Genomic DNA, 41,789 nt, shown 5'->3' with positions numbered 1-41,789 from the left:
AAGGCGGCTCAATGAATTGCTGAATTAACTGCTGCAACTTTCGTTGCTTTGGTCACTTCATCAGACATTGAAAATCAAAAATTGTTTTTGATGCTCGATGCTGTGAGTGCCCACACAGATTGCTTGATTCAAATTGTTAAAGAGCGACACAGCTTTTGGCTGCTGCGGGAGTGGCATTCTACTCAACCGCCTTCTCGAGTCAAGCCTTATTTTACGAGGCTTTTCGAGGCTACCGACCGGCTTGTTTGCGTTACCGCTTGCCCTGTCGATGGAGGCGCATTATAGGGAGCGAATTCGTTCTGGCAACCCCTCCTCTGCAATAAAATTGCAAAAATCGGCACTTTTTTAGTTATTCATATCCAGGCACAGCTTTTATACAAACTTATCCACAGAAACCGGTGTCATCTTGCTAGAATGGCCGAAAACAAGGAGGCCAAGATGGACTTGCGACTGAGACCTTACAAGGGAAAATGCCCGCAACTGGGCAAACGGGTATATGTGGATCCCTGTGCCACCCTGGTGGGGGATATCCAGTTGGGTGACGATGCCAGCATCTGGCCCATGGTGGCCGCCAGAGGGGACGTCAACCATATCCGCATCGGTGCCCGCAGCAATGTGCAGGACGGCACAGTGCTGCACCTGACCCGCAAGAGTGCCAGCAACCCCGGCGGCTATCCGTTGCTGATCGGCGAGGATGTCACGGTCGGTCATAAAGCCATGCTGCACGGTTGCACCATAGGCAACCGGGTGCTGGTCGGCATGGGTGCCATCCTGCTGGACGGGGTCGTGGTCGAAGATGATGTGATGATCGGTGCCGGTAGTCTGGTGCCACCGGGCAAACGGTTAGAGGCCGGCTTTCTTCATATGGGTAATCCCATCAAGCAGGCGCGCCCTCTCAAGCCGGCCGAGATCGCCTTCCTGAAGACCTCGGCCGACAACTATGTACTGCTCAAGGACGAGTATCTGCAAGAAGCCTGATACCCCGCCACCACAAACAGGAAGCCCGGCATAATGCCGGGCTTCGCTTCTTATTATAGCTATATAGCCGTGCAGAACGGCTGACCAGAAATCAGTGGGCCTGATCCCAGTTGTCACCGGTACCCGCTTCAACCAGAAGCGGCACATCCAGTTCGGCTGCGGCAGACATCTTCTCCTTGATGATGGCGATGTACTCCTCCAGCTTCTCTTCGCGGATCTCGAACACCAGTTCATCGTGTACCTGCATCAGCATGCGGATCGACTCGTCTTCAATCCCGCGGATCCAGCCATCCACGTTGATCATGGCGCGCTTGATGATGTCGGCAGCGGTACCCTGCATGGGCGCGTTGATGGCGGCACGTTCGGCTGCCTTGCGCAGACCGGCGTTGCGGGACTTGATATCCGGCAGATATAAACGACGGCCAAACAGGGTTTCGACATAACCCTGGGCTTCCGCCTGCTGACGGGTGCGCTCCATGTACTCCAGCACCCCCGGGTAGCGCTCGAAGTAGAGATCCATGTACTTCTGCGCCTCGGCACGGCCGATACCCAACTGCTTGGCCAGACCAAAGGCACTCATGCCGTAGATAAGGCCGAAGTTAATCGCCTTGGCGCTGCGGCGCATGTCGCTAGTCACCGCATCGAGCGCGACCCCGAACACCTCGGCAGCGGTTGCCTTGTGGATGTCCTTGCCCTCAGCGAAGGCGGTCAGCAATCCCTTGTCGCCGGAGAGGTGGGCCATGATGCGCAGCTCGATCTGGGAGTAGTCCGCCGCCACCAGCTTGTAACCGGCGCACGGAATGAAGGCCTGCCGAATGCGGCGCCCCTGTTCGTTGCGTACCGGAATGTTCTGCAGGTTGGGGTCGGTTGACGAGAGTCGACCGGTCGCCGCCACCGCCTGATGATAGGAGGTGTGTACCCGTCCGGTCTGCGGCTTGATCATCAGCGGCAGCTTGTCGGTGTAGGTGGACTTGAGCTTGGCCAACCCACGGTGCTCCATCAGGAGGCGCGGCAGCTCATAGGTCTCAGCCAGCTCGGCCAGCACCTCTTCCGCAGTGGATGGCGCGCCCTTGGGGGTCTTTTTGATGATCGGCAGCCCCAGCTTGGTGAAGAGGATTTCCCCCAGCTGCTTGGGCGAGGAGAGGTTGAACTCCTGCCCGGCCAGCTTGTGAGCCTGTTTCTCCAGCTCTGCCAGACGCACTTCGATCTCCTGGCTCTGCTGATGCAACAGCTTGGGCTCGATGGTGGTACCGAGTCGCTCCATCCGTGCCAGCACCGGCAGCAGCGGCAATTCGATCTCGCTGAATACCTTGGCAAGTCCCGGCTCGGCAGAGAGCTTGCCCCACAGCGTCTGATGCAGACGCAGGGTGATGTCGGCATCTTCCGCCGCGTAAGGGGCCGCCTGCTCCAGTTCAATCTGGTTGAAGGTGAGCTGCTTGACCCCCTTGCCGGCGATCTCTTCGAACGAGATGGTCTCGACGTTCAGATACCTGCGGGCCAGGGAATCCATGTCGTGGCGGCTGGCAGTGGAGTTGAGCACATAGGATTCGAGCATGGTGTCGTAGGCGATGCCCTGCAGCTCGATACTGTGGTTGAGCAGCACATTGCGATCGTACTTGAGGTTTTGCCCCACCTTGAGACGGGCCGGATCTTCCAGCAGCGGCTTGAGCTTGCCCAGCACCAGCGCTTCGCTCAGCTGGACAGGCGCCCCCAGATAATCGTGGCCGAAGGGCACGTAGGCAGCCTTGCCCGGCTCGATGGCAAAGGAGACGCCAACGACCCGCGCGTCCATATAGTCGAGACTGGTGGTCTCGGTGTCGAAGGCAAACAGCGGCGCCGCCTGCAACCGTGCCAGCCACTCGTCGAATTCGGCCTCATCCAGGATGCAGCGATAGTCGGTTTCGATGGCGGCTACCGGGGGGGCGCCTTCCTCATCACCTGCGGCTTCGCTCTCCTCGCCACCAGACTCCAGTTCTTTGATCAGGTTGCGCAGCTCGTACTCGCGGTAGACCGCCAGCAAAGCCTCCTTGTCGATGGGGCCAAGCTGCAGCTCTTCCAGACTCTGCTCCAGGACCACGTCGGTCTTGATGGTGGCCAGCACATAGGAAAGGCGCACCTGCTCTTCCTGCTCGCGGAACTTGTCGGCAAACGCCTTGGAGCCGCGGAAGCCGAGCGCCGCCACCTTGTCGAGGTTGGCGGCAATCTCGTCGATGCTGCCTATCCCCTGCAACAGGGCCAGTGCGGTCTTCTCGCCGACACCGGTCATGCCGGGAATGTTGTCCACCTTGTCCCCCATCAGCGCCAGGTAATCGATGATGAGCTCGGGCGGTACGCCGAACTTCTCGATCACCCCTTCCCGATCGGTCTTCACATCCTTCATGGTGTCGATCAGGGTGACATGGTCGGAGACCAGCTGCGCCATGTCCTTGTCGCCGGTGCTGATGAGCACAGGCAGCTGTTTCTCGGTCGCCTGACGGGCCAGGGTGCCGATCACGTCGTCGGCCTCCACCCCTTCGACCATCAGGAAGGGGAAACCCATTGCCTTGATCATCTGGTGGATAGGAGCGACCTGGCTGCGCAGATCGTCCGGCATGCTGGCGCGTGTTGCCTTGTATTCGGGATAGATGTCGTCACGGAAGGTCTTGCCCTTGGCGTCGAACACCACGGCCACGTGGCAGTCGGGGTACTGCTTGCGAAGGCTGCGCATCATGTTGGCCATGACACGGACGGCGCCGCTAGGCAAGCCGGTCGAGGTGCGCAGATCGGCCTGCTGCGAGGCAAAGAAGGCGCGGTAAAGATATGAAGAGCCGTCGACCAGAATAAGAGGATTGCTAGAGGCCATGAAAATCGTCCTGCCAAGAATAAACAGCCGCTAGGATGCCACAGGGCCCGCACCACACCAAGGGGACTCCCACCATCACCCCGGCGCACCGGTGGGGCACATTTCTGTGGATAACTCTGTGCTCAAAAATGGCACCATTGCATCACGGCCGTGACAAAGCTGTGGATTAAAACAAAAAATATCTTTTAAAACATTGCGTTGAGATCATGAAAACTCAACATGACACACTCATCATGATCTCGATCAATGTGGAAAAAAATTCAAGGGGGGTACTGAGGCAGGATCCAAAACGAAACAATCCTAGCACAGGGAGATGACTTGACCAGCGGAGGTCGAACGATAACCATACAAAAGTACAACAATCTACCCTGGCTCACATTTTCAACAACGAGGAGTCTGTCATGAAAAAAGTGGCCGTGATCTTGAGTGGTTGTGGCGTGTTTGACGGCGCCGAAATCCACGAGGCCGTCATCAGCCTGCTGGCGCTGGCCCGTCAGGGAGCATCCGTTCAATGCTTCGCCCCCAATGTCCCTCAGCTTCATGTCATCAATCACCTGACCGGCGAGGTCAACGAGGGAGAGAGCCGCAACGTGCTGGTCGAGGCGGCCCGCATCTGCCGCGGCCAGATCAGGGATGTGGCTGAACTGGATGCAGCTGACTTCGACGCCCTGCTGGTGCCGGGCGGCTTCGGCGCCGCCAAGAACCTGTGTGACTTCGCCATCAAGGGCGCAGAGTGCCGCATCCAGCCGGATGTGCTGAAGGCCTGCCAGAGCTTTGCCAGAGCAGGCAAACCGGCCGCCTACATCTGTATCGCACCGGCCATGATCCCGCTCATCTATGGGGCAGGCACCCTGGCCACCATTGGCAACGACGAGGGCGCCGCCAACGCCATCGAAGCCATGGGTGGCAGTCATCTCGACTGCCCGGTGAGCGAATTCGTGGTGGATCAGGAGCGCAAGGTCATCTCCACTCCTGCCTACATGCTGGCCAACAATATTGTGGAGGCGGCGGACGGCATCGAGAAGACCGTCAAACAGCTGCTGGCACTCTGATTGCCCGGCAGACCAAAACAAGCGGGCCGCTCAAGGAGCGGCCCGCTTTCATTCCGGTCAGTCTAGACGGGATCAGATGGCATCGCCCATCTGGTCCATCTTGCCCAGCAGGGCACGCAGACGCTCTTGCCAGGCAACGTGCTCGTTGCGCAGTTGGTGGTTTTCGTCTTGCAGCTTGCTGTTCTGCTCTTTCAGCTCGTCCAGCTCCATCTTCAGCAAGGAGATGTTGTCGACGGCGGATTGTACTTTGGATTCGAGTTGCTCAAGGACTTCTAGTGACATATGCATACCTGTATGTTCAATTGCGATGCCCCACAGAGGGCGATTCAAGCGCGTGGAGCCAGCATACCCTGATGCGCTCGGCACAAACAAGCCAGCACGTTGCAAAATGCGCCCTGCGGCCCGGTATTGCTTAAATATGCGTCGGTTTTTCTCGCAGGCAGCAGGAACCTCGATCCCGGGCGTCCGCCGTGGCACAACCCGCCCTCCTGCCGATGCCGCCATCAGCCATGCAAGGCGATGAAGCCCCCCATCATCAGACAGGCCACGGCGTACATCAACAGGCCGTAGAGCAGGTTCCAGCGCAGCAGCAGCCCGGCGCTCAGGTTGTAGCGGGACGCCAGTGCCAGATTGGAGCCGGAAAGCGGGCTCGTCCCGGTCGCCAGCCCCCACCCCATGAGGAAGCACATGCCAAGCAGGCTGGGATCCGGTGCCAGCGGCCAGAGCAGCGGCGCCACCCCCGAGATGCTGATGAGAGGATGCACGCCCACTATGGCCACCAGGAAGATCAGCAGCAGGGTCAGGCAGGCTTCCAGCCAGCCGAAGTGGTTGAACAACGGCAGGCCGTGGCCACTGCCAAAGTCCAGTACTGACAGCGCGCTGTTGATGCCAGCCGCCAGCAGGCCGGCCCCCAGAAACAGCACAAGCTGGCCACCGATGGCCGGGAAGCGCTCCACCACCTGGCGCTTGAGAGCAGCCCCTCGCCCCGCTTGCGGCATGAACAGCAAGGCCAGCAAGGGCGCCACCAGGGCGATCACCGCCAGAATGCTGAGTCCGGGCCAGAAACGGTGGATCACCAGCACCAGCAGTGCCAGGGTCACCGGTAGCCCCAGGGTCTGGAGCCGCAGCGGATAACCTTCAAAGGTCTCCACACCGAGTCGCTCTACCTGCCAGGCCGTCAGCCCCATGGCCAGCAAGGCCGCCAGTATGCCAAAAGGCAGTATGCTGCCCAGTTGCAGACCCGGTGCATAGGTGAGGGCCACCGCCATGGCGACGAAGAAGGGGGACCAAAACGCAGCAGCACAGAAGATCCGGCTCAGCACCATGACCTGACGCCGCTCCAGCGTCCCGTTGCGCTCCAGCCGATCGCCGATGATGAAGAGCACCGAAAGATTGATGACGGCCCCCAGCAGATTGAGGCTGGCCATGGTGCTCCACAGCCCCTTGCGACCGGACCAGGAGGCGGTGCCGGTCAAGAGACCGGAGGTCGCCAGATTGAGGGTGCTCACTGCGGCAAACATGGTCAGCATGTTGATGTTCGGCAAGAGCCAGTCACCTGGGCTGAGGCTGGCTCCTCGCCACCAGGAAAAGAGCAGCAGCAGGAGCGCCGCGCCGTAGAGGGCCAGCGCCTGGCGCCGTGCGGCACCCACCAGCCAGGGCCAGGTGAGCAGGGAGGCGGCCCAGGCCGCGATGGCGGCGGGCCAGGGGGAGAAGTCCAGATAAAGGTGCAGCAGGTTGAGCAGCCACATCCCCAGGATCAGAAAGCCTGACCAGCGCTTGACCATACAACGGCCTCGGTCAGGGGATCAGAGGCACTGATCCATGTCCAGGGAAGGTTTGTCGCACTCGGGGCGGCCCACAATCCTGGCGGGCACGCCAGCGACCGTGGTGTGAGGCGGCACCGGGTTGATCACCACGCTGCCAGCACCGATCTTGGCGCCGACGCCCACCTCGATGTTGCCGAGGACCTTGGCCCCCGCCCCTATCATCACCCCTTCCCGGATTTTGGGGTGACGATCGCCACTCTCCTTGCCGGTCCCCCCCAGAGTCACACTCTGCAGGATGGAGACGTCGTTCTCGATGACGGCGGTTTCCCCGACCACGATACCGGTGGCATGGTCAAACATGATGCCCTTGCCGATGCGGGCGGCAGGGTGTACATCCACGCCGAACACCACGGAGATCTGGTTTTGCAGATAGAGCGCCAGGGCACGGCGTCCCTGACGCCACAGCCAGTTGGCCACCCGATACCCCTGAAGAGCATGGAATCCCTTGAGGTAGAGCAGCGGGGTGGAGAAGAGGTCGACCGCCGGGTCGCGATCCTGCACCGCGCAGATGTCGGCGGCCACTGCGGCCAGCAGCTCGGGTTCGCTGCGCAGGGCCAGCTCGATCACTTCCCGCAAGGCGATGGCAGGCATGGTGGTGCTGTCGAGCTTGTTGGCGAGCTGGAAGCTCAGCGCCGAGCGCAAATCCCGGTGATTGAGAATGGTGGAATGAAAGAAGCTGGCCAGCATGGGCTCCTGGGCCGCCATGCTCTGCGCTTCCTGCTGAATTTTTTGCCAGGTTCTGGCAACCAGATCATCCATGTTGCAGCCTACTGTTGTTCAGGGTGAGTGCTTTGTCGTTCTTTTGTCAGCACCGAGATGGGGTCCATGTGAATGATCACATCCATCCGCTCGAAGGCCTGGCGGACGGCCAGTTCAGCCTCGTCGGCTATCTGATGGGCCCTGACCAGAGGCAGTTGATCATCGAGTTCCAGATGCAACTGCACGAAACGGGTCGGCCCGGATTGGCGGGTACGCAGGTCATGTACGCCATGCACCCCCTCTACGGCACAGCAGAGGGCCATTATTCTCGCTTGTTCCTCCTCTGGCAACTGACGATCGAGCAGGGCCTGCACCGATTCGTAGCCGATATGGACGGCCCCCCACACCAGGAACAGACCGATCAGAATGGCAAACAGGCCGTCGGCCCAATACCACCCCTGCCCCGCCAGCACCAGTGCCACCAGCACGCCGCCATTGAGCAGCAGGTCGGAACGGTAGTGCAGCATGTCGGCCTTGATGGCCACACTGTTGGTCTTGCGGATGACAAAGCCCTGGAAGCTCACCAGCAGCAGAGTCAGCACGATGGAGCCGACACTGACCCAGATCCCCGCCTCCAGGCGCACCACGGGCACCTGATTCAGCATCGACGAGATGCCGTGCATCACCAGCAGCAGGGCGGACCCCGAGATGAAGGCCGACTGCACCAGACCCGCCAGGGACTCCGCTTTGCCGTGGCCGAAGCGATGCTCTTCGTCGGCAGGGGCCAGCGCATAACGGATGGCCAGCAGATTGATGAGAGAGGCGCTGATGTCCATGAAGGAATCGGTCAGGGATGCCAGCAGGCTGGATGAATCCGTCATCAGCCAGGCGATCAGTTTGCCCAGGATGAGCAGGGTGGCGGTGGTCACAGCGGCCATGCTGGCCAGGGTGACCCAGCGGGAATAGTGTTGGTGGCTCAAAACCGGCTTTCCTCCGACGCGTAAAAACTTATTATACCCTGACCCGGACGTCAGTTTGGCGTGCAAAATCAACAGAGTGACTCCCAGATGAACAAAATACTCCTGGTCGACGACGATCTCGAACTGACCCAGCTGCTCACCGAAATCCTGACCCTGGAGGGGTTTGAGGTCACCGTCGCCGAGGATGGGGAAGAGGGATTGCAGCGACTGGCAGAACAGGCTTTCGACCTGGTGCTGCTGGACGTCATGATGCCCAGACTCAACGGTTTCGCGATGCTGACCCGGCTGCGCAAGACCCACGACACCCCGGTGTTGATGCTGACCGCCCGTGGCGACAGCCAGGATCGGGTCAACGGGCTGGAGGCCGGTGCCGACGACTATCTCGCCAAGCCGTTCGACGACAGGGAGCTGCTGGCCCGGGTGCGCGCCATCCTGCGTCGAACCCAGAGCCAGGCTCCCCAGCGCGGCGGCAGCTCGGAAGAGGTGCGCTTCATGGATCTGGTGCTGCAGCCCGGCCTGCAACAGGCTCGCTGCGACGATCAGTTGCTGGAACTCACCGCCACCGAGTTCGGCCTGCTGGAGTGCCTGCTGCGCAATCCGGGCCAGATCGTCAGCAAGGGCCTGCTCTCCGAGCAGGTGCTGGGCAAGAAGCTCGAACCCTTCGATCGGGCCATCGACATGCACCTGAGCAACCTGCGCAAGAAGCTGCCGGAGCGGGCCGACGGCCAGCCCCGCTTCAAGACAGTGCGGGGACGAGGCTACTTGTGGCTGGAGCAGGCATGAAATCGGCCCGCACCTTCAACGGCCTTTCCACCCAGATCTTCCTCTGGTTCTGGTTCATCTTGCTGCTGGTAGTGGCCGCGGTGGTAATCCTCCCCACCCTGGACCCCCGCAACATCATCCCGCTGCCGGCCCACGAGATCACCCGTCTCAACAACAACCTGGCGGCGCTGCAACGGGGCGCGGATCCCGAGCAGGATTTCGATCTGGCCAAGGCCATCGATGCCGCGGGCCTCTTGCCGGTGGACAACATCTATCTACGCGATGCCAAGGGGCAGATGCAGTCCAGCACCCGGCTGAGCAAGTTCGTGATCCGTTTCATGCTCGACTCGGACAACCCGGCCAAGCCCATGCTGGGCAGCGAGCACCAGCGCGCCATCGCCGGCCCCTTCCAGATGGTCCATCACGGCCAGACCTATCACGTCTATTTCGGTCTGAACGTCGAAAACTCCTACCTGTTCCTCTTCATCCAGATCCTGGATCACCCCATCCAGATCCTGGGTATCGCCATGCTGGTCAGCACCCCGCTCTGTCTGTTGCTCGCCTGGCGCCTGACCCGCCCCATACTGCAGTTGCAGCAGTCGGTCTCCCAACTCGCCCAGGGCAATCTGGAAATACAGATCCCCAACCTGGGGCGGCGCGACGAGATAGGCCAGCTGGCCGAACATGTCAGTCGCATGGTCGACACCCTCAAGGACATGATCCAGAAGCAGAAGCAGTTGCTCTCCGACATCTCCCACGAGCTGCGCAGCCCCCTGACCCGCATCCAGCTCGCACAGGCGCTGATCCGCCGCAAGCAGGGGGACAGCGCCGAGCTGGCGCGCATCGAAGGGGAGATAGCCCGGCTCGACAAGCTGATAGGGGATCTGCTGGATCTGTCGCGGGTGCAGCAACATGTGGAAGCGCCGGTGACGCTGCCCCTGGCGGAGCTGCTGGAGCCCATCCTGGACGATGCCATGTTCGAGGCAAACCAGAACGGCAAACAGCTCAGGCTCCCTTCCCTGCCCGCCGAATCCCTCACCATGTGGCCGGAGCTGCTGGCGCGCGCCCTGGAAAATCCCCTGCGCAACGCCCTCAAGTATGCCCGCGAGTTCATCAAGGTGGACTGGTACCGGGAGGGACGGGAATGGGTGATGACCATACGGGATGACGGCCCTGGCGTGCCGGTGGAGCAGCAGCCCCGGTTGTTCCTGCCCTTCTTTCGGGTGGACGATGCCCGCAACGCCAAGACCGGGGGCACTGGTCTCGGCCTTGCCATCGCCGCCGAGGCGATCCAGCGTCATGGGGGGACCATCCGGGCCAGCAGCAATCAGCCGACCGGACTGGTCATCACCATCCGCCTGCCCATGCCCTGACCTCCCCCTTTTCATCGGCACGGGTGCTGGGTATGCTGGCGCCCGTTTCGCACCAGCCCAGGATCCTTCCATGCTCGATATCGTGCTTTACCAACCGGAAATCCCCCCCAACACCGGCAACATCATTCGCCTCTGCGCCAATACCGGCTACCGGTTGCACCTGATAGAGCCCCTGGGGTTCGAGTGGGATGACAAACGGGTCAAGCGGGCCGGGCTCGACTATCACGAGTTTGCCGACGTCAAGCGCTGGCCTCACTATGAGGCGTTTCTGGCGGCCGTCGCCCCCCAACGGGTCTTTGCCTGCACCACCAAGGGACGCACCGCCCACTCGGCGGCCCGGTTTGCCCCCGGTGACGCCCTGCTGTTCGGGCCCGAGAGCCGAGGCCTGCCCATGGAGATCATCGAGAGCCTGCCATTCGAGCAGCGGCTGCGCATTCCCATGCTGCCCCAGAGCCGCAGCATGAATCTGGCCAACGCCGTCGCGGTGTTCGTCTACGAGAGCTGGCGACAGTTCGACTATTCAGGCTCGCTCTGACCGCTGACGATATTGGCAAGGTGGCCAGGATTCAGACTGACTGCGCCGTCCCCTGCCCCGCCAGCAGCCGTCCATCACGCTCCAGTCGCCAGCAGAGCCAGCCCAGCGTCAGGCCACGACCGGCCATCAGGGCACTCATGGCGGCCCACAGGGCCGCCACACCCCATCCCTGGCAGAGCCACCAGATGGGAAAGAAGCCGGCAAACACCGCCACCAGCATGCTGTTGCGCATCTCCCGGGCCCGGGTGGCGCCGATAAAGACCCCGTCCAGCAGGAAGCACCAGACCGCCAGCAGCGGCATGGCCACCAGCCAGGGGAGCTGACGTTGCGCCTCGGCGATCACCGCCGGTATGTCGGTAATGTGACGGATGAGCCAGTGGCCCCCCAGGGCAAACGAGAGGGTGAATGCCAGGGCGATCAGCAGCGCCCAGCCCAGATTGAGGACGATGGCCTCCCGCAGCAGCGGCCGATCGCGCCGACCGATGGCGCGCCCTACCATGGCTTCCACCGCATAGGCAAATCCATCCAGCCCGTAGGAAATCAGCATCAGGAAATTGAGCAGCACCGCATTGGCGGCCACCGCCACATCCCCCAGCCTGGCCCCCTGCAGAGTCATGAACACGAAGCAGAGTTGCAGGCAGAGGGAGCGGATGAAAATATCCCGGTTCAGGGCGAGCAGCCGCAGCAGGGCCGGCCACTGGCGCCAGCGCTGCCAGGCGTTGTGCCACACCCCGGGGTCAAGTCGGCGCAGATGCCGGCTCACCAGCCAGAACCCCACCCCGAGCGTGCTGTAATCCGCCAGCAGGGACGCTGCGGCCACCCCTTTCACCTGCCAGCCCAATCCCAGCACGAACCAGGCATCCAGCACCATGTTGACGAGATTGCCCAGGATCAGCAGCAGCATGGGACTGCGTGCATCCTGCATGCCCAGCAACCACCCCATGATGACCAGATTGCACAAGGCCGCCGGGGCGCTCCAGACCCGCACCGATACATACTGACCGGCATAGGTCTGTACCTCGGAAGAGCCGCCACCGAGGGCGATGATGGCCGGCAGGAACGGCAACAACAGGAGCAACAGCGCCATGCCCAGTCCGATCGCCAAGCCCAGGGCCCGCGCCAGGGTGTCGAGCTGCCCTTCGGCATGGGCTGCACCCTGAGCCTGGGCGGTCAGCCCTGTGGTGGACATGCGCAGGAAGCCAAGCAACCAGAACAGCAGATTGATGAAGGTCGCACCGACCGAGACGCCGCCGAGAAACCAGGCCTGGCCAAGATGACCGATCACCCAGGTATCCACCAGCCCCAGCAAGGGCGTGGTGACGTTGGAGAACACCATGGGCAGGGCCAGGGCGAAGACGGCTCGGTGGCGGCGAGGATCCTTCAGCCAGGCGGGAATCAGCATGGTGCGCGCCGGGCTCACTCGCCAGCCAGCCGCACGATGCGCGCGAAGTCGGCCACCATGGTCTGCATGTCCACGTGGGGCACCTCACCCGGTGCAACTTTGGGTCGGAAGGTGGCCACCAGCTTCCCCTCGGGGTTGATCAGCACGATGGAGGCGGAGTGGTCGATCAGGTAGTCCTTGCGATCCCCTTCCACGATGGAATAAACCAGCCCCAGATTGCGGACCAGAGGAAAGAGGGCACTGTGAGGTGCGGTCGCCGCCTTGAACTCGGGCTCGAAGAAGGCGGTATAGCTCTTCAGGCGGGCGCTGTCATCCCGCTGGGGATCCGCCGAGATGAATACCACCTGGCTAGTGGGGGCTATCTTCTTCAACGCCGGATAGACGCTGCGCAGATCCGCCAGCGTGGTCGGACAGACATCCGGGCAGTAGGTGTAGCCGATGAACAGAAAGCTCCAGTGTCCCGTCAGGTTGGCAGGGGTAAAGGGCTGTGCATCCGCATCCGTGAGGGTAAACGGGTTGATGTCTCGCCCCGCCGGGTAGTAATCGGCCTGTTCCGGCACCGCGGGCTGACTCCAGTAATAAGCCGCCGCAATGGCGCCGATGAACAGCAACAGCAGCAGGTAAAAGCGTGGTTTAACCATATAAAACAAAGCCTTGCTTATGTTAGAAGCCCAGGGGGGCAAAACCGGTAGGGGTCATTGTAACCCGCCTGCCCCCGCCGATGGCTAGTCTTGCATCCCGGCGGGAAAGCGCCTGTGCCATGGATCAGCCGCATCGGCGCCAAAACAAGAGCCCCGCTCTGGCGGGGCTCTTGTCTGTACAGGAAGAGGGATCAGGGCCGCAGCCTCTGCTGCGGCTGGGCACGTCTCAGGGGGACGCGCAGTGGGATGACGGGGGCTGTCCAGGGCTCATCCGGCAATCCGATGTCGTGATGACGGCGAAACAGACGAACCAGGCGGACAATCTTGTCTTTGGGGCACCCAAGCCAGATGGTCCAACCATCTCCCTTGTGATAGACCCAGAGCGCATAGAACCATGTCATCCGACTGCCCTTGATGAATCGGGTGATGGAAGATGCGGGCGCTGCGGCCGGCACCGGATCCCACGGCGAGCTTGAAGCCATACCTGTCCTCCTTGCTCAACAGGTCACGCTGACGGGTCTCTTTGTCCCCAACGACGAACCAACCACGGCAGCGTACTGACTGTACGAGTCCCCAGTCTGAGGTGACTCTCCCTTCTGCGCACCGACCCGGCGATCATGCATCCCTGCCATGGCGTACTGCCCGGTGCGACTCCCCCTTCCCTGATCACCGACCATGACAGGGGCCTTATCAAAGGATATATCCGAAATGCATGTCGTGCGGCGAGACTATGTGCACAGGAAGGAGAAGCGAAAAGGTGGGGAGGAAGATGCCATCGGCAGATGAAAATGAAGAGGCCTCCCGCAGGAGGCCTCGTCATCGCATCGGATGCTTACATCCAGTCGGCGTTGCGGATCACGCCGACCGCCAGGCCCTCTATGGTAAGGTGCTGACTGGCGAGATCCACCTCGATGGGGGAGAGCTCTTCGTTTTCCGGCAGCAGCCACACCTGGCTGCCCTTGCGCTGGAAGCGCTTGACGGTGACGTCCTCGTCGAGCCGTGCCACCACGACCTGGCCGTTGCGTACCTCCTGGGTCTTGTGTACCGCCAGCAGGTCCCCGTCCATGATGCCGATGTTCTTCATGCTCATGCCCTGCACCCGCAGCAGGAAGTCTGCCCGCGGGTGGAACAGCGCGGGATCCACCTGGTAGTGGCTCTCGATGTGTTCCTGAGCCAGGATGGGTTCCCCGGCCGCCACCTTGCCAATCAGTGGCAGGCCGTTTTCTTCAGGCTGCACGTCCTCTTCTTCGAGCAGCAGACGAATGCCGCGGGACGTGCCCGGCATGATCTCGATGACCCCTTTTTTGGCCAGGGCCTTCAGATGTTCTTCGGCCGCGTTGGCCGACTTGAAGCCAAGCTTCTGGGCAATCTCGGCGCGAGTCGGCGGCATGCCGGTCTCGTTCATGTTCGCCTTGATGAGCTCGAGTACTTCAGCCTGGCGAGGGGTAAGGGGTTTCATAGCATGGGCACCTGTCTTTTTATACAGCACACTGGCAGTATATACAGTGCTGGGGCCAAGGCAAGGCGCAACTGGCATTTGTCGCGACCCGACGCACATTTGTCCCTCCCCCCGCCCTGAAGTGCCGACTCATCGTACCTCTCGGCGACAAGCAGTCGGTGATTTGCTATGCTCACGCCGCATTTTTTTGGAGAGCAGACGCACATGTCCCTTGGACAGAAGATATCCAGAGCCATCCTGCAATGGCCGGTCAGCGGCTTGGTCAATCACAAGAGCCTGCCGGAAAACCCCATCACCGAGCTCAAGCTGGATCCGGCCAGACCCATCGTCTATGCCCTGAAGACCAGCTCGATCACCGACCTGATGACCCTGCAACAGTGCTGCGAGGATCTCGGCCTGCCCGGCCCCTTCACGCCGCTGGAGCTGAACGGTCAGCTGCTGCCACGCTACGTCTGTCTGGACCGTCCGCCTCCCCTGTTCGGCACGCGCAACAAGCCGCTCCCCTTCCTGCAGGAGTTCCACCAGCTGCTGGACCTGCACAAGCAGGATCCGGCGCTGGACATCCAGGTAGTACCCGTCACCCTGTTCTGGGGCCGCGCCCCGGGCCGGGAAGGCGAGGAGGCCTCCGGCTGGAACATCATCAGCAGCCTGGCGCCAAACCGCCTGAAGAAGGCGCTGATCGTGATCCTGAAAGGGCGCGAGAACCTGGTGCGCTTCTCCCCGCCCCTCTCCCTGCGCTACATGGCGGACAAGCACGGCACCGACGAGGCCATCGCCCACAAGCTGGCGCGGGTGGCCCGTACCCACTTCAGCCGCCAGCAGCTGGCCGCCACCGGGCCCAAGCTGCCGAACCGCAACCTGCTGTTCAAGCAACTGCTGGATTCGAGCGTGATCCAGCAGGCCATCGAGGAGGAGGCCAGACGGGAAGGGATCAGCCTGGAGAAGGCGCAAAAGCGTGCCCACGGCTACATGGACGAGATCGCCTCCAATTTCTCCTATCGGTTGATCCGCCTCGGGGAGAGTTTCCTCGGCTGGCTGTGGAACAAGCTCTATCGCGGCCTCTCGGTCAACGGAGCAGAGCAGGTGCGTCAGCTGGCCCAGGAAGGGCACGAGATCGTCTACGTCCCCTGCCATCGCAGCCACATGGATTACCTGCTGCTCTCCTACGTCATCTACCACCAGGGCATGGTGCCGCCCCACATCGCGGCGGGCATCAACCTCAACTTCTGGCCGGCAGGCCCCATCTTCCGCCACGGCGGCGCCTTCTTCATCCGCCGCACCTTCAAGGGCAATCCGCTCTACAGCACGGTATTCCGGGAGTACCTCAACCTGCTGTTCGCCAAGGGCTACTCGGTGGAGTTCTTCACCGAGGGTGGGCGTTCGCGTACCGGTCGCCTGCTGCCCCCCAAGACCGGCATGCTGGCCATGACCCTGCAGGCCATGATGCGCGGGCTGGACAGGCCGGTGACCCTGGTCCCCGTCTACCTCGGCTACGAGCACGTGATGGAGGTGAACACCTATCACAACGAACTCAAGGGGAGCCGCAAGGAGAAGGAGAGCTTCCTGCAGGTGCTCGGCATCCTGCGCAAGCTGCGCAACTATGGCCGTGGCTTCGTCAATTTCGGAGAGCCGCTGACCCTCAACAGCTACCTCGGCGAACATGTGCCCACCTGGAAGGAGAGCATCGGCCGGGAGGAGCGTCCCGAGTGGATGGCCTCCACCGTCAATCAGCTGGCCGAGCTGCTGATGACCCGTATCAACGATGCCGCCGCCGTCAACGGCCTGACCCTGAGTGCCCTGGCCCTGCTGGCCGCCGAGCGCCACGCCCTGACCCGGGACGAACTCCAGGCCCAGCTCAACACCTATCTGGACCTGCTCAAGCAGGTGCCCTACAGCCCGCACAGCACCATGCCGGACGAGGACGCCAGGACCCTGCTGGAGCAGGCGATGGAGCTCAACAAGTTCGAGGTGAGCGAGGACAAGCTGGGCCAGATCATCAGCCTGGACCGCTATCAGGCGATCCTGCTCACCTACTACCGCAACAACATACTGCACCTGTTCGCCATGCCCTCCCTGGTGGCGGCCCTGATCGAGCGGTGCGAGGGGATCTCTCGCAGCGAGATCGTCGCCCGCTGTGTCGATATCTACCCCCTGCTCAAGACCGAACTCTTCCTGCGCTATGAAGAGGAGGAGCTGCCGGAACTGATCGATGCCCTGCTGGCCGAGCTGTTACGCCAGCAACTGGTCGAGGCACGCGACGGCGGCTACTGGGTCAACCCCGGCAACCAGATGCGCCTGCTGCTCTTGGCCGAAAGCATCCAGGAGACCCTGCAGCGCTACGCCATCGTGCTGACCCGCATGCTGGCCCAGCCCCACATCGAGGCGGAGCAACTGGAAGCGGACGGCCTGATGATGGCGGAGCGCCTCGGCACCCTGCACGGCATCAACGCCCCCGAGTTCTTCGACCAGAAGCTGTTCAGCACCCTGATCCACACCCTGCGCAGCGAAGGCTATCTGGATCCGGGCTGCAAACCGGATCTCGGCCGCTTCCAGGCATTGGCCGACAACATAGTGCCGCTGCTCAGCAACAAGATCCGCCGCACCATCCAGGCGGGCAACCGGCTCTGAGGCGTCGACATCCAACAAAAAGGCCGCATCATGCGGCCTTTTTTCATCAAGGAAGGGGCGCGGGTTAGAGGTAGTGAACCATCACCCCGAGCAGCACCAGCGCCCCCACATAGTTGTTGTTGAGGAAGGCCTGGAAGCAGGCTTCCCGCTGCCGCTCCCGGATCAGTCGCTGCTGGTAGACGAACAGCGCCGCCGCCCCCAGCAGTCCCCAGTAATAACCTGACCCCAACCCCATCAGCTGCCCGACCCCCAGCAGGATCAGCAGGGTCGCCAGTTGCAGCGCGCCGATGATCCGCTTGTCGTGGCGGCCAAACAGGATCGCGCTCGACTTGAGGCCGAGCTTGAGGTCGTCATCCCTGTCCACCATGGCGTACTCGGTGTCATAGGCGATGGTCCACAGCAGGTTCGCAAGAAACAACAGCCAGGCTTCCGGCGGCAGGGCATTGGCCTGGGCCGCGTAGGCCATGGGAATGGACCAGGAGAAGGCCATGCCGAGCACCAGCTGGGGGATGGGGATGAAGCGCTTCATGAAGGGGTAGCAGACCGCCAACAGCAGACCGGCAAAGGACAGGCTGATGGTGAGCGGGTTCAACGTCAGCACCAGGGCGAACGAGAGAAGCGCCAGCACGGCGAACAGTACCAGCACTTCCCGCTCGGCGACCCGCCCCATGGGCAGCGGTCGCCCGGCAGTGCGTTTGACATGACCGTCGAAGTTGCGATCCGCATAGTCATTGATGACACAGCCGGCGGAGCGCATCAGAAAGACGCCCACCACGAACACGGTCAGGATCCAGGGGTCAGGCAGGCCACCAGCCGCCAGACAGAGCGCCCACAGGGTCGGCCACAGCAGCAGCAGGGTACCGATGGGCTTGTCGATGCGGGCCAACTGCGCATAGGCCAGTCCCCGCTCCTTGGTTAACAGCTTCACTCCAGCTCCTTATCCGATGGCAACGAATGAGACGATAGCGAGGGCAGGAAAAGTTCATGGACCAGCAGTGGCCATTGCCCCAGAAACAGGCGGGAACGACGCCCCCAGACGGTGGCGGCCGGACACCAGGGATTGCTCGCTATCTCGAAACAGGCCAGTTGCAGGTGATCCCGCCGCGCCGGTGCCTCACCGAAAATGCGCTCTCCCAGCGGCTGCTCTCCCAGATCCTGCAAACCGCCCCCCTGCAAGGCCGCTTCGGCAAACAGGGTCCAACCCAGGATGGCAGGCCCGCCATCACCGTGCAGGATCACCTCGCGGCACATGCCCACGGGGGACAACACCGCCACCAGCGCCTGCTCGTCCACCGTCAGCGACACGGCGCGATTGCCGAGCAGCTGCACCGAGAGATGATGATTGTAACGACGCAGGCGCCGGGTCATGGAATCGGCCTCCAGCAACCAGGGACGCAGCGCCTCGGGTGGTTCGCACTCTGCAGGCGCCCGCCACGGGACGAGCTGGACGAGGGGAACAGTCAACTCGGACTTCACAGCTTCACCATCCGGAGATTTCCGTTGTCAGGTTAAAAACCGGTTTATTATCCGTAAATCAATGGCGAATTGTAAGAACATCCGTGCTTGACGGCCCCGATGGCAGCATCAAAAATGGGGCATCCGTCGCTGCCGAGCCATCCAGATGAAGATCTTCAGAATTCTGCTGCTGTCCCTGGGGTGTACCCTCTTGAATACACAGGCCTTCGCCAATGAGGAAGAGGCCACCGATCCCGCCTCCTCCGCCGTCCAGCCGGGATTCGCCTATCACGCTCTGGATCCGGACATCATCACCAACTACCTTGGCGACGGCAAAACCCTCGGCTATGTACGGGTGACGGTAGAGCTGATGGCCACGGACGCTGCCGACCTCAAGTTGCTGGAGCAGCACGACCCCCTGATCCGCGACGCCATCATCCGGCTGATTGGCAGCAAGACGGGCGCACAGATCAAGTCCCTGGTGAACCGGGAAGAGCTGCGCAAGGAGTGTGAGGCCAAGGTCAACGAACTGCTGGTCAAGGAGACGGGCAAGAAGGCGGTCCGCGAGCTCATCTTCACCAAATACCTGTACCAGTAACCACACCGGGAGGGGTCCTGCCCCTCTCACCCGTTGCATTCACTGTCGAGGACGTCATGGGTCACAAGACGCTGTGTGAGTGGCGCCGTCACGAGATCCCCGCCGATCTCAAGACGCTGCGCAAGATTGTGCGCAAACCCAAATTCGTGTGTGGCAAGTGTGCCCGCAGCGCCAATGACAAGGATTACCTGTGCCAGCCGCTGCGGCTGAAACATAAGGAAGGGTAGGTCCCTCTTCTCACGAAGAGATTCACGCAAGATTTCAGAAGAGAGAGGAAGGCTGATTTATTGATCAGTCCAGCCATGGCGACCCTGTTCAAACAGGCGACGGGCCTGCACGTCGTTAGGACAAACGCCGCGATACTCCTCTCCCGACCGTCCTGCCAGATAGAGATGCTCGGGTCGGCAATACCAGGCCAGCCCCTTCTGGCGACCCAGCTCCCAAAGGGCAAGGTCCACTTTTTCCCCGCACTGGGTCTGGTGAAATGCCACCCGATCGCCAGCAAAACCGAGCTTGCCGTCCGCCTCTCCCACGTCGCTCCACACCTTCTCGCAAGGGTCGTCGGAGTTGGAAACACAGCCCCCGAGCAGGGCGGCACAAAACATGATGACGAGTGAGCGCATATTCATCCTTGGCGTCGTTGGAATCGTTGTTGAGCCGCTGCCTGCCTCGTACAGCGTCATTTGAGCAGTTCATTCTAACCAGCACGCCCCGTTCTCACCAAGGGCTGCCCCCCTCGCCACACAAAAAATCGGGCGGGCACCAGGCCCGCCCTCAGGCGTTACAGGGAGTCACTGATCGTCGAGAGGGTCATAGTCCTGCCAGCTCTCGTCATCCAGCTCCTCCAGCTCGTCTTCCCAGGATTCCGGCTCCCAGTCATCATCGAGATCGAAATCAGGCGTCTGCGTACCCATGCTCATTCTCCTTGGATAGTGCACCGGCCTACAAAGTCTATCCAGAATAATGGGGCTCGCCAGTGGTTCCGGTCAGAACTTGACCTGGGTGCAGCCAGCCACCTGGAGTCATGGCTACAGTGGCATCCACGCTCTGCGTCAACCCGGTGACAGACCGGGCGAACACGTCGGCTGGCAGTTCCCGCGCAGGGCGACGGTGCACCGACTTGGTCTTCGGTCACAACGCCTTGAACATGCTTGCCTCGACCTGTCGTGGCATCGCTCGTCAGGTGCTCTGGCGCTTTTGCAATTGAAAATCCAGGGCGAGGCTCATGCCGGCCACCTCCTCGCCCGCCAGCTGGCGCAGGATCAGCTCCGCCGCCTCCCTGCCCATCTGGTGATAGGGGATCCTGACCGAAGTCAGCGCAGGATGACAGGCGCGCGCCACATCCAGATCGTCGAAACCGGCGATGGCGAGCTTGCCCGGCACGCTCAGATGGCGGCGCTGGCATTCGAACAGCACCCCGGCCGCCAGCTCGTCGTTGACGCAGATCAGCGCATCCAGTTCGGGCCAGCGCAGCAGAAACTCCCCCAGCATGGCCGCCCCCGTGCTAAAACTCGGCAGCTCAGAGGTATTGATGATGGCGTCCGGGGAGAGGTAGTTGTCCAGCAGCGCCTTCTGCCAGCCCTGCATGCGCTGCTGCAGCATCCACTGCTCCTGGCGGGCACAGAGAAAGCCGATGTTGCGATGACCGCGCTCGATGAGGTGGCGGGTCAGCTGATAACCGGCATCGAAGTTGGAGACCCCGACGTTCATGTCGATGGGATGGCGCGCCATGGCTCCCACTTCCACCACCGGCAAGCGGGCCGCCTGCAGGCGCTGCCGGATGACCTCCCCGGGATCCCCCCCAAACAACACCACGGCGGCCGGATTGTGCTGCAGGAAATTGCTGAGCAGGCTGGCCTCCTGCTGCTTCAGGTGCTGGGCATCCCCCAGCATGATCTGATAGCCCTCGGCGAGCAGGGTCTGCTGCAGCCCGGCAATCATGTCACCGCAGGCGCGCTCCGCCAGGCTGGGGACGATGACCACTATGGTCTGGGAGGTAGCGGATGCCAGCGCCCCCGCCGCCCGGTTCGGGATATAGCCGAGTTCATCCACCGCCGCCTCGATGCGCTCGCGCATCTTGTCGGACACCAGCTCGGGGGTGCGCAGGGCGCGCGACACCGTCATGGCTCCCACCCCAGCCAACTGGGCCACGTCGTTGAGGGTCACCCGACCCGTGCTGCGGCGTTTTTTCGCTTCTGACATCCTTTCCCTTCCTCGGCATACGGGCATTCACTTTAAGGCAAAAGCGGGGCACTGACTATTTGCTCAAACCGGATTTTACCTTCTTTGAGGCCGATAAGGGGCAGGATGAATCCCTTCCATGAGAGAAATGATAGCGCTATCACAGATCAATGTTAGCGCTATCTGGTAGCGCTAACTTTCGGGATCAAGCTCACAGTTATCAAAGGGCAAGATCGCTAGATTGGCGCCATCCTATCCAGTCCGGACACTACCATGCTGACCCAATTGCTGACCGAGGAGGTCATTTCCATCGAAGCGGGCGCCCGCGACTGGCGCCACGCCATCGAGCTGGCCACCGCCCCCCTGCTGGCCAACGGCACCATAGAGCCCTCCTATGTGGCGGCTCTCTATCGCTCCCACGAGGAGCTCGGCCCCTACTACGTGCTGGGTCCGGGCCTGGCCATGCCCCACGCCCGCCCGGAAGACGGCGTCAACCGGTTGGGACTGGCGCTGACCGTGCTGAAGGAGGGGGTCAACTTCGGCTCCGAGGGCAACGACCCGGTCCGGCTGCTGGTCACCCTGGCCGCCAGCGACAGCAACTCCCACGTGGAGACCATCGCCCAGCTGGCCGAACTGTTCATGAATGAAGAAGACGTGGCGGCCATCATGACGGCCACCAGCAAAGACGACATCTTGCGCATCCTGGCGCGTTATTGAGTGGCGCCCTGCGCCCGACAGAGGAAGAGAACATGAAGATTCTGGTTGTATGCGGACACGGCCTGGGCACCAGCCTGATGATGGAGATGAGCATCAAGAGCATTCTCAAGGAGCTGGCCGTGACGGCCGAGGTGGATCACCGGGATCTCGCCTCCGCCGGCAGCGAGCGCGCCGAGATCTTTGTCGCCACCCGCGACATCGCCGAACAGCTGGTCAGCATGGGGGTCGACGGCCGGCTGGTCTCGCTGGACAACATGGTCGACAAGGCCGCCATGAAAGAAAAACTCGCCATCGCCCTGCGCGAGCTGGGCGCACTCTAACCCCTTTGCGACTGTCTAGGCGGCCGGTGAGCCGCCGCTTCCATCTGCTTGGAGCTGACCATGGAATTTTTCAATTTTCTGATGTTTGACGTGCTGTCGGAGCCGGCCGTGCTGGTTGGCCTCATCGCCCTCATCGGCCTGATCGCCCAGAAGAAACCGGTGACCGAGTGCATCAAGGGCACGGTCAAGACCATCATGGGCTTCGTCATCCTGGGGGCCGGCGCCACCCTGGTGGTGAACTCGCTGGGCGACTTCGCCACCATCTTCCAGCACGCCTTCGGCATCAAGGGGGTGGTGCCCAACAACGAGGCCATCGTCTCCATCGCCCAGCAGTCGTTCGGCAAGGAGATGGCGATGATCATGTTCTTCGCCATGCTGGTGAACATCCTGATCGCCCGGCTCACCCCGTGGAAATTCATCTTCCTGACCGGTCACCACACCCTGTTCATGTCGATGATGGTGGCAGCCATCCTCTCCGCCGGCGGCATGAGCGGCATCCCGCTCATCGCGGTGGGCAGCCTGGTGGTCGGCGTGACCATGGTGCTGTTCCCGGCCCTCGCCCACCCCTACATGAAGCAGATCACCGGCTCCGATGACGTGGCACTCGGCCACTTCTCCACCTGCTCCTACGTGCTGGCCGGCTGGATCGGCGCCAAATTCGGCAACAAGACCCACAGCAGCGAAGAGGTGCAGGTGCCCAAGAGCCTGCTGTTCCTGCGCGATACCCCGGTGGCCATCTCCTTCACCATGGGCATCATCTTCCTCATCACCTCTCTGTTTGCCGGTGCGGATTACGTATCGGAAGTCGCCAAGGGCAAGCACTGGTTCATGTTCTCCCTAATGCAGTCCATCACCTTCGCCGCCGGGGTCTACGTGATCCTGCAGGGGGTACGGATGGTCATCGCCGAAATCGTGCCGGCCTTCAAGGGGATCTCCGACAAGCTGGTGCCCAACGCCAAGCCGGCGCTGGACTGCCCCATCGTCTTCCCCTACGCCCCCAATGCGGTGCTGATCGGCTTCCTGTCGAGCTTCGCCGCCGGTCTGGTGGGCATGGTGCTGCTCTACCTGCTGGGGCTCACCGTCATCATTCCAGGCGTCGTGCCGCACTTCTTTGTCGGTGCGGCGGCTGGGGTGTTCGGCAATGCCACCGGCGGTCGTCGCGGCGCTCTACTCGGTGCCTTCGCCAACGGCCTGCTGATCACCTTCCTGCCGGTGTTCCTGCTGCCGGTGCTGGGAGATCTCGGCTTTGCCAACACCACCTTCAGCGATGCCGACTTCGGCGTGGTGGGGATCCTGCTCGGCCTCATCGTACGCTGATCACTCTTGCCCATCGGGGGCATGGCCAGCGGTGCCATGCCTCCGCTCATCTTCCCGCACTGCCAGCCGGGCCCCGCCAGCCCGAACAACGTCGAAAATATGTGCAAACACAGTGCGTTGGATCGGATTTTCACCCCATAGCGGCAGCATCTGACAGGGGAGTGCGATATGCTGATGCGCTGACGTTCAACCCGACCTCGCTCGAGGCCCTTTCCATGAAATACCTGGTAGTACAAACCAAACAGATAGGAGATGTGCTGATCTCCACCGCACTGTGCAACAACCTCAAGCAGCACGACCCTGCCGGGGAAGTTCACTATCTGGTCATGGATTACTGCGCGGGCATGGCAGAGGGAAACCCCAACATCGATCGATTGATCGTCATCGAGAAGGCGCGCCGCAACGAGTGGCGCTATATGAAGGATTTGCTGCTGGGCATTCGCCGCGAACGCTACGATGTGGTGATCAACAGCCAGGGCCAGATGATAGGCCTGCTCACCTGTCTCTTCTCCGGCGCCCGCCTGCGGATCGGCTTCGACTCCTTCCCATGGCGCCTGGGCCACAACCGCATCGTGCGCTTTCGCCATGACACCGAGCATCAGGGCAACAGCACCCTGGTGGACGACCGGTTTTCACTGCTCAAGCCCCTCGGCCTCGCCAGGGAGGATCGCAACTACTATCTCTGGCTCAGCGACGGGGAGAGACAACGGGGGCGCGAGACCCTGCTGGCCGCTGGCGTCGACCCGACCCGGCCACTCATCGCCATGGGGGTCAACTCCCTCGGTCACTACAAGCGCTGGCCCATCGACTGCTTCGCCAAGGTCGCCCAGTGGCTCATCGAGGAGCACAATGCCCAGATCCTGGTCTATTGCGGACCGGGGGAAGAGGAGTACAACCGGGGGCTGAAGCCGCTGCTGCCAGAAGCGCTGCAGGCCAGCGTGTTTGACCATGTTCAGACCCGCTCGGTACGGGAACTGGTGGGGCTCTTCGCCCATTGCCAGCTCTTCGTCGGCAATGACACAGGCCCACGGCATATGGCGCAGGCGCTGGATATCCCCCTGCTCACCATCGTCTCTCCCCTCGGACACTCCGCCATTGCCAATCCCGTCTCTCATCCCCGTTATCGCTTCGTCGACACGGGTCGTCAGGATCCGCAGCAGGAAATTTTGAATGTGCAGGAGATACTGGCCACATTCTGTGCTGAGCTAGGAATAATGAATAAATAATCGGCTACAGAGGTATGCCCCGCCAGTAACGCAATTTATGGTCTGACCTTTAATTCGTTACTGGTTATGGTCATTCCACCCGAAAACGGGCTTCACCACCACCGATATGATCGAATGACTCTCGTATTCGGAACTATAGATTGACGCTAGAAACTGCATTAAAGATAGTAGACTATATGTGATTATTATTTCGCAGTCTGTTAAAATAATTAAATTATATCTCAGCTGATTTTAATGCCACTTTCTATAATTTTTTTAAAAAAGCTATGCTTTAAGAAAAAAGTCTATCTAAACTCATCCATTGTTAAATGATATTAATTTTTTAATCCTCGCTGCTTATGCCTTAAGGAATAAGACAGTGATGGTCTTATGATAATAGCAAAGAATAACTTAAATCTAGTCGGCTTTTTACATGATTTGATGAGTTCCTTGATAATAAATCTAAACTTAAGAGATTTTGCAGATAAAAAATTATAATTTTTATCAAAAAAATAAAATAAAGATCTGTAAAACTCTATTTCTATGTCTAGATTTCTATTCGTACTCCCACCACCATAATGAACTATCTTTGCATCAGGAACAAAGAATATATTCATTTTTTCTTTCTTCATTCTAATACAGATATCTTCTTCCTCACAGTAAAGGAAAAAATTAGGATCTAAACCTCCAACTTTAAAATAGTCGGATGCGCGAAAAAACATTGATGCTCCACTACCCATTTGGACCCTGAATGGTTTTTTATATTCCTTCTTCCTATCCATATACTCTGATGATTTTAACATTCGACATAATCCGTTGCCAAACCATTGATTACCTACTGATGGTAAATAGGCAAAGGATGGATGATATGTACCATCTTTATTATACTGAGATGGTATACACAGCGATACATCTGGATTATCCTCCATGAAGGAATGAAGTATATCAAGCGCGCCCTCATCCACTAGCGTATCATTGTTAAGAACAAATATGTACTCTCCTTTAGATTCTGATATTCCAAGTATGTTTCCAAGAGCAAATCCGAAATTAATATCATTATCTATAAAATGTATTTTATCATTATTTTTAATTTTCAAGTAATCAATAAATATGCCACGTTCATCCTCGCTCGAGTTATTATCAACCACTATTATTTCATAATCTTGAAATGAACCACGCAATATACTATCAATGCAATCCATTGTGTATTTAGACGAATTGTAATTTAAAATTACAATAGAAACAGAAACCCCCATTCTATACCCTCACTGTTAAAGATGACATTATTTATAATAACTAATCACACAAAAAAACAATACCCCCTGTTTATCGCTATCAATTCATTCTGTATCACTCTCCTTAAAAACTATAGATGCAGCTATAACCAGCGATGAGACAAAGAAAGTAATACCAGAATTGTGACCAAAAAATGCCTGACTGAGGCAGTAATCAATCGATGAAAAAACAGCCACAATAACCAACGCGGAACCACAATGCACATCATCATTATGGGGTCGGTGCAAACGACTTTTTACCAAGAATAGGGGGATCAACATCATCAATAGCAACGCACCAAGGCCAACAATGCCTCGTTTGGCCATTTCATCGAGAAACTGGTTATGGGCATGAGAATTGAAATCATAGATAAACTGGCTAATTTCTCCTCGTGCCAGCTGCGCTTTTTGTGACTGCCGAATCCCATGATTTCCCCAGCCAAATAGTGGCTTTTCGGTAAAGCTCTGCCAAGCACTCTGCCAAAGCTGAAGTCTGATCCCAAGCGAGGTGTTGAGGTTGGTTTTGTCGAGATATTGGCTGATATCATTCTGAGCCAGCTCTATCCGTGCTTCCACACCACTCTGCGGTTGGACAATCAAAAAACCACCGTATAACAGTCCACCTACAAGCATAACGAGGGTTGTCTTGCGATACAGGCACTCTTTAAACAGCACCGCAATAGTAAATAAAATAACAGGTAATAATACCCACCCCCCACGCGTTCCCGAGAGGAAACTGGCCCCCATCCCAGCACAACCTCCCAGCAGCATGAAAAAAGAGAAGGCCAATTTTCCCTTTTTTTGTGCCCAAAGAAGTCCACACAGGCAAAATAATCCTAACGACATGGCAATATTACCACTCTGTAGTGGCATCATATCGTTAAATGCCCGCTCATAGCCCAAAATAAATTTATCATGAATGGCTATGCCACATGCGAGGAGAGCACCGACACCACAACCGGAAAGCAGTATAGGAAGGCGCACAGGCACGCAAGCTAGTAAGGGCAATATGACAACAGCCATCAGCGCTCTACTTGCCCTGTCGATTTGGCTGATCTTGCCACCATCAAACCAAACGGAAATAACCATCACCAGAAAATAGAGCGACAAGCCAAGCCCGATAAACTTGAGTTCACGGGGTAATACCCAATTCAAGCGCCTCACAGAGAAGAAACACAGGCTTGCCAGCAACAACAAAGCTGGGCCATAGGAGTAACCACTGGGCACGGATAGTGCCAGAGCTCCAAATAAAAAAGCTGAGAGTTGAACTAGTAGCGGCAACGCTTGGTCATGGACCAGCCCAAATGCGCCCTGATTGGGCGGCGATTCTGTTTGCATCGGCATACGTTCCTCTACAACAACCTTATTTTCTGAAGACATAATTCCCCCTGATCTTGCGCCACAGACCGAACATGTCGGTGCGGGGGAAGATGGCGATCCGGCGGATCTGGAACGGATCCCGGTGCATGGCTCTGGGGCCGCTGTTGGTGGCCACAGCATAGCGATAACCGGCGGCAACGGCCTGGGCTTTTGCACTGTCGTTCAGATCCCCGTAAGGATAGGCAAACGAGATCAGGGGATGGCCGAGCAACTGCTCCAGCCAGGCCTTGTTGGCCTGGATCTGGTGGGCCTGCTCCTCTGGGGGGAGCGTGCTCAGGCGGGGGTGAGTCAGGGTATGGCCCCCGATCTCCACATGACCGGAGGCCACCAGCGCCTTGATTTCGTCCGGGGTCATCAGGGTCACCGGGGTATCGGGGTGAGTCGGGTGCTCCACATCCCAACGATTGTGATCCTCACCGGTCACCACATAGACCACCGCCTTGTAGCCATACTTTTCCAGTAGCGGCAGCATGCGGGTGAGGTTGTCCCGATAGCCGTCGTCCACGGTGATCATCAGGTACTTCTTGCCGTATTGCAGCCGGTGGATGAACCCGTTCTCCGCCAGGTCGGCAAATGTCAGCGTCTCGTAGCCCAGCCACTTCATCAGCTTGAGGTGCTTCTCGAACATGGCGACCGGGAGCCAGGTGCCATGCACTCCCTTTTCGCTCTCGTGCTCGATGAAGCGGTGATACATGATGACCGGCATCTCCCGGCGCAGGGTCTCGACCACGGCGTCCTGATAGACGGATTCCAGCCCGGTCACGACGCCTTGCAAATCATACTCTTGCAGGATCCGTTGGCGCACTGGGTCTGGCACCACCTTGGAGGCCAGCGCCGAAGGGATCTGCGCCTTCAGCCCGGCAAAGTCGATGGCCAGATCCCTGGGGCCGATGTCGCCGAAGTTGCTGGCGAGGGCCTCGTCCAGATTCTGCTCCGTCACCAGACCGATGGCCCTGGCTTCGCCGATGGCAAACGCCGGACGACCGCACAGCAGCGCCTCCATCGCCACCCGACCGGCACCGATCACCAGATCGCAGCCCGCCATCAGGGCGGGCACATCGTCCACATAGCCGACGAAGTCGACCTTGTCCTGAAAACGGGCAAAACGCGCCGGCACCTGGGTGCCGCTGACGACGCGCACCCGGCAGGCTTCCAGATCCAGAACCTCGTCCAGCAACCGGTAGCAGAGCTCCCCCTTGGGACCGCTCAGCCGACCAATGATGGCGATCACCGGTTTGTCGTTGTCCGGTATCGGCACGGGCTGGAACTTGTCGGTCTCGATGCCGTTGCGCAGCACCTGCACCATGGCCGGGTCCACCCCCAGGTTGTCGATGATCTGGCTGGCGATATCCTCGCACACCGCCACCGCCCGGTAGCCCAGCGCATGGAATGCCTTGCGGGAGGCGTGTACCGGCTGGCGCCCGTGCACCGTGGTGATCATGGGGGTGCCGGTCAGCTTGCAGGCGACGTAGCTGCTCCAGCCCGAGGCGCGCGAATGGGCGTGCACAAGCTGGATCCTGTGCTTGCGGATCAGATAGATGAGATAGAAGACGTGCCAGAAGCGGCGCAGGATGCTGCGCTTGTTGAAGCGCAACCGAAAGACCGGTCCCAGAGTCGGTTTGGTCAGGGTGTCAGAGACGTAGAAAACCTGGTGGCCACGGCGGGTCAGCTCGTTGCCGACCGTGGTGGCATAGACCTCCGCGCCCGTCACTTCGAGCTGGGAGAGAGCCATCAATATGTTCATGCAAGCGCATCCGATCGACGGGTGGCCAGAGCCACCCGCCAGAGGGGGATCAAGCCCGGTTCAACCAGGCCATGTAATCGGCCACGCCTTCGGCCACAGTCTTGAACTCGCCGTCATAGCCGACGCCGCGCAACTTGGTGAGATCCGCCTGGGTGAAGCTCTGGTAGCGACCCTTGAGGTGATCCGGGAAGGGAATGTATTCGATGGCGCCTTTCTGGTGATGCCTGATCACGGCTTCCGCCACGTTCTGGAACGGCTCAGCCCGGCCGGTGCCGCAGTTGAAGATGCCGGAGTGCTGCGGATTCTGCCAGAACCAGAGGTTCACCTTGCAGACGTCGTCCACGTAGATGAAGTCGCGCATCTGGCCGCCATCCGGGAAGCCGTCACAGCCCTCGAACAGCTTGGGATTGTCACCCTGCTTCACCTGGGTATTGAGGTGGAAGGCCACGGACGCCATGGATCCCTTGTGCTGCTCGCGGGGACCATAGACGTTGAAGTACTTGAGACCCACCACCTGGGAGTTGATCTCCGGCATCCAGCGACGCACGTACTGATCGAACAGCTGCTTGGAGTAGCCGTAGACGTTGAGGGGCTGCTCGAACCTCGGGTCTTCGATGAAGTTGTCGTTGCGCCCGCCATAGGTCGCGGCGGAAGAGGCGTAGATGAAGGGGATTTCCCGTTCGATGCAGTAGTGGAACAGATCCTTGGAGTACTCGTAGTTGGCCTCCATGATGAACTTGCCGTTCCACTCGGTGGTCGCGGAGCAGGCGCCTTCGTGGAAGATCACCTCGATGCCGTCATCCCACTCCTCGAATTCGTCACCGGAGACGATCCGCGCCTGGAACTCGTCCTTGTCCATGTAGTCGGCGATGGTGAGGTCGACCAGGTTGACGAACTTGGTGCCGTCGGTCAGGTCATCAATGACCACGATATCGGTCCGTCCTTGAGCGTTCAGCTGCTTGACCAGATTGCTGCCGATAAAGCCAGCACCGCCAGTTACTACGATCATGGAGTTTGCCTCGCGTACGTTGTGGCCCCGTGTGACTGCCTGTTAAAGCTGTGTATAGTGGGCCAATTTGAAATTGCCGAAAAGTTTATCACGGGCCGCAAGGGGATTCGACCTCGATGACTTTTCCCCTTCGGGCCCGGCAGAGGGACCAGCGATGAAGACCAGAGACAGGATCATCCACAGCGCCACCGAGCTGTTCAACGATCAGGGCGAGCGCAACATCACCACCAACCACATTGCCGCACACCTTGGCATCAGCCCGGGCAACCTTTACTACCACTTCAGAAACAAAGAAGACATCATCCACTCCATCTTCGATCAGTACGCCCGCCACCTGAGCGACAGCTTCACTCCGATCCGCAGCAGCGAGATCCGGCTGGAGGATCTGATGGGCTACCTGGATGCCATCTTCTATTTGATGTGGCAGTTCCGCTTCTTCTACGCGAACCTGCCGGACATCCTGAGTCGCGACGAGCTTCTGCAGCAGAAATACCTCAAGGCACAGGAGCAGCTCCGTGCCACCGTGGAGACGCTGCTCAGAAGCCTGCGCGAAGGCGGTATCATCGCCGTCAGCGATGAAGACCTGCCGGATCTCGGCCAGACCATCAAGATGGTCGTCACCTGCTGGATCCCGTTCCAGATCGCCCAGGCCCCGGCCACCCGCATCACCAAACCCCTGCTCTACCAGGGGGTCTTGCGGGTGCTGTTTTTGCTGCGCCCCTACGTGCATCCACAGGTGGCCCCCCAGATACATCAACTGGAGCAACATTATCACCAACTGGCCCAACCAGCCGGGTGAGATCTGTTTCACAATTGTTGATTATCAGCATAAAAATTTGAATTTATACGCAGGGATTACAGTAAAATGTCGCCCATTCTAGGGTCTGTCGGCGTTTCGTCGCGACCGTGACGACGCCGAACCGTGCGGGTTGCACGGCCCGGGATCCTGATAACACAGTCGATACAGCAATGAGGACCGAGGATGTCTAACGGATTCTATCGTCACCTGACCGAACAGCTCGAACAGGTCAAGGCGGAAGGGCTATACAAGCAGGAGCGCATCATCACCTCGGCCCAGCAGGCCCAGATTGCGGTGGGTGGCGAGCAGGTACTGAACTTCTGTGCCAACAACTACCTGGGGCTGGCCAACCACCCCGACCTGATTGCCGCCGCCCATCAGGGGCTCGAGAGCCACGGCTTCGGCATGGCCTCCGTGCGCTTCATCTGCGGTACCCAGGACCAGCACAAGGAGCTGGAGCAGAAGCTGTCCGCCTTCCTCGGCACCGAAGACAGCATCCTTTACTCCTCCTGCTTCGACGCCAACGGAGGTCTGTTCGAGACCCTTTTCAGTGCCGAAGACGCCATCATCTCCGACGCCCTCAACCATGCCTCCATCATCGATGGGGTGCGGTTGTGCAAGGCCAGGCGCTATCGCTACGCCAACAACGACATGGCCGAACTGGAAGCCCAGCTCAAGCAGGCCGATGCCGACGGCGCCCGCTTCAAACTGATCGCCACCGATGGCGTCTTCTCCATGGATGGCGTCATCGCCGACCTCAAATCCATCTGCGATCTGGCCGACAAGTACGATGCGCTGGTGATGGTGGATGACTCCCACGCCGTCGGCTTCATCGGTGAGAACGGCCGCGGCACCCACGAATACTGCGAGGTGATGGAACGGGTCGACATCATCACCGGCACCCTGGGCAAGGCGCTGGGTGGCGCGTCCGGTGGCTACACCTCCGGCAAGAAAGAGGTGATCGACTGGTTGCGTCAGCGCTCCCGTCCCTACCTCTTCTCCAACTCCCTGGCACCCTCCATCGTCTCGGCCACCATCAAGGTGATCGACATGCTGGCCGAGGGTCACGACCTGCGCGCCCGCCTCAAGGAGAACAGTGCCTACTTCCGCGAGCGCATGAGCGCCGCCGGCTTTACCCTGACCGGCGCCGATCACGCCATCATTCCGGTCATGCTGGGGGATGCCAAACTAGCCGCCGAGATGGCGAGCCGCATGCTGGCCGCCGGTATCTACGTGGTGGGCTTCTCCTTCCCCGTGGTACCCAAGGGTCAGGCGCGCATCCGGACCCAGATGTCCGCCGCCCATACCCGGGAACAACTGGACAAGGCGATCGATGCCTTCATTCGCATCGGTCGCGAGCTCGGTGTGATTTGATCACATGGCTGGCTGATTAAAACGGGGGCCAAGGTTGGGCCCCATTTTATTACCCTCTGTACCCGGCATGGCGCCGTGAGGAATCTGTCATGAAAGCACTCTCCAAACTCAAATCCGAAGTCGGCATCTGGATGACCGATGTCCCGGCTCCCGAGCTCGGCCACAACGATTTGCTCATCAAGATCCGCAAGACCGCCATCTGCGGCACCGACATGCACATCTACAACTGGGACGAGTGGGCCCAGAAGACCATTCCCGTCCCCATGGTGGTGGGGCACGAGTATGTGGGAGAGGTGGTCGCCGTCGGCCAGGAAGTGCGCGGCTTCGCCATCGGCGATCGCGTCTCCGGCGAAGGCCACATCACCTGCGGCCACTGCCGCAACTGCCGTGCCGGTCGCACCCACCTGTGCCGCAACACCATTGGTGTGGGTGTGAACCGCCCGGGATCCTTCGCCGAATACCTGGTGATCCCGGCCTTCAACGCCTTCAAGCTGCCGGACAACATCCCCGATGAGCTGGCCGCCATCTTCGATCCGTTCGGCAACGCCGTGCACACCGCCCTCTCCTTCGACCTGGTGGGTGAAGACGTGCTCATCACCGGCGCAGGCCCCATCGGCATCATGGCTGCTGCCGTCTGCCGTCACGTTGGCGCCCGTCACGTGGTGATCACCGACGTCAACGAATACCGGCTGGAACTGGCCCGCAAGATGGGCGCCACCCGTGCCGTCAACGTGGCCAAGGAGAAGCTCTCCGATGTCATGGAAGATCTCGGCATGACCGAAGGGTTCGATGTGGGGCTGGAGATGTCCGGGGTGCCCAGCGCCTTCCAGGACATGATCGACAAGATGAACCACGGCGGCAAAATCGCCATGCTCGGCATTCCTCCCTCCACCATGGCCATCGACTGGGGCAAGGTGATCTTCAAGGGACTCTTCATCAAGGGGATCTACGGCCGCGAAATGTTCGAAACCTGGTACAAGATGGCAAGCCTCATCCAGTCTGGCCTGGATCTCAGCCCCATCATCACCCACCATTTCCATATCGATGACTTCCAGCAGGGCTTCGAAGCCATGGGCTCGGGCAAGTCCGGCAAGGTGATCCTGAACTGGGATTGACGACGCGCGAGGGGCGTCTGGGCAATCAGCGCGCCCTATTTTGTTCAGCCTCACGAAACCCGGCGCATGCCGGGTTTTTTTATGTGGGATCACCCCTTCCCGCTCTACCACTTTGTTTGCAGATTGCTTAACACTTCACACACAAGCGTTTAAATGACTGTAACTATTCGGTTATAATCCCGTCGTTTTCTGGGGATAATAAGAGCCTGCTGGGAGTACATGAGCGTGTTGAAAAAACTGAGCTATTTGCTGGCTGCCGGGATGGCGGCCGCCACTCTGTCCGGCGCCGTCCTTGCCGCCGATGACATGTCGACAGAGGCCATCGCCGAGCGTATTGCCCCGGTTGGCCAGGTTTATACCGCCAAGGATCTGGAAGGCATTGCGACCGCCGCGGCCGCGCCTGCGGCAGCCTCCTCCGGCCCACGTGACGGAGAGACCGTGTTCAAGGGTGCCTGCTTCGCCTGCCACGATACCGGTGCCGCCGGCGCCCCCAAGCGAGGTGACAAGGCCGCCTGGGAGCCACGCATCGCCCAGGGCTTCGACACCTTGCGCAAACACGCCATCGAAGGCTTCACCGGCAAGGCTGGCATGATGCCACCGCGGGGGACCTGCGCCACCTGCAGTGACGAAGAGATCGAGAACGCCATTCACTACATGATCGACAAGCTCTAAGTAATTGAAAGGGCTCCTCTTGCAGCCCTTTCAATCCCATCACTTCCGACTACGCTTGAAGGTAAGTTTTTTCGGGAGTGTTGCATGTCAGTTCAGCCCACCACACCGCCAGACTCGCACTCCTTGCTGGCGGTCGTCTCCTCCATCATGGATTTCCCCGCCCCCGGCATTGCCTCCCCCGAGGATTACGCCCGACTGGTCGGTCTGCTGGACACACTCTGCCCTCTGCAACATTTCGCCATGCTGGGGCTGGCCGACGGGGGGCTGAACTGGCGCTACACCTATCAGCTTCCCGACGTGTTCAAGCAACAATTGGGACGGGAAGAACCTCGCCTCACCGAACAGCTCACCCGGCTCGATGAAGGTCAGGGCTGGTGCGTGCAGCCTGTGGAGCATATCGACGTGCAGTGGTTGCTGGCACGCAGCACCCCGGATCAGGCACCCACCCTGAGGTTGCTGTTGGAGTGCCTGGCCAAACGACTGCACGAAACCCAGACCGGTACTCAGCTGGCGGGGCAGGCCTCCCCTCTCATGCAGCGGGATCCCCAGTGGCAGGAGAAAATCGAGAAGATCGGCCGAGTGATGCGCCTGGCTCACAACCTGCCTCAGCATGCCCTGTTTGCCCAGTTGGAAGCTGTGTTGCGCCAGATGCTCTCGGTCAGCGACATGTTGCTGATCCGGCTGGAAAACCAGCGACTGGAGCGACTCTATCCACCACACCTGACATACGACGATGACATCATTCGGGCCATGTGCCACAGCACCAACAGCGTAGAGCGCCATGAAGAGGGGCTTTACTGGTACAGCCTGCCCCTGCGCCAGCAGCAGCAATACTTTGCCCACCTCATCCTCAACATGACCCGGCCTCTGGAAACCGATGACAGGCTGTTCCTCGATTTCCTGCGCCATCAGCTGACCCTGTTGCTGGAGCTCAAAAGGGTGCGACAGCAACTCGATGAGCTCAACTCGGAGGAGTCCATCAACCAGCGCCTCCAACAGCTGCGCCAAACCAACCTGAGGTTGCAGAAACGGCTCAAGCATCATCAGGAGCTGGAGCGGCGGCTCCAGTTCAATGCCCTGCACGACCCGCTGACCCAGTTGCCAAACCGGGCGCTGCTGATGAATCACCTGCATCATGCCATGACCCGCTACCGCCGCTACCAGACAGCCGGCTTCACCCTGATCTTCGTCGATGTGGATCACTTCAAGCAGGTCAATGACGCCTTGGGCCACAGTGCTGGCGATCAGTTGCTGCAGGAGCTGGGCAGCAGGCTGCAAGGCTGCATCCGGCAAAATGACATGGTGGCGAGGCTCGGAGGGGACGAATTCGTCATCTATCTGGACAACAGCCAGCGGGAAGAGGACATCAGCCCCGTGCTCAATCGCCTGATTGGCCGTATCGGCCATCCGTTCCGGATCCAGGGCAACGAACTGACCATCACCGTCAGTCTGGGGGTCGCCAGCGTGACGGAGCAAACGGCCGATGTCAGTGAACTGCTGCACCAGGCAGACCTCGCCATGTACCAGGCCAAGCGCAACGGTCGCAGCCGCATCGTCATGTATTCGGAGGCCTGTACCGAACAGGCGGGGTCACCGGAAGAGCGGCTCTTCAGAGCCTTGCGGGAAGGGCGGATTGTGCCCTACTTCCAGCCGGTGATCAGGCTGTGTGACAGCCGCCTGGTCGGACTGGAGGTGATGGCGCGCTGGATAACGGAGGAAGGGGAGCTCAAGGATGCATTCGACTTCATTCCTCTGGCGGAACAGTGCGGCCTCATTCAGGATCTGGACCGCCAGATCCTCAAGCGCACCTGCCAGCAACTGAAGCTTTGGCAGCCCGCCTCCGGGGTCGGTCGTTTCAGGATAGCCATCAACCTCTCCGGCAAGCACCTGGCCAGCCACGAGCAGATCATGCAACTGCTCACCATCATGGAGGAGGAGGGTGTCATCCCCGCATGTTTCATCTTTGAGTTCAACGAACGCGAGCTCTCCCGGCAGAGTGCCGACTCCCTCACAGCCTTGCATGAACTCAGGGCGAAAGGGATCCAGGTCAGCCTGGATGACTTCGGCACCGGCTTCTCTTCTCTCAACGCCCTGTTTCACTTCCCGGTGGATTACATCAAGGTGGACGACAGCTTCACCCATCGCATGTTGAACTCACCCAAGGATCTGGCGCTGATCCGCGCCATGCGGGACATCTGCCAGGACCTCGACTTCACCCTGGTGGTCGAGGGGATCGAAAATCAGCAACAGTTGCAAAAGCTCATCGAGCTTGGCTGCGCCCTCGGGCAGGGGCGCCACATCTCCCCCCCGCTGCCGGGAGCCGATATTCCCCCCCTGCTGGGTCAGGCCGCCCGAGAGGCCAAGCCTTCCGGCCTCAATCCTTCTTGAACAGGGCCCGCAGGTTGGCGACACCAACCTGCCCCTTCTGCTGGCGCTCCTCTGCCGTCACCTTCTTCTGGTTTTCCCACTCCAGGTCATCCTGGGGCAGCTCCAGCAGGAAGCGGCTCGGCTCCGGCCGTACCGACTCGCCAAACTGGCGACGCTCCTTGCAGAGGGTAAAGGTCAGCTCGGTCTGGGCCCGGGTGATCCCCACGTAGGCGAGGCGCCGCTCCTCCTCCACGTTGTCCTCGTCGATGCTGGTCTGGTGGGGCAGCAGCCCCTCCTCCATGCCCACCATGTAGACATAGGGAAACTCCAGCCCCTTGGAGGCGTGCAATGTCATCAGCTGCACTTGGTCAGCCTCGTCCTCTCCCTCATTGCGTTCCATCATGTCCCGCAGGGTGAGGCGAGTCACCACCTGAGCAAGTGTCATCGACTCCTCCAGCTCATCCCCCTCCAGCATCTCGCTGATCCAGCGATAAAGGGTGGAGACGTTTTGCATCCGCATCTCCGCCGCCTTCGGACTGGGGGAGGTCTCATAGAGCCACTCCTCGTAGTGGATCTCCTTGATCATGTCCCGCACCGCCTCCACCGGATTGCCGCGCAGCGCCTGATCGCCGAGCCGTACCAGCCAGTTGGTGAAAGCCTGCAAGGCGGATAGACCGCGCCCGGAGAGGTGTTGCTCCAGCCCCAGCTCGAAACTGGCGGCAAACAGGCTCTTGCCACGCTGGTTGGCGTACTGGCCCAGTTTTTCGAGGGTGGTGGGGCCTATCTCGCGGCGCGGCAGGTTGACCACCCGCAGGAAGGCAGTGTCCTCGTCCGGGTTCACCAGCAGCTTGAGGTAGGCCATGATGTCCTTGATCTCGGTGCGGGAGAAAAACGAGGTACCGCCCGAGATACGGTAGGGAATGCGGTTGGTCATCAGCGCCTTCTCGAAGATGCGCGACTGATGGTTGCCCCGATAGAGGATGGCATAGTCCTTGAACCGGGTGCGGTTCATGAACTTGTGGCCCATCAGCTCGGCGGCGATACGCTCCGCCTCGTGCTCCTCGTTCTTGGCAAACAGCACCTTGAGCTTCACCCCCTCGTCCAGTTCGGAGAAGAGCGCCTTGTCATAGACGTGGGGGTTGTTGGCGATCAGGATGTTGGCGCACTTGAGGATGCGCCGCTTGGAGCGGTAGTTTTGCTCCAGCTTGATGAGCCGCAGATTGGGGAAATCTTCGTTCAGCAGCACCAGATTCTGCGGCTTGGCCCCACGCCAGGAGTAGATGGACTGGTCGTCATCCCCCACCACGGTAAAACGGGCCCGCTCGCCGACGATCTGCTTCACCAGTTCGTACTGGCTGGTATTGGTGTCCTGGTATTCATCGACCAGCAGGTAGCGGATCTTGTTCTGCCAGCGCTCGCGCACCTCCTGGTTGCTCTTGAGCAGCAGGGTCGGCATTACGATGAGGTCGTCAAAATCCAGCGCGTTGTAAGCCACCATCTGGCGGTGGTAACGCTCGTAGAGCTCGGCCATCAGCACTTCTTCAGGCCCGCGGGCGATACGCATGGCCCGGGCCGGCAGGATGAGGTCGTTTTTCCAGTTGGAGATCTGGCTGATGAGGGCCGAGAGCTTGTCCTTGTCGTTGTCGAGCTCCGCCTCGGTCAGCTCTTTCAGCAGCGCCAGCTGGTCGGTGTCATCGAACAGGGAGAAGTTGGCCTTGAGGTTCAGGCTCTTGTGCTCGCGGCGGATGATCTCGAGCCCCAGAGTGTGGAAGGTGGAGACCATCAGCCCCCGCGCCTCCTTGCGACCCAGGGTCTGACCGACCCGCTCCTTCATCTCCCGCGCCGCCTTGTTGGTAAAGGTGACCGCCGCTATGTTGCGTGCGTTGTAGCCGCACTGCTGTACCAGATAGGCAATCTTGTTGGTGATGACGCGGGTCTTGCCCGATCCGGCACCCGCCAGCACCAGGCAAGGGCCGGAGACATACTTGACCGCTTCGTTCTGATTGGGGTTGAGCTTCATGGGCCGGATCTCTTGGCTTATGATGAGGGGCGGCATTGTAGCAGAGATCCCGCGGGCAGCCGAAACCGGGCACGGGATCCCGCCACTTCATCTTGTGTTTGCCCGCCATTTTCCGGATCATGACCGACTTTTCCAGACGAGATGAGGGGAGCATGAATCAGCAACAGCACGACCGGCTGCGCGGCCAGTTTCCAGCCTTGACGCAGGAGGTGAACGGCCACCCTCTGGTCTATCTGGACAACGCCGCCACCACCCAGAAACCGCAAGCCGTGCTGGATGCGATCAATCACTACTATCGGGCCGACAATGCCAACGTGCACCGCGCCGCCCATGCCCTGAGCGGCCGGGCCACACGCGCCTTCGAAGATGCCCGCAAGACGGCTGCCCGCTTTATCAATGCCCCTCGCAGCCACGAAGTGATATGGACCCGTGGCACCACGGAGGCGATCAATCTGGTGGCCCAGAGCTGGGGGATGAGCGAGCTGAGGGCGGGGGATGAAATCGTGCTCAGCACCCTCGAGCATCACGCCAATATCGTCCCCTGGCAGCTGGTCGCCCAACGCACCGGCGCGGTGATCCGGGTCATCCCCCTCGATGAGCGGGGCGATCTCGATCTGGCCGCCTATCACGCCATGCTGGGGCCACGGACCCGACTGGTAAGCGTGGCCCACGTCTCCAATGCCCTTGGCACCGTCAATCCAGTCAAAGAGATGGTGGCAGCGGCCAAGGCGGTCGGCGCTCTGACCCTGCTCGATGGCGCTCAGGCGGTGGCTCATCTCGAGGTGGATGTGCAGGCCATAGGTTGCGACTTCTACGCCTTCTCCGGTCACAAGCTCTATGGTCCGACCGGCATCGGTGTGTTGTGGGGCCGCACCGAACTACTGGAGCGGATGCCGCCCTGGCAAGCGGGAGGCGAGATGATAGACAGGGTCAGCTTCAGCGGCACCACCTTCAACACCCTGCCCTTCAAGTTCGAGGCAGGCACCCCCCATATCGCTGGCGCCATCGGCCTGGCCGCCGCCATCGACTTTGTGATGGAGCAGGACAAGGATTCATTGGCCAGCCATGAAGCGGCGCTGACCGACTATCTGGTTGCCGGACTGCAACAGGTGCCAGGGCTGCGTCTGGTCGGCGAACCCGGTCAGCGCGCCGGCGCTGTCTCTTTCCTGCTGGACGACATCCACCCGCAAGATGCCGCTACCCTGCTCGACATGCAGGGGATCGCCCTGCGAGTCGGCCATCACTGCGCCATGCCGTTGATGGAGAGCTTAGGGATCGGCGGTACCATGCGCGTGTCCCTGGCCTGCTACAACAATCGGGACGATGCCGACGCCCTGCTGGCCGCCCTGCACAAACTCAGTGACTTCTTCTAAGGCAGACACCCGATGAACAGCCTCGCAACCTACACCCGGATAGGCGTTGAGCCCGACGCAAATACCATCCGCCAGCAGTTTGCGGCAGCAAACGGCTGGGAGAACCAGTACCGGCTCATCATCCAGCTCGGCAAGCTGCTACCCACCTTGCCAGCAGAGTGGCAGCAGGAAGAGAACCGCCTGAAAGGGTGCGAGAGCCAGGCCTGGCTCAAGGGAGAGGTAGGTGAGGACGGCAACTGGCATTTTGCCTGCGACTCAGACGCCCGCATCGTGCGCGGTCTTATCGTCATCGTGCTGGCGGCACTCAATCATCAGAGTGCCGACGCTATCCAGGCTTTTGATATGGATGCCTATTTCAGCGAATTGGGGCTCGAGAAACACCTGAGCCCGTCGCGAGGCAACGGGCTCAGGGCAATCGTGTTGGCAATCCGGGAGCAGGCTGCCTAACCCACCTTGTACAGTGGTCGATCAGGCTTCGCCAATCGACCCTGCGTCTTCATTTCCGGCCTCTTTCTCGGCGCGGGCTCCCCGCTCGGCAATCTTCTTCAATACCCGGGACGCGGCAACCAAGCCAAAAGTGGCCGTCACCGGCGTCACGGCACCGAAGCCGGAGGCGCAATCCATCTTCATATTGCCGTCGCTGGCCGCCTTGGCCTGGCAGGTGTCGCCATTGCCATCCGGATAACTCAGCTGCTCGGTTGAGAAGACACACTCCACCCCGAATTTGCGCGCCGGATTCTTGCTGAAGTTGTGCAGTCGGCGCAGGTCGGAGCGCACCTTGGCGGCCAGCGGATCCTGAATGGTCTTGGCCAGGTCGGCCACGGTGATCTGGGTCGGGTCCATCTGCCCGCCGGCACCGCCCGCCACGATCACCGGGATCTTGTTGCGCTTGCAGAAGGCAATCAGCGCCACCTTGGCCTTGACCGAGTCGATGGCATCCACCACATAGTCAAACTCCCGCTTGATATGCTCGCTCAGGTTGTCGGCGGTGACGAAGTCATCCACCTCGATCACCTCGCAATCCGGGTTGATGGCACGGATGCGCTCGGCCATCACCTCCGTCTTGAGACGGCCGACCGTGCCCTGCATGGCATGGATCTGGCGATTGGTGTTGGTGATGCAGATGTCATCCATATCGATCAGAGTGATCTGGTTGATGCCGGCCCGAGCCAGCGCCTCGGCCGCCCAGGAACCGACGCCACCAATCCCGACCACGCAGACTTTCGCCTGGCTGAAGGAGCCAAGGGCACGCTGGCCATACAGACGGGCAATGCCCCCGAATCGCTGTAGATACTCTGCTTTCATACCACCACCTTGCTTGAGGGCGGCCATTATAGCGGCAACCTCTCTCAGGGGCGATGATCGGATGATGGCGGTGTTGATGAGAGGGAAAAGGAGTGCGCCGGAAACGAAAAAAAGCCCAGTCGTTAGACTGGGCTTCTTAAAAAGTGGCGGAGCGGACGGGACTCGAACCCGCGACCCCCGGCGTGACAGGCCGGTATTCTAACCGACTGAACTACCGCTCCGCATTCGGTTAGCTTTCGCTAAATCATTTGCCGCTTCTTAATGAGGTGTCATCCTCGCAGCCGGTCATGTAATTCTTCACATCACCGTTTAATTGGGTGCCTGGCAGTGTCCTACTCTCGCATGGCGAATGCCACACTACCATCGGCGCTACAGCGTTTCACTTCT

General features: G+C 60.1%; 39 protein-coding genes and 1 tRNA gene. 19 read left to right on the top strand and 21 right to left on the bottom strand.

Annotation, left to right across the window (positions count from 1 at the left end; genetic code table 11):
* Positions 1-438: 438 nt before the first annotated feature.
* Complete coding sequence (locus AB5Y51_RS11470) at positions 439-978, top strand: gamma carbonic anhydrase family protein (protein WP_368178466.1); 540 nt, start codon at positions 439-441, stop codon at positions 976-978.
* A 91-nt stretch (positions 979-1,069) separates the two neighbouring features.
* On the opposite strand, the gene polA is transcribed toward AB5Y51_RS11470, so the two are convergent.
* Positions 1,070-3,820: a DNA polymerase I gene (polA, locus tag AB5Y51_RS11465; protein WP_368178465.1), complete on the bottom strand. Its 2,751-nt coding sequence runs from the start codon at positions 3,818-3,820 to the stop codon at positions 1,070-1,072.
* Positions 3,821-4,221: 401 nt separating this feature from the next.
* On the opposite strand from polA, the gene elbB reads away from it, so the two are divergent.
* On the top strand, positions 4,222-4,872 hold the full coding sequence (gene elbB / locus AB5Y51_RS11460) for an isoprenoid biosynthesis glyoxalase ElbB (RefSeq protein ID WP_048209468.1): 651 nt from the start codon (positions 4,222-4,224) through the stop codon (positions 4,870-4,872).
* A 72-nt stretch (positions 4,873-4,944) separates the two neighbouring features.
* On the opposite strand, the gene AB5Y51_RS11455 is transcribed toward elbB, so the two are convergent.
* The 4 genes from AB5Y51_RS11455 to AB5Y51_RS11440 form a co-directional block, all read right to left on the bottom strand.
* Positions 4,945-5,154: a cell division protein ZapB gene (locus AB5Y51_RS11455; protein WP_010672454.1), complete on the bottom strand. Its 210-nt coding sequence runs from the start codon at positions 5,152-5,154 to the stop codon at positions 4,945-4,947.
* A gap of 221 nt (positions 5,155-5,375) precedes the next feature.
* Positions 5,376-6,656 (bottom strand): hypothetical protein, encoded by a 1,281-nt coding sequence (locus tag AB5Y51_RS11450; RefSeq protein WP_010672453.1) that lies wholly within the window; start codon positions 6,654-6,656, stop codon positions 5,376-5,378.
* Positions 6,657-6,677: 21 nt separating this feature from the next.
* Positions 6,678-7,457, bottom strand: coding sequence for a serine O-acetyltransferase (cysE, locus tag AB5Y51_RS11445; RefSeq protein WP_010672452.1), 780 nt, complete (start codon positions 7,455-7,457; stop codon positions 6,678-6,680).
* An 8-nt stretch (positions 7,458-7,465) separates the two neighbouring features.
* A complete protein-coding gene (locus AB5Y51_RS11440) occupies positions 7,466-8,377 on the bottom strand; it encodes a cation diffusion facilitator family transporter (protein ID WP_043155671.1) in 912 nt (303 codons plus the stop codon).
* Between the two features lie 87 nt (positions 8,378-8,464).
* On the opposite strand from AB5Y51_RS11440, the gene AB5Y51_RS11435 reads away from it, so the two are divergent.
* The 3 genes from AB5Y51_RS11435 (at position 8,465) to trmL (ending at position 11,047) form a co-directional block, all read left to right on the top strand.
* On the top strand, positions 8,465-9,160 hold the full coding sequence (locus tag AB5Y51_RS11435) for a response regulator (protein ID WP_010672450.1): 696 nt from the start codon (positions 8,465-8,467) through the stop codon (positions 9,158-9,160).
* Positions 9,157-10,512, top strand: a complete 1,356-nt coding sequence (locus tag AB5Y51_RS11430) for an ATP-binding protein (protein ID WP_039041147.1) — start codon at positions 9,157-9,159, stop codon at positions 10,510-10,512. The genes AB5Y51_RS11435 and AB5Y51_RS11430 overlap by 4 nt, the downstream gene beginning before the upstream one ends.
* Positions 10,513-10,582: 70 nt before the next feature.
* A complete protein-coding gene (gene trmL / locus AB5Y51_RS11425) occupies positions 10,583-11,047 on the top strand; it encodes a tRNA (uridine(34)/cytosine(34)/5-carboxymethylaminomethyluridine(34)-2'-O)-methyltransferase TrmL (protein WP_048209467.1) in 465 nt (154 codons plus the stop codon).
* A 31-nt stretch (positions 11,048-11,078) separates the two neighbouring features.
* On the opposite strand, the gene dinF is transcribed toward trmL, so the two are convergent.
* The 4 genes from dinF to lexA form a co-directional block, all read right to left on the bottom strand.
* Positions 11,079-12,449, bottom strand: a complete 1,371-nt coding sequence (gene dinF, locus AB5Y51_RS11420) for an MATE family efflux transporter DinF (protein WP_042014715.1) — start codon at positions 12,447-12,449, stop codon at positions 11,079-11,081.
* A 14-nt stretch (positions 12,450-12,463) separates the two neighbouring features.
* The gene (locus tag AB5Y51_RS11415; RefSeq protein ID WP_103858479.1) at positions 12,464-13,090 is read right to left on the bottom strand and encodes an SCO family protein; all 627 of its coding nucleotides are present in this window, start codon (positions 13,088-13,090) and stop codon (positions 12,464-12,466) included.
* Positions 13,091-13,281: 191 nt separating this feature from the next.
* Complete coding sequence (locus tag AB5Y51_RS11410; protein WP_368178464.1) at positions 13,282-13,491, bottom strand: hypothetical protein; 210 nt, start codon at positions 13,489-13,491, stop codon at positions 13,282-13,284.
* A gap of 431 nt (positions 13,492-13,922) precedes the next feature.
* On the bottom strand, positions 13,923-14,549 hold the full coding sequence (gene lexA / locus AB5Y51_RS11405) for a transcriptional repressor LexA (RefSeq protein WP_010672444.1): 627 nt from the start codon (positions 14,547-14,549) through the stop codon (positions 13,923-13,925).
* A 204-nt stretch (positions 14,550-14,753) separates the two neighbouring features.
* Here lexA and plsB point away from each other — a divergent pair, with 204 nt between their 5' ends.
* Positions 14,754-17,177: a glycerol-3-phosphate 1-O-acyltransferase PlsB gene (plsB, locus tag AB5Y51_RS11400; protein ID WP_042014713.1), complete on the top strand. Its 2,424-nt coding sequence runs from the start codon at positions 14,754-14,756 to the stop codon at positions 17,175-17,177.
* Between the two features lie 64 nt (positions 17,178-17,241).
* On the opposite strand, the gene ubiA is transcribed toward plsB, so the two are convergent.
* Both ubiA and AB5Y51_RS11390 read right to left on the bottom strand, forming a co-directional pair.
* On the bottom strand, positions 17,242-18,105 hold the full coding sequence (gene ubiA, locus AB5Y51_RS11395) for a 4-hydroxybenzoate octaprenyltransferase (RefSeq protein WP_010672442.1): 864 nt from the start codon (positions 18,103-18,105) through the stop codon (positions 17,242-17,244).
* Complete coding sequence (locus tag AB5Y51_RS11390) at positions 18,102-18,653, bottom strand: chorismate lyase (protein WP_368178463.1); 552 nt, start codon at positions 18,651-18,653, stop codon at positions 18,102-18,104. The genes ubiA and AB5Y51_RS11390 overlap by 4 nt, the downstream gene beginning before the upstream one ends.
* A gap of 145 nt (positions 18,654-18,798) precedes the next feature.
* Between AB5Y51_RS11390 and AB5Y51_RS11385 the strand changes: the two genes are divergently transcribed.
* Complete coding sequence (locus AB5Y51_RS11385) at positions 18,799-19,230, top strand: flagellar basal body-associated FliL family protein (protein WP_010672440.1); 432 nt, start codon at positions 18,799-18,801, stop codon at positions 19,228-19,230.
* 56 nt (positions 19,231-19,286) lie between these two features.
* Positions 19,287-19,457, top strand: a complete 171-nt coding sequence (locus AB5Y51_RS11380; protein WP_010672439.1) for a hypothetical protein — start codon at positions 19,287-19,289, stop codon at positions 19,455-19,457.
* A gap of 57 nt (positions 19,458-19,514) precedes the next feature.
* On the opposite strand, the gene AB5Y51_RS11375 is transcribed toward AB5Y51_RS11380, so the two are convergent.
* The 3 genes from AB5Y51_RS11375 to AB5Y51_RS11365 form a co-directional block, all read right to left on the bottom strand.
* Positions 19,515-19,853, bottom strand: a complete 339-nt coding sequence (locus AB5Y51_RS11375; protein ID WP_041212113.1) for a DUF2799 domain-containing protein — start codon at positions 19,851-19,853, stop codon at positions 19,515-19,517.
* Between the two features lie 168 nt (positions 19,854-20,021).
* Positions 20,022-20,144: a hypothetical protein gene (locus AB5Y51_RS11370; protein ID WP_010672437.1), complete on the bottom strand. Its 123-nt coding sequence runs from the start codon at positions 20,142-20,144 to the stop codon at positions 20,022-20,024.
* Positions 20,145-20,409: 265 nt separating this feature from the next.
* On the bottom strand, positions 20,410-21,432 hold the full coding sequence (locus tag AB5Y51_RS11365) for a LacI family DNA-binding transcriptional regulator (RefSeq protein ID WP_041212112.1): 1,023 nt from the start codon (positions 21,430-21,432) through the stop codon (positions 20,410-20,412).
* A 252-nt stretch (positions 21,433-21,684) separates the two neighbouring features.
* Between AB5Y51_RS11365 and AB5Y51_RS11360 the strand changes: the two genes are divergently transcribed.
* From AB5Y51_RS11360 to AB5Y51_RS11345, 4 genes are all read left to right on the top strand, one after another.
* Entirely contained in the window at positions 21,685-22,128 is a 444-nt protein-coding gene (locus AB5Y51_RS11360; RefSeq protein WP_104455056.1) for a PTS sugar transporter subunit IIA, read from the top strand.
* Between the two features lie 32 nt (positions 22,129-22,160).
* Positions 22,161-22,448 (top strand): PTS sugar transporter subunit IIB, encoded by a 288-nt coding sequence (locus AB5Y51_RS11355; protein ID WP_026142047.1) that lies wholly within the window; start codon positions 22,161-22,163, stop codon positions 22,446-22,448.
* Positions 22,449-22,508: 60 nt separating this feature from the next.
* Complete coding sequence (locus AB5Y51_RS11350; protein WP_368178462.1) at positions 22,509-23,765, top strand: PTS ascorbate transporter subunit IIC; 1,257 nt, start codon at positions 22,509-22,511, stop codon at positions 23,763-23,765.
* Positions 23,766-23,980: 215 nt separating this feature from the next.
* The gene (locus AB5Y51_RS11345) at positions 23,981-24,991 is read left to right on the top strand and encodes a glycosyltransferase family 9 protein (RefSeq protein WP_081844089.1); all 1,011 of its coding nucleotides are present in this window, start codon (positions 23,981-23,983) and stop codon (positions 24,989-24,991) included.
* A gap of 314 nt (positions 24,992-25,305) precedes the next feature.
* On the opposite strand, the gene AB5Y51_RS11340 is transcribed toward AB5Y51_RS11345, so the two are convergent.
* From AB5Y51_RS11340 to rfaD, 4 genes are all read right to left on the bottom strand, one after another.
* Complete coding sequence (locus AB5Y51_RS11340) at positions 25,306-26,226, bottom strand: glycosyltransferase family 2 protein (RefSeq protein ID WP_080767867.1); 921 nt, start codon at positions 26,224-26,226, stop codon at positions 25,306-25,308.
* Between the two features lie 84 nt (positions 26,227-26,310).
* On the bottom strand, positions 26,311-27,624 hold the full coding sequence (locus AB5Y51_RS11335; protein WP_368178461.1) for an O-antigen ligase family protein: 1,314 nt from the start codon (positions 27,622-27,624) through the stop codon (positions 26,311-26,313).
* Positions 27,608-29,368 carry a polysaccharide deacetylase family protein gene (locus tag AB5Y51_RS11330; RefSeq protein ID WP_042014709.1) on the bottom strand — a complete coding sequence of 587 codons (1,761 nt, stop codon included), beginning with the start codon at positions 29,366-29,368 and terminating at the stop codon, positions 27,608-27,610. Before AB5Y51_RS11330 ends, AB5Y51_RS11335 begins: the two co-directional genes overlap by 17 nt.
* Positions 29,369-29,417: 49 nt before the next feature.
* Positions 29,418-30,377, bottom strand: coding sequence for an ADP-glyceromanno-heptose 6-epimerase (rfaD, locus tag AB5Y51_RS11325; protein ID WP_368178460.1), 960 nt, complete (start codon positions 30,375-30,377; stop codon positions 29,418-29,420).
* Positions 30,378-30,531: 154 nt separating this feature from the next.
* Here rfaD and AB5Y51_RS11320 point away from each other — a divergent pair, with 154 nt between their 5' ends.
* The 5 genes from AB5Y51_RS11320 to AB5Y51_RS11300 all read left to right on the top strand — a co-directional run bounded on the left by AB5Y51_RS11320 (position 30,532) and on the right by AB5Y51_RS11300 (position 36,725).
* Entirely contained in the window at positions 30,532-31,176 is a 645-nt protein-coding gene (locus AB5Y51_RS11320; RefSeq protein ID WP_368178459.1) for a TetR/AcrR family transcriptional regulator, read from the top strand.
* Between the two features lie 183 nt (positions 31,177-31,359).
* Positions 31,360-32,550, top strand: a complete 1,191-nt coding sequence (locus AB5Y51_RS11315) for a glycine C-acetyltransferase (RefSeq protein ID WP_368178458.1) — start codon at positions 31,360-31,362, stop codon at positions 32,548-32,550.
* Positions 32,551-32,639: 89 nt separating this feature from the next.
* A complete protein-coding gene (gene tdh / locus AB5Y51_RS11310) occupies positions 32,640-33,665 on the top strand; it encodes an L-threonine 3-dehydrogenase (RefSeq protein ID WP_010672427.1) in 1,026 nt (341 codons plus the stop codon).
* A 219-nt stretch (positions 33,666-33,884) separates the two neighbouring features.
* Positions 33,885-34,337, top strand: a complete 453-nt coding sequence (locus AB5Y51_RS11305; RefSeq protein ID WP_039041132.1) for a cytochrome c5 family protein — start codon at positions 33,885-33,887, stop codon at positions 34,335-34,337.
* An 84-nt stretch (positions 34,338-34,421) separates the two neighbouring features.
* On the top strand, positions 34,422-36,725 hold the full coding sequence (locus tag AB5Y51_RS11300; RefSeq protein ID WP_103858488.1) for a bifunctional diguanylate cyclase/phosphodiesterase: 2,304 nt from the start codon (positions 34,422-34,424) through the stop codon (positions 36,723-36,725).
* Here the strand turns inward: AB5Y51_RS11300 and rep are convergent.
* Positions 36,712-38,724, bottom strand: coding sequence for a DNA helicase Rep (gene rep / locus AB5Y51_RS11295; RefSeq protein ID WP_368178457.1), 2,013 nt, complete (start codon positions 38,722-38,724; stop codon positions 36,712-36,714). The genes AB5Y51_RS11300 and rep overlap by 14 nt on opposite strands.
* 152 nt (positions 38,725-38,876) lie before the next feature.
* Between rep and AB5Y51_RS11290 the strand changes: the two genes are divergently transcribed.
* Together AB5Y51_RS11290 and AB5Y51_RS11285 are read left to right on the top strand one after the other, a co-directional pair.
* Positions 38,877-40,097 carry an aminotransferase class V-fold PLP-dependent enzyme gene (locus tag AB5Y51_RS11290; RefSeq protein ID WP_368178456.1) on the top strand — a complete coding sequence of 407 codons (1,221 nt, stop codon included), beginning with the start codon at positions 38,877-38,879 and terminating at the stop codon, positions 40,095-40,097.
* Between the two features lie 12 nt (positions 40,098-40,109).
* Positions 40,110-40,544, top strand: a complete 435-nt coding sequence (locus AB5Y51_RS11285) for a SufE family protein (RefSeq protein ID WP_069784755.1) — start codon at positions 40,110-40,112, stop codon at positions 40,542-40,544.
* Between the two features lie 21 nt (positions 40,545-40,565).
* Here AB5Y51_RS11285 and tcdA read toward each other — a convergent pair whose 3' ends face one another.
* Positions 40,566-41,402, bottom strand: a complete 837-nt coding sequence (tcdA, locus tag AB5Y51_RS11280; protein ID WP_368178455.1) for a tRNA cyclic N6-threonylcarbamoyladenosine(37) synthase TcdA — start codon at positions 41,400-41,402, stop codon at positions 40,566-40,568.
* 144 nt (positions 41,403-41,546) lie between these two features.
* Positions 41,547-41,623, bottom strand: a tRNA-Asp gene (locus tag AB5Y51_RS11275).
* Between the last annotated feature and the right edge of the window lie 166 nt (positions 41,624-41,789).

This window comes from Aeromonas sp. R7-1 (assembly GCF_040908115.1).
GTDB classification, from domain to species: domain Bacteria; phylum Pseudomonadota; class Gammaproteobacteria; order Enterobacterales; family Aeromonadaceae; genus Aeromonas; species Aeromonas caviae.
This window is presented reverse-complemented; position numbering and strand designations above follow the sequence as displayed.

Bases quoted from the DNA above. Each gene is read 5' to 3' on its own strand.
- AB5Y51_RS11470 (WP_368178466.1), top strand. From the start codon at position 439: ATGGACTTGCGACTGAGACCTTACAAGGGAAAATGCCCGCAACTGGGC.
- polA (WP_368178465.1), bottom strand. From the start codon at position 3,820: ATGGCCTCTAGCAATCCTCTTATTCTGGTCGACGGCTCTTCATATCTT.
- elbB (WP_048209468.1), top strand. From the start codon at position 4,222: ATGAAAAAAGTGGCCGTGATCTTGAGTGGTTGTGGCGTGTTTGACGGC.
- AB5Y51_RS11455 (WP_010672454.1), bottom strand. From the start codon at position 5,154: ATGTCACTAGAAGTCCTTGAGCAACTCGAATCCAAAGTACAATCCGCC.
- AB5Y51_RS11450 (WP_010672453.1), bottom strand. From the start codon at position 6,656: ATGGTCAAGCGCTGGTCAGGCTTTCTGATCCTGGGGATGTGGCTGCTC.
- cysE (WP_010672452.1), bottom strand. From the start codon at position 7,457: ATGGATGATCTGGTTGCCAGAACCTGGCAAAAAATTCAGCAGGAAGCG.
- AB5Y51_RS11435 (WP_010672450.1), top strand. From the start codon at position 8,465: ATGAACAAAATACTCCTGGTCGACGACGATCTCGAACTGACCCAGCTG.
- AB5Y51_RS11430 (WP_039041147.1), top strand. From the start codon at position 9,157: ATGAAATCGGCCCGCACCTTCAACGGCCTTTCCACCCAGATCTTCCTC.
- trmL (WP_048209467.1), top strand. From the start codon at position 10,583: ATGCTCGATATCGTGCTTTACCAACCGGAAATCCCCCCCAACACCGGC.
- dinF (WP_042014715.1), bottom strand. From the start codon at position 12,449: ATGCTGATTCCCGCCTGGCTGAAGGATCCTCGCCGCCACCGAGCCGTC.
- AB5Y51_RS11415 (WP_103858479.1), bottom strand. From the start codon at position 13,090: ATGGTTAAACCACGCTTTTACCTGCTGCTGTTGCTGTTCATCGGCGCC.
- AB5Y51_RS11410 (WP_368178464.1), bottom strand. From the start codon at position 13,491: ATGACATGGTTCTATGCGCTCTGGGTCTATCACAAGGGAGATGGTTGG.
- lexA (WP_010672444.1), bottom strand. From the start codon at position 14,549: ATGAAACCCCTTACCCCTCGCCAGGCTGAAGTACTCGAGCTCATCAAG.
- plsB (WP_042014713.1), top strand. From the start codon at position 14,754: ATGTCCCTTGGACAGAAGATATCCAGAGCCATCCTGCAATGGCCGGTC.
- AB5Y51_RS11385 (WP_010672440.1), top strand. From the start codon at position 18,799: ATGAAGATCTTCAGAATTCTGCTGCTGTCCCTGGGGTGTACCCTCTTG.
- AB5Y51_RS11380 (WP_010672439.1), top strand. From the start codon at position 19,287: ATGGGTCACAAGACGCTGTGTGAGTGGCGCCGTCACGAGATCCCCGCC.
- AB5Y51_RS11375 (WP_041212113.1), bottom strand. From the start codon at position 19,853: ATGCGCTCACTCGTCATCATGTTTTGTGCCGCCCTGCTCGGGGGCTGT.
- AB5Y51_RS11370 (WP_010672437.1), bottom strand. From the start codon at position 20,144: ATGGGTACGCAGACGCCTGATTTCGATCTCGATGATGACTGGGAGCCG.
- AB5Y51_RS11365 (WP_041212112.1), bottom strand. From the start codon at position 21,432: ATGTCAGAAGCGAAAAAACGCCGCAGCACGGGTCGGGTGACCCTCAAC.
- AB5Y51_RS11360 (WP_104455056.1), top strand. From the start codon at position 21,685: ATGCTGACCCAATTGCTGACCGAGGAGGTCATTTCCATCGAAGCGGGC.
- AB5Y51_RS11355 (WP_026142047.1), top strand. From the start codon at position 22,161: ATGAAGATTCTGGTTGTATGCGGACACGGCCTGGGCACCAGCCTGATG.
- AB5Y51_RS11350 (WP_368178462.1), top strand. From the start codon at position 22,509: ATGGAATTTTTCAATTTTCTGATGTTTGACGTGCTGTCGGAGCCGGCC.
- AB5Y51_RS11345 (WP_081844089.1), top strand. From the start codon at position 23,981: ATGAAATACCTGGTAGTACAAACCAAACAGATAGGAGATGTGCTGATC.
- AB5Y51_RS11340 (WP_080767867.1), bottom strand. From the start codon at position 26,226: ATGGGGGTTTCTGTTTCTATTGTAATTTTAAATTACAATTCGTCTAAA.
- AB5Y51_RS11335 (WP_368178461.1), bottom strand. From the start codon at position 27,624: ATGTCTTCAGAAAATAAGGTTGTTGTAGAGGAACGTATGCCGATGCAA.
- AB5Y51_RS11330 (WP_042014709.1), bottom strand. From the start codon at position 29,368: ATGAACATATTGATGGCTCTCTCCCAGCTCGAAGTGACGGGCGCGGAG.
- rfaD (WP_368178460.1), bottom strand. From the start codon at position 30,377: ATGATCGTAGTAACTGGCGGTGCTGGCTTTATCGGCAGCAATCTGGTC.
- AB5Y51_RS11320 (WP_368178459.1), top strand. From the start codon at position 30,532: ATGAAGACCAGAGACAGGATCATCCACAGCGCCACCGAGCTGTTCAAC.
- AB5Y51_RS11315 (WP_368178458.1), top strand. From the start codon at position 31,360: ATGTCTAACGGATTCTATCGTCACCTGACCGAACAGCTCGAACAGGTC.
- tdh (WP_010672427.1), top strand. From the start codon at position 32,640: ATGAAAGCACTCTCCAAACTCAAATCCGAAGTCGGCATCTGGATGACC.
- AB5Y51_RS11305 (WP_039041132.1), top strand. From the start codon at position 33,885: ATGAGCGTGTTGAAAAAACTGAGCTATTTGCTGGCTGCCGGGATGGCG.
- AB5Y51_RS11300 (WP_103858488.1), top strand. From the start codon at position 34,422: ATGTCAGTTCAGCCCACCACACCGCCAGACTCGCACTCCTTGCTGGCG.
- rep (WP_368178457.1), bottom strand. From the start codon at position 38,724: ATGAAGCTCAACCCCAATCAGAACGAAGCGGTCAAGTATGTCTCCGGC.
- AB5Y51_RS11290 (WP_368178456.1), top strand. From the start codon at position 38,877: ATGAATCAGCAACAGCACGACCGGCTGCGCGGCCAGTTTCCAGCCTTG.
- AB5Y51_RS11285 (WP_069784755.1), top strand. From the start codon at position 40,110: ATGAACAGCCTCGCAACCTACACCCGGATAGGCGTTGAGCCCGACGCA.
- tcdA (WP_368178455.1), bottom strand. From the start codon at position 41,402: ATGAAAGCAGAGTATCTACAGCGATTCGGGGGCATTGCCCGTCTGTAT.